The sequence below is a fragment of the Streptomyces sp. NPDC002537 genome (genome assembly GCF_053594975.1).
The window spans coordinates 54,676-112,346 of record NZ_JBSFWT010000005.1 but is presented as its reverse complement, the minus strand read 5'-3'; the positions used below and the strand labels follow the sequence as shown (position 1 = coordinate 112,346).

The following is a 57,671-nucleotide window of genomic DNA, read 5'->3' as shown; positions in this document are numbered from 1 at the left end:
GATCAGCTTGATGGTGGTCTCCCACGACCCCTCGGTGTCGTGGATGACGATGAAGTTCACCTTCTGCGAAGGGGACTTGGGCCGCTCCGCGACATCGTGGTTGCCGTAGTCGGTACCCTGCAACTGCTGGTACGGCGCCGGGATCGACTCGCACGCCACCGAGGCCGGGCACTCCACGCCGCTCTCCGGAGGCGCCGTCAGCCCCAGCCGCCGCACCTGCTCCGTACGGGCCGTCAGATGCGGGCTCCCCGCCAGGGTGACGAGCTGACCGGCGTCGGTGGTGCGTCGCTCACCGGAGCGCAGCACGTCGAAGACATCGCGGGCGAAGGTGGCGGCCGTCGCCGAGTCCTCGGCGCCCGGATAGCTCGCCACCGCGCCGTACCAGTCCGCCGGGTCCGCGCTCGGCGGCAGGCCCAGCCGCTGTTGGGCGGCGGCCAACAGCGCCGCGCCGCCCTGGACGTTGGCCGCGGGATCCCGGCGCAACGCCTCGGGTTCCAGGCCGGAGAGCGCCGCGGCCCGGTCGAGGGTGCGCAGCCGCGCCGGGACCTCGCCGGGCACCGGGACGGCCGGGCGGACGGAGCGGGCACCGACGAGCGGCCGGGCGCCGTCACCACGCGGATCGTCCGGGCCGTCACCACGCTGCGGCGCCCCGGCCAGGGCGGTGACGGCATCGGTCAGGTGCATCGGGCCGTAGCCGCCGGTGACACTGGGCGCCCCGCCGTGGGTGTCCCAGCGGGACTGGAGGTAGGAGACGCCCAGCAGCACGCTCACCGGAACGTGGTACTTCGCGGCGGCTCCGGTGAACGCCTGCTGCAGGGCATCGGAGCGCGGCTGTTCACCGGCGCTCGCCGTGGGGACGCCGGAGAGCGCGGGCAGCAGCAGGGCGGCCGACGCGACGGCGCCGGCGGCCCGGAGTCCACGACGGCTTCTTCGTAGGGCTCTCGGCGGAGAGCTCCGGGGTTCGGGGGCGGATCCTCGCAATGCGGCCTCCTCGGGACGGCGTCCACCGAGCTGGGATGGTAGGTGCGCGATCGGGCGTGCGGGACCGGACGTACCAGAGGTAGCCGCTGGATGACGATCCGTCAATCATGCTGATGCGCCCGTACGGGGGGCCCGGTTGCCTGGAGGCTTCGTTCGTGTGTGCCCGCGAACGAGCGACACGCCGCGCGGAGAGGGCGCGGCGTGTCGGGGTGGAGCGAGGCGGGCGTCTGTCAGCGGGTGCCGACCGCCGCCCGTACGGCGCGCCTGGCGAGCGCGCAGTCGTCGTGCAGCCGACGCAGCAGCAGCCGCTGCTCCTCACCGGAGTCGGCGGCGCCGGGCGTGGCCGATGCGGGCTCCTGCATGGCGCGCTGGACCGCTGTCTCATACGTACGGATCTCGCGGGTCAGTACGAGCATGAGATTCACCAGAAAGGCGTCACGCGAGACCGGGCCCGCCTGCTGGGCGTAGGTGCTGATCTGACGGCGCGCCCCCGGGGCATCACCGAGGACGGCCCAGAGGGTGGCCAGGTCGTACCCCGGGAGATACCAGCCGGCCTGGTCCCAGTCGACGAGGACCGGACCGGCGGGGGAGAGGAGGATGTTGGAGAGCAGGGCGTCGCCGTGGCAGAACTGCCCCTGGACATGGGCGAGGCCGTGCAGCAGCTTCTGCAGGTCGCCCAGGTCGCGATCGGTCAGCAGACCCAGCTCGTGGTAGCGGGTGATCCGCTTGCCGTAGTCGAGCGGCATGTCGAACAGGCCGGCCGGTGGCCGCCAGAGATTGACCCGGCAGACCGCGCCCAGCGCCGCGCGGACATCCGCGCGGGGCGGGGAATCCGCCGGGTGCCGCTGGGCGGCGGCCGGCCGGCCGGGCATCCGCTCGATCAGCAGGGTGCAGTTCTCCGGGTCCGCGGCGATCAGTCGTGGCACCCGCACCGGGGGGCGGTGCCGGACGAACGCCCGGTATGTAGCTATTTCATGGTGGAACCGCTCGGCCCAGGCCGGGGAATGGTCCAGTAAACACTTGGCCACTGCCGTACTGCGGCCGGTGGATCCGACCAGCAGGACCGAGCGCCCGCTGCGGCGCAGCACCTGGACGGGGTTGAACTCCGGGCAGATGCGGTGCACCGCGGCGATGGCCGTACGCAGCTGCGAGCCCTGGGGGCCGGACAAGTCGATTCTCCCGCTGAGCGGTTGGCCGCCGAGCCCCGGGGACCGCCGGGCCCGCCCGCCCGCGAAGGCACCTCCCGCGGCGTGGGAGGGGTCGAGGTACGGCCCGCCGCCGGCGTGCTGCGGACGGAGCTGCCGGGGCGGTGCGGACACGGAGGACGAGGCTGCATACATGGGCGGAACAGATCCCTTCGTGTGCCGACGACTGACGGCGCTCCCCCGGTCTCCCGGACAGGAACACCCTGGGGAATGCTCCGCCGATCCGATCGGCTGTCGGGTGGCCGGGGTGGCGCGTTCCTACATCACACCCGCCCGCGGGTGGCACACCATGTGGCGGACCCTGGCGAACCCTGGCGAATACTCGCTTGGCCCATGACGGCCCGCTACCTTCAAGTCAGCCGAGAACCTGGGGGCTTGACGTGACGAGGGAACCCAACACCCGCCTAGCGGATCTGTTCGGCCTGGCCGGATGGTCCAAGGGCGAACTCGCGAGACTGGTCAACCGGCAGGCGGCCATCATGGGCCACCCGCAGTTGGCCACGGACACCTCGCGAGTGCGGCGTTGGATCGACATGGGGGAATCCCCGCGCGATCCCGTGCCCCGTGTGCTGGCAGCCCTCTTCACCGAGCGACTCGGCCGTGTCGTGACCATCGAGGACCTCGGGTTCGGCCGACGAGGGCGTGCGGGTAAGGGGCAGGCCGCGGACGGGCTCCCCTGGCCGCCCGAGCGGACCGCCGCGGTCCTCACCGAATTCACGGGAATGGACCTCATGCTCAACCGACGCGGCTTGGTGGGCGCGGGCGCAGCGCTCGCCGCAGGCTCAGCACTCAGTAGCGCCATGCACGACTGGCTCCACTCCGATCCGGTCCTCGCCTCCGATGCTCCCCGCTTCACCGATCCCCTGCACCTGGACTCCACGCACGCCGAAGCCGCCGGGCTCGACCGCTACGAGGCGGCGCCGGTGGGCTCCACGGAGATCGACGCGCTGGAGCACTCGGTCGAGGTCTTCCGCGCCTGGGACGCCGCCCGCGGCGGCGGCCTCCAGCGGAAGGCGGTCGTGGGCCAGCTCAACGAGGTGGGCGGGATGCTCTCCTACCACCACCCCGAGCACCTCCAGCGCAGGCTGTGGGGCGTCGCCGCGAACCTCGCGGTGCTCGCGGGCTGGATGTCCCACGACGTGGGCCTGGAGCCCACCGCCCAGAAGTACTTCGTCATCGCCGCCCACGCGGCGCGCGAGGGCGGCGACCGGCCGCGGGCGGGCGAGGCGCTCTCCCGGGCCGCCCGTCAGATGGTCCACCTCGGACGCCCGGACGACGCGCTGGACCTGATGAAGCTCGCCAAGTCCGGCTCCGGCAGCGAGACCCTGCCCCGCACCCGCGCCATGCTCTGCACCATCGAGGCATGGGCCCAGGCGTCCATGGGGCGTGGCCAGGCCATGCGCCGGACCCTGGGCGAGGCGGAGGAGCTGTTCGTGTCGGACAAGGGGGACGTGCCACCGCCGAGCTGGATGCAGATGTTCGACGAGGCGGACCTCCACGGGATGCAGGCGCTGGCCTTCCGCACGCTCGCGGAGCACGATCCGAGCGCCGCGGGTGTCGCCCAGCAGCACGCCAGGGAGGCGCTGGCGCTCCGGTCGGCCGGCTATCAGCGCTCGATGATCTTCGACTACATCTCCATGGCGTCGGCCTGCTTCATCGGCAACGATCCGGAGCAGGCGGACACCTATGCCCGGCTGGCGCTGGTGTCGATCAGCGAGACCTCCTCGCACCGCACCTGGGACCGGCTGCGCGAGATGTACCGGCTCACCGGGCAGTACGCGGGCTACGCCCGGATCGAGGATCTCCGCGAGGAGCTCCAGCAGGCGATGCCCAAGGCGCCGAAGAACCCCGGGAAGGGCGGCCGGAAGCCGGACAAGGGCACGGCCGTGTAGGCGGGGCCCCGGATGTTGTGTCCGGCAGTCTCGCGGGATCTCGGAGGCGGACGCCCGCCCCGCGGACCTCGTGCGGGCGGACCTCGTAGCGCAGGCGGATCCTGTGCGGGGCGCGGCTTCAGCCGTGGACGCGGGCGATCAGCACGCAGGCGTCGTCCTCGCGTTCCTTCCCGCCGAACTCCTCCAGCACCGTCCGTACACACTCCTGGGCGCTTCTCGCCGCGGCGAACCGTGGTGCGAGGGCCAGCAGCCTGTCGGCGACCGTGTCGGCCGGCTCGGTGCTGCGGGGCGACAGGCCGTCGGTGTGCAGCACCAGCACATCACCGGGCTCCAGTTGCTCCTCGGCCTGGGCATAGGCGGCGTCGGGCACCGCTCCGAGCAGCATGCCCTCGGGCGGCCGCAGGGCACTGCCGCTCCCGCCGCGGAAGAGCAGCGGGGCGGGGTGACCGGCCTGCGACCAGCTCAAGGTCAGGGTCGTGGGGTCGTAACGGCAGCAGACCGCGCTGCCCAGGGCGGGCTGCGCGGAGGCATCGAGGAGGTGATTGAGCCAGCCCATCAGAGGGCCCGGCTCCGCGCCCGTCACGGCCATGCCGCGCAGGGCGCCCAGCAGCATGGCCATGCTGGAGGTGGCGGCCACGCCGTGCCCCGTGAGACCGCCGACGCTCAACAGGGTCCGGCCGTCGGGCAGTCGGAGGGCGTCGAACCAGTCGCCGCCGACCAGGGCGCTGCTGGCGGAGGGGAGATAGTGCGCGGCGAGATCGAGGGTGCCGGGGGTCGCGTCGGCCTCCGGAACCGTGCCGCTCTGGGGGAACCGCAGGGAGCCGCGCCACGGCGGCAGCACGGCTTCCTGGAGCTCGACGGCGAGGCGGTGCTCGGTCCGCGCGGCGTGCTGGTGGTGCCGTAGCGAGTCACGGGTCTCGTGCACCGCCTGCTCGCTGCGGCGGAGCTCGCTGACATCTCGTAACACGGCCCACATGGAGGCCGTGGCGCCGTCCTCGTCGAGCGTCGGCTCGCCCATCATGTGCACGGTGCGCACCGAGCCGTCGCCGCGCACGATGCGGAACTCCCCGTCGATCGGCCTGCCGTCGACCAGGCAGTTGGTGACCATCGCGGTCAGCAGCTCGGTGTCCTCCTCCAGGACCCAGGAGGGGAGCTCGTCGAGAGTCGGGGCGCCGTCCTCGGGGCGGCGGCCGAAGAGCTGGAACAGCTCGTCGGACCAGGCGACGTCGTCGGTGAGGAGGTTCCACTCGGCGCTGCCGGCCCGGACCGCCTCCTGCCCGCACGCGCCGGTCGCCGCTCTCGGCGGAGGGAGCTCCCCGAGGCCCCGCGGATCGGCCGGGCCGCCGTCCGGCAGGCCCTCCCGGAGCTGGCCGAGGTGGTCGCCGAGGTCGTCGAGCTGGTGGACGGCGAGCTCGCAGAGGGCACGCTGCCAGCGTCGCCGGGGATCCTCCGGCAGCTCCTCGCCCGTGGCCTCCCTGCGGACGGCCTCGATGTCGCCGCGGAGCTGGCGCGTCCGGGAGATCAGAGCGTCGACGGTGTCCTGCTCGGGCGGTTGAGCGGCGGAACGATCCGTGTGGAGAGGGGACGGCATGACGTACTCCGATACGGGCGCGGCGCGGCCGGCTCCATTGGGTCCGGGGAAAGGGCCGGTAACGACTGTTGCACAGGGAGCGAGGGCTCGTAAGTGGTTTGGCAACACCCGATCTGGTGGTGTCGTAGGCATATGCCGAAGGCATGGCGGACTGTTGTCAGGGGCATGATGTGCGTTATGTCGCGCCTGTAACGGAAGGGTGTCGGCGATATGTGCGGCCATGTCGTGGGCATGACGGAAGGCTGCCGGGTGTGACGATGGAGATATCGGGCGTCAAGGGCGGTACGTGGGGGTCCGTACGGGATCGCCGGAGGTGCGGAGGCGGATATTTCGGGCGCGAGTCGGCGGAATGCTCCACTCCGGGTAGGCTGCGGGCGCTCGGAAGAGCTCGAGCTCCCCCTGTTCACCAGGCATAGCACCAGTGGACACCGGCAAGAATGCCGGACGACGGAAATCCCGTTGCCAGTCGACTCCCCGCACCGGATGCTGACCCCATGTTCGATCCAGACATAGCGCCCAGCGGCACCCTGCTCGGCCTCCTCCAGCGAGGCCGCGGCGACGGGACCCTGCATGCCCTCGCGGCGCCGCGGGCGGAGGCGCTCGCGGCACTGCACCACTGTGTGCTGCACGACCCCAGGCGGGACTGGCAGGTCGAGAACCGCTCGCTCTACTACGCGCGCCTGCACATGGACCTCGACGGCGGGTTCGACGAGATCGAACAGCATCTGTTCCACCCCGACGACCTGCTGGACACCGCCGAGGAGCGCACCGGACTCGCCCTCGCCGTCCTCGGCCACCTCGCCTCGTACGGCCGCACCGACGCGCTCCTGCTGCTGCGCCGCTACGCCGTCTCCGGGGCGAACTGGGCCTGGGCGCTCGACGAGCTGGCCCTGCGCGACGACGACGCCGGGCTGCTCGCCCTCGGCGAGAGCGTCCTCGCCCGCTTCCCGGCCACTCCCGCGGGCGAGGCCGCGCTCGCCGCGGCCGTGCGCGACGCCTTCGAGCCCCGCCCGTGGCGGCTGTGGGCCGACGAGCAGCAGTCGCCCACGACCGCCGCCCGCGTGCTGGCCGCACAGGAACAGGGCTCCTTCGACCGCTGGCAGCGCCAGCTGCGCCCCACCGGCCCCCGGCCGGGCTGGAGCGTGCGCGAGGTCCTGGACTGGGCCCAGGAGGGCCTCGCCCTCCACCCCACCCAGTTCCGCCACGTCCCCGCCACCCGCTGCCTCACCGCCGTGGCCGGACCGGAGGACCGGCTGGAGATCATCCAGGCGGCCGGGTCCGGCCCCGAGGCCGCGCGCGCCACCGCGCTGCGCTACCTCGCCGAGCACCACGACCCCCAGGCCCTCGACCTCATCGAGGCGGCCGCGGCCGACCCCGACGGGCTGGTGGCGGAGGCCGCCGTCACCGCCTTCGAGCGCATGCGCAGCACGGCCGCGCTGGAACGGGCCCGCGTCTGGATCCACCGCGCCGACGCCCTCGGCGCCGCCGCCGCGGGCATGCTGGCCTGCCGCGGCGCGGCGTACGACTCCGCGCTCGTGCTGAGCGCCCTGCGCCGCACGGTGCGGACCGAGGGGCCCGACGCGGCGGTGCTGTGGGAGCTCGTCCAGGGGGCCGGGAGGCTGTCGATCGGCTGCGCCGCGCCCGTGCTGCGCCACGTCTACCGTGAGACCTCCTCCTCGCAGCTCCGCGGGCGCACCGCGCGCGCCCTGGCGGCCACGGACCCGTCCTTCGCCGCGGGCTTCGCCGTCGAGTGCCTGTGGGACTGCGAGGAGACCACCCGCGAGCTCGCCGCCCATCACGCCACCACGGCCGACGCCCGGGTGGTCGAGCAGCTCCGCAGACTGGCCGCCGATCCCGCCGAGGAGGCGGAGGTCCAGACAGCCGTCCGCAGCCGCTTTGGACCGGAGGCGTCCGCGGCGGGATGATCCTCGGCATGACTTCCATGATCATGCCGCGTGTGGCGGCCGGAGGCCGGGCCCTGCTGCTGTCGGCCACCCTCATATCCGTCGTCGCCGTCCCCCTGGCGGCCGGGCCCGCCGCCGAGGCCCGGCCGCGTACGGCCGCCGCCGCGAGCACCGACCCGGCGGCGCCCGTCAGGATCACCGAGGGCCAGGTCGCCGAGGCCGCGCCCGGCCGCCCGATCCTCTATCCGAGCGTGACCAGCTGTCTGACCGTGACGGTCCGGCTGCGGGACGGGGGCAAGGTCGGCGCGCACGCCAGCCTGTTCCAGGTGCCCGGCGAATACCGCTCCGACCGCATCCTCGCCGCCCTGAAGCAGCGGGTGGGCAAGCGCCCCGTGAGCCGCGTCGAGGTCAAGGGCGCGGTCGGCGCCTGGTACCCCGGCTACTTCACCAAGGCCATCGAGAGCTACGCCGACGGGGAGACCGTCCCCTCTCCGACGGCGCCCGACGCCGAGGGGATCGCCCGGGCCGTGGCCGCGGGGCTCGGCACCCCTCGGGGGAAAGTCACTGTCGAGGACCTTCCCGACGGCGACATGACCGTCAACTGACCCTGGCCCGGAGCCTTCCGCGGCCGCCCGCCGTGCTCCCGTCCGCGCTCGCGCGACCCACCTGGCACAAATCGGCTTCAGCTGCGGCGGCCGACGTGCGAAGCTGGGGCGACGGCCGCCATGACCAGGAGGTTTTTGATGACGGACAGCACAGCACCCCAGAGCACGCCGGAAGAAGACGAAGTGAAGCGGAAGTTCCGCGAGGCCCTGGCACGCAAGCGGGGGCAGGGGGGCGAGGGTTCCGCCGCCGGGCAGGGCCGCGACGGCTCCAAGATCCACGGCACCCATGGGAAGGCCGGGGGCCAGCGCTCGTTCCGTCGCAAGAGCGGCTGACCGCCCGCGCGTTCAGCGGCGCCGGATGGCCCGCCGCACCATGTGGATCACCAGCCAGATCATCCCGATGACAAACAGGACGACCAGGATCAGCACCACGAGCAGGAAGATCCCGAGCTTCTGGAAGAAGCCCTTCTTCTTTTTCTTCGGCTTCGCCGCCGTGGTCCGGTGCACCACGGCGGCCCGGTGAGCGAGCGGCACCACACGGTGCGTGGAGGCGAGCGCCGACACGGCGCTCGTGCCTGTGGCACCGATGGACACCGTCCGGGGGACCGCGACGCCCGTCCGGCCCGGACCCACGGCCGACGCGGGCGGCACCAACAGCGCGGCCCCCAGGGCCACGGCCGCGACGACGGCCGCCCGGCGGGTCCGGCGGCCCCGGCGCCGCCCCGTGGACGGAACTCCCGCTCCCCGGCGGTTCGGTGGCCCGTCCTGTCCCAACTCGGCGATCATCCTGCCCCCATCGTGTGCTGGGTGTCTCCCGGCCGCCCGTGCGGCACCGACGTCCCCGCCCCTCGGACCGCGCCGTCGGCGAGCCCATTATCCGCGCACCGCCCCCGCCTTGAGCAGGGCGCACTCCGCACCGTCAGGGCGCAACGACCGTCCGTCGCACGCGCCCCGCCGAACCGGCACGCCCCGTGAGCCGGGACGCCTCCCAGGACGTCAACACCCCGCCCGTCCCCGTCACCCCGGAGCACAGTCCCGTATCGCGTCATGGCCCCGGCACCCACCGCCGGCCTGGAAAGCTGGACCCGCGAGGCCCCGGCCCCGTCGACGCCTCCGTTCCCGAACGCACCACGCGAGGACCAGTGAACCTCGACCCGCACCTCAGCCCCGGCGCCCACGACCGCTCCCCGGCCGCCCTCTTCTCGCGCTACTACACCCGGCGCGCGCAGGAACTCTGGCCCCGGACCGACGACGCCCTCGACTCCCTGGCCCGCTACGCGCTGCTGCCCCACGGCAAACTGCTGCGTCCCAGACTGTTCCTGCTGTGCGTCGCGGCGCTGGGCGGCGACCTCGCCCAGGCGTCGGCCATCGCGGCCACCCTGGAGAGCCACCACACCGCCAGCCTGGTGCACGACGACCTCATCGACGGCGACTCCCTGCGCCGGGGCCGCCCCTCGGTCCACGCCCGCTTCGGCACCGACCACGCCCTGCTCGTCGGCGACGCCCTGGTGTGCCGCTCCTTCGCGGACGTCGCCGCGTGCCGCGCACAGGGCCTCGAACCCCAACTGCTGCTCGACATCATCGCCCTGGCGGGCGACACGGGCGTCGAGATCTGCCGGGGCCAGTTGCTGGAGGACCGCCTGCGCACCGACCTGGCCTGCGGAATCGACGCCTACCTCGCCGTGGTCACCCTCAAGACGGCCGCCCTGCTGCGCGCCACCTGCCGCATGGCGGCCCTCTTCGCCGGTGCGGGCCCCGACGTCACCGCCGCGCTCACCGCCTACGGCGAGACCCTCGGCATCGCCTTCCAGATGCGCGACGACCTCCTGCCCTACCGCGACCGGGGGACGCGGGCGAAGGAGGGCAAACCGATGAGCAGCGACCTGCGCAACCACCGCCCCACCCTGCCGCTCCTGCTCGCCATGGAGCGGGCCACTCCCCGTCAGGCCCGGCGGCTGCACCGCCTGTTCGCCCGAGCCGGGCACGGCCCGGGAGCGCGCCGCAGGCTGACGGCACTGCTGCACGACCTGAAGGCCGTGGAGGCTGCCACGGGCATGCTCGACTCCTATGTGGAGACCGCCCGTACCCATCTGAACCGCCTGCCGCCCACGTCGCACCGCGAGCAGTTGCACCGGCTCACCTATGCGATGAGCACCTAGCCCTCGGAGGGCACCGGCGGCAACGGGGCGGCCGCGGCGCCGAATTCGCGGACCGCGTCGGTGACGATCGTCTCCAGACGGGCGTGGTGCGCACCGCGCCAGTACACCCGTTCGCACTCCGTGCACTGGGCGAAGACGTCGTACGAGGAGCGCGTGCCGTGCTCCAGCCGCTCGTGGACCGACTGCTTGTCGGCCTCCCGGAGGGGGCCGTTGCACGCGGTGCAGCGGGTCCACGGGGCGAGGGCCGGGGCGAAACGGCCGAGGACGTCCCGCAGTTGATCGTCCGGACGGTCGCTGTAGACATACGCGCCGGCCCAGATCTCCCGGCGGCGCAGCAGCCCGCGGTCGCGCGAGAGCAGCACCCGCCGCTCGGCCGCCGACAGTGCGGCCAGTGCCGGGTCGCCGATGTCCTCGCTCTCGTAGGCCGCGTCCACGCCCAGCAGCCGCAGCCGGCGCGCCAGCGTGCCGAGGTGCACGTCGAGCAGGAACCGCAGCGGGGCGCCCGGCACTTCCTGCGGCCGTACGACCGCGCGCACCTCGACGTCCTCGTCCGCGCCGGGGACGTACGAGACCGGCACCTCGCTGCCGTCGACGAGCAGGGCGCCGACCTCGGTGAGCGGGACGCCGAACGACTCGATGACGTGACCGAGCGAGGACGCTCCGTCGGTGGCCACGGGCGTGCGCTCCGCACGGCGGTCGGCGGCCGCGAAGAGCCGCAGTTCGGGGGCGAGCGTCAGGCGTATCCGGCAGCGGTTCACACCCCCCAGCATAGGGAACGGCTCAGCCGCGTACGGCGGCGCCCGGCACCACCCGGCCGCCGATGTCGATCGTGCCGTCGGGGCCGGGGCGGGTGAGGATCTGCGAGGCCCTGCCCTGGCGGATGTCGAGGGCACGGCCCAGCCGATGGGTGAGGACCAGCGCGGCCGCACCCGTCGCCTCGTCCTCGGCGATGCCGTCACCGCGGCGCGGGAAGCCCCGGGCGCGCACCCGGCCCGCGCCCTCGTCCTGCCAGGCCCAGGCGTACAGCCAGCCCTCGCCCTCCGGCGGTGCGGGCAGCGCGTCGACCTCGGCCACCGACCCGTACCGCTCGGTGCGGCGGCCCGCGGCCCACGCGGCGCGCCCGCGCACCCAGGTGAACTCGCCCTCCCTGCGCACGAGGACCTCGCCCGCGGGCGGCCGGAGCACGTCCGCCTCCAGCAGCCGGGCGACGCCGACGAGCGGGTGGCCGGCGAACGGGAGCCGGACGCTGGGCGTCCAGATGTCGACGACGCCGCGCTCGGCGTCGTCGACGAACACGGTCTCGCTGTACCCGAGTCGGGCCGCGAGCTCCCTCCGGTTCACGTCACCGCGTACGGCGGAGCCGTCGCGGACGACGGCGAGGGGGTTGCCGCCCTCGCCGTCGGGGCCGACGAAGACATCGAGTACCTGGACAGTGGTCATCCCGGTATTCAACATCAGGCTGTCGCGTCAGGGCCGCCGCAGGCCCGGGGCCGGGGTGGAACCCTGACGCAGGAACAGCAGCAGCCGGGCGACTCTGCCCGGCGGCCGGGGCGCGGCGGGTTCCGTGGCGGCCGGCCCGGGGAGCGCGGGGCCGGCGGGGCCACCGGGGTCGGCGGGCCCTTCCGGGGTGGTGGTGAGCGGTGGTTCGGGGGGACGGGCGCGGTAGACCTGGGCGCGCACATAGGCGCCCGCGGCACGCGCGGGGTCGACAGGCATGACGCCTCTCTCTGCTTTCGTACCTGCTGGTGTGTGGGGGAGTGCGAACGGCATGCCGGGCTCCCGTACGGGGCGGCGGCACGCCTCGCTCTCAGCAGCGCAGTACGGTGTGACCCGCGCGGGCGGCGCACGCCGGAGCGGTGTCGGCGCGGGAGACGGTCGGCGAAGTGCGGGGGCTTCCGGCCGGGTCGTCCGGCCGGGCCGGGGGGAGGGCGCGCCTCCGTGGATGGTGCCCCTCCCGTACGGCGCTCCCGGCGAGGGGGAGCGCGGCGGTGACGCACTCGTCGGACGGGGTGAACTCCAGCGAGGACGAGCCCTCTTCACGGTCGTCGTCGCCGTACGCCGCGGCCGTGACGCCGCCGCCCGAGAGGATCAGCAGCAGCGAGATCAGCACGGCGACCGCGCCGCGGAACGCGGACTGCGGCAGAGCGGGACCCCATCCAGGCATGCGCTCAGCGTAAGATTGCCATTACTTTGCGCGCATTCCCGCGTTCGGGTGATTTTTCCGGAACTAGTGTGAACTTGGGGTTCGTGCCCGGAGGTTGTCACGGGCGGGCCGGGGACGCGGCCCGCCGCGGACGGTGGTGCGGTCAGTCCTGTGCCAGCAGCCGGGATTCCAGCTCCGGCGACAGCCCCGGCGCCGGGCGGTCCGGACGTAGGGGGGCCGCGCCGTTCAGCGAGCGCAGCCACGTCCAGGTGTCGGCAACCGTTTCCTCCGCGGGGCGGCACCGCAGGCCCGCGGCGGCCGCCTTGGCCCCGGACCTCCGGTGCAGGGTGTCGTACAGCTCGCCGCGCGGCACCCAGACCGGGAGGTCCGTCCAGGGCCGGACGCCCGCGGCGAGGATCTTCTCCGGGTCGGTCCAGCGCAGTTCGGCGTCGGAGCCGGTGGCCCGTACGCAGGCGTCCAGCAGGGCGCCCATCGTCGTGTGTCCGGGCGGGCTGATCAGGTCGTACGGGCCCGAGAGCCCCCCGGCGACGGCGTCCAGGGTCCAGTTCGCGAGGTCGCGGACGTCGATGAACTGCAGCTCCAGGCCGCGCGGGCCGGGTGCCAGGACCGGGCCGCCGCGGGCGACGCGGTTCAGCCACCACGGCAGCCGGCCGATGTTCTCCCGGGGGCCGAGGATCAGCCCGGAGCGCACCAGGAGCGCGGCGTCGTCGCCGAAGGCCGCGGTCGCCGCGAGCTCGCCGCCGCGCTTGTCCTGCGGGTAGTCGACCGGCCCGGCGTCGGGCGAGCCGTCCACGAGGGGGTGGCTCTCGTCGCGCCCGGGGGGCGACGGATAGGCGTACACGGAGCCGGTGGAGACGTAGGCGTACCGCCCCACCCGTCCGGCCAGGGTCCGCGCCGCGTCGCGCACGGCCGTCGGTGCCGCCGACCAGGTGTCGACGACGGCGTCCCACTCGCCCGTGGCCAGGGCCGCCGTCCCGCCCGGCTCGGTGCGGTCGCCGTGCAGCGCCGTCACGCCCGCGGGCGCCTCGTGCCTGCCGCGGTGGAACACGGTCACCTCCCAGCCCCGCGTCAGCGCCGCCTCCGCCACGGCGTGGCCCACGAATTCCGTTCCGCCCAATATCAACAGCTTCATGTCCCGAACCCTGCTGGATGAAGGGCGTCGAGGAAAGAGCTCGGGGCTCCGGGGCGATGCGCCGAGAGCGGACAGCGGATCCACAGCGGGCGCACAGCTTCGGGTCGCATGAGGACGTGCCGTCCTTCGGTGGCACAAGACACCATTCCGCGCCGAAAGTTGACCGTTCTTCCAGAGATTTGAGGACAACCTTACTTAGAGGGGGGAGCGTTGCCTCCGGTTGCCTCGGCCGTCAAGATTCGATCTTGAAAAACGGGTCGGCGGAGATCGACGAGCGGGGGATGTATCCAAGGATCGGCGGATGCAACGGGCAAGTCGGACAGTTGTCATCAGGCCGATCTCCGGACGCCCCGTTCCTCCAGGGGCCCCTGTGGCGCCGGGCGGGGAGCGGGTGCCCCGCAGCGGTATACACCAATGTCGGCACAGGTCATCGCGGAGATCGCCGCCGGGCCCGGTGTCCCCGGTTCCGTGCGGCGCCCCGGGAGCGGTGCGCTCAATTCCGGACAGGGGCCAGGGAATTGTGCCCGCGCTCCTCGGCAGTGCGCCAGCGGGACGTTCGGGCATGGCGCACTATATGGCTGGGCGGTCGAGAGGCGTCGATGCTTCTCGAGGCCGTGGCACTGCCGTGCCCGGCGCCCGCGGACACCGTCGTGCGGCATCGGCTCCGGCCGTACGGCATCGGCGGCGGACATGGCGTCCGCGCCGGGTGCAGGAGAAGCGGGCGGTCGGGTGGGGAGGCGCGACCGCGGCGGAGCCGTTCCTGGGGACTATCCGATGTGCCGTGGTGCCGGTGTCCGGCGCCGCGTTGCACGCGTCAACGCCGGACGGTGGCGCACGTGGTGCGCGGGACCGTTCTGGGGGGAGAAAACATGGGTCGTCCGACCCGTCTTGCCGCAGTGTGGGCTGCGGGTGCCCTGCTGGCCGTGGCCGTTCCGACGACGGCGGCGCAGGCCGCCGACGCGACACCGAGGATCGACCTCCGGGTCCTGGTCGTCGACGACGGGGGTCCGGCCACCGAGGCGATACGCGCCGAACTCGACGACGCCGGTACGCCGTACACCAGCGTCTCGCTCTCCGACGTGAACCGGCCGAAGATCGACGACGCGTTCCTCGGTGACACCGTCGACGGCAGAGCCAGAGCCAAGTACCAGGGCGTGGTGCTGCCCAACGACAGCCCCTTCGGCGCCGATTCGCCGGAGATGGCGGCCCTGGCGTCCTACGAGAAACGCTTCGGCATACGCCAGGTCGACGCCTACACCTACGCCCGCCCGGCCGTGGGGCTCAACACCCCGCAGGACTCCGGCTACAGCGGCAGCCTCGACGGAAAGACCGCGCAGGTGACCGCGGACGGCACCGCCGGGCCGTTCGGCTATCTGAGGAAAAACGTTCCATTCGAGGACAACGACCCCACCGTGAACGAGAGTTGGGGCTACCTCTCGACCCCGCTCGCCAAGCAGGCGGACGGCTCGAAGTTCACCAGCTACGTCGACGCGCCCATCCCCGGCGGCACCGGGCGCGGCTCGCTGATCGGGCAGTACGACCACGACGGCCGCAGCGAACTGGTCGTCACCTTCGTCTACAACCAGTACCAGCAGCAGTTCCGGCTGGTCTCCCGCGGCATGGTGGAGTGGCTGACGCAGGGCGTCCACCTGGGCGCCTCCCGCAACTACTTCGGCATACACGTCGACGACGTCTTTGCCTCGGACGACCGCTGGGACACCAAGCTCAAGTGCACCCCCGGCGACGTCGACTGCCCCGGCAACCCCACCCCCGAACACCCGCCGCTGCGGATGACGGCGGCCGACGCGCAGTACGCCAAGCAGTGGTCGCAGAGCCACAACCTGCCCATCGACTTCGCCTACAACGGAGTCGGCAGCGAGGAGTACCGGGCGGAGCACGGCGGCGCGCCCGACCCGCTCCTCAACCAGTTGGTCGCCGACCAGAAGTCCTTCCGCTGGATCAACCACACCTACACCCACGCCTTCCTCGGCTGTGAGCAGAACACCACCGTCGTGCCCTGGAAGTGCGCCACCGACCTCTTCGGCAACGTGCGCTGGGTCAGCGCCGCGACCATCAACGGGCAGATCGACGACAACCTGAGATGGGGCGCCCGGCAGGGCCTCGCCCTCGACCGGGACGAGCTCATCACCGGTGAGCACTCCGGCCTCAGGATGACGCCGCAGCAGACCGTCGACAACCCCAACCTCGCGCCCGTGCTGGCCGTGAACGGCGTCAAGTGGATCGGCAGCGACACCTCGCGCGAGCGGCAGCAGCGCCCGGTCGGCTCCGCGCTCACCGTCCCCCGCTACCCGATGAACATCTTCTACAACACCGGCACCGCCGCCGAGGAAGCCGACGAGTACAACTGGCTCTACACCAAGAAGGCCGACGGCGGCAGCGGCATCTGCGAGAACTCCACGACGACCACCTGCCTGAAGAGCCCGCTGGACGTGAAGACGGGCTTCGGCTCCTACATCGTGCCCCTGGAGACCCGGATCGCCCTCGGGCACGTGCTCGCCAACGACCCGCGGCCGCACTTCATGCACCAGTCCAACCTCTCCGAGGAGCGGATCGGCTACGCGGTCCTGGAGAAGGTCCTCTCCGACTACGCGGGCCTCTACGCCGACAGCACCCCGATCGTCAACCTCCGCCAGCGGGACATCGGTACGGAGCTGAGCAAGCGGGCGGCATGGAAGCAGGCGGTCGCCTCCGGCGTCACGGCCTACCGCATCGGCAACGCCGTCACCGTCAGTGCGCCCGCCGCCGTGGAGACCACCGCGACGTTCTCCGAGGGCACCGTGCAGCTCAAGGGCGCCACCACCACTCCCTTCGGCGCCTCCTACGCCGGACAGCGCTCCGGCTGGGCCACGCCCGCCGCGGGACAGACGCAACTCTCCTTCACCCTGCCCACCGGCACGTTCACCGCGGCCACGGCGCACTCCGGCCGCACCGCGCCCGTACCGGCCCCGGCGACCGGTCTCACCGTCCCGCAGGGCGTCGCCCACCCCGTGCCGTACGGGCCGGGACAGGCCGCCCGCCGCTGAACCGCCGCCACCACCGCGCACCCACCACCGCACGCCGCGTCACCTCTGGAGAACCGACTTCCATGCACGGACCGCTTGCCGAAAAGGCATCCGACACCCCCTCGGTGACCCTGCTCACCGAGGGGACCTACCCGCACAGCCACGGCGGTGTGAGCGTGTGGTGCGACCAGTTGGTCCAAGGCATGCCCGACGTGGACTTCCGGATCATCGCGGTCACGGGCACCGGCCGGGAGTCCCTCGCCTGGGAACTCCCGGCCCACGTCCGGGGCGTGGCCTCGCACCCGCTGTGGGGCCCGCCCCCGGCCGGCCGCGCCCCGCGCGGCCGGGCCCTGCGTGCCTTCCTCACCTGCTACGAGCAGTTCCTGCTGGCCCTTCTCGACCCCGCGCAGGAACACCACTTCCCCCGCACCTTCTACCGGCTCGCCGAACACGCCGCGGCGGGCATCCTCTCCCCGGCGCTGCGCGGCGAGGCCGCCGCCCGCGTCCTCGTCCGCGTGTGGAACCGGCCCGGCCTCGCCACCGCCGCCGCGCGCCCCACCCTCCACGACGCGCTGACCGCCACCGACCTGCTGGAACACGCGCTCCGCCCGCTCGCCGCCGAACCACCCGCCGAGGGCGTCACCCACGCCGTCAGCGGCGGCCTCGCCGCGCTGCCGGGACTCATCGCCCACCACCGCCACGACATCCCCTTCCTCCTCACCGAGCACGGCATCTATCTCCGCGAGCGCTATCTCGGCTACCGGGCGGGGCCCTACCGCTGGCCGGTCAAGGCGCTGATGCTCGGACTGTTCCGGCTGCTCGCCGTCGAGAGCTACCGGTGCGCCGCGCTCGTCACCCCGGGCAACCGCTACAACCGGCGCTGGGAGGAGCACGGCGGCACCCCGCCCGAGCGCATCCGCACCGTGTACAACGGCGTCGACCCGGCCGCGTTCCCGCCCGCCGGGCCGGAGCCGGGGACCCCGACGCTCAGCTGGGCCGGGCGCGTCGACCCGATCAAGGGCCTGGAGACCCTGATCCGGGCCTTCGCCCTGGTGCGCGAGGAGATACCCGACGCCCGGCTGCGGCTCTTCGGCGGCACCCCGCGCGGCGGCGAGGCGTACCGCACCTCCTGCGAGGAACTCGCGGCCGAACTCGGCGTCGGCGACGCGGTCGTGTTCGAGGGCCGCGTCGACGACATCCGCGACGCCTACGCGGCGGGCAACATCGTGATGCTCTCCAGCATCAGCGAAGGCTTCCCCTTCACCCTCATCGAGGCCATGTCCTGCGGCCGCGCCACGGTCTCCACCGATGTGGGCGGCGTGTGCGAGGCGGTCGGCGACACCGGGCTCGTCGTCCCGCCCCGCGACCCCGGGAGCATGGCGAAGGCCGCCCTGAAGCTGCTGCGCGACGAAGGACTGCGCGCCCGCATGGGCGAGGCCGCCCGGCTCCGCGTCATCGAACAGTTCACCCTCCGCCAGACGATCAGCGCCTTCCGCGACATCTACCGCGACCTCGCCGGACTCGGACAGCACCCCGCCGGACGGCCCTGGCGCCGCGAGCCGGAACCCGCGTCCGGATCCGCGTCCGGATCCGCTCCCGTCCTGGCCATGGCTGCGGGTGACGCCGGATGAGCGGCTTACTGCGCCTCGTGCCCGACGAACCCGAGCCCACCCACGACCTCGCGGCCGGAACCGGCCCCGTGCGCTCCCGGCCCCGGCCGCGGTGGGCCGCCGACCCGATCGACGAACTCGCCGAGGAACTCGCCGACGTGTGCGCCGTCGCCGTGCACCCCGACGAGATCGCCGCCGTCCTGGAGGCCGACGGACTCACCGGGGAACAGATCACCGAACGCTACGGCCGGGCCGACGCCTTCGAACTCGCCGCGGAGCTCTTCGCCCGCGTGCCCCGCAGCCACCCCGAGCCCGGACCCCGCCCCGACCCCTGGCAGGTCCACCCCGCCCAATTCCTGCTCAGAGCCCTGGTGTTCACCCTGCCGGGCTTCGGCTACGCGCTCGCCGCGCCGCTGATGACCGGCGCCCGCGACGGCTACGGCCTGCCCGTCGGCACCACCGGCCTCGTCGCCTCGGCACTCGTGGCCTGGGCCTGGAACCAGGGCTTCGCCCACCGCGCCTACCTCCGCCTCGCCACCGGCCGCGCCGCCGCCGGACGCTGCCTCCGACGGGGAGCGCCCCTCGGCGCCCTGCTCGCCACCGCGGCCACCCTCGCGGCCCCCCGGACGACGGGAGTCACCTCCTTCGCCGCGGGCCAGGCCGTGTATCTCGCGGCGGCCACCGTCCTCCTCGTCCTCGGACGGGAGAAACTCCTGCTGCTCACCCTGCTGCCCACCGCCGCCGGGGGAACCCTGACCCTCGCCGTGCCGCTGCCACCCGCCGTACGGATCGCCCTGCTGCTCGCCACCGTCACCGCCGTCACCGGCGCGGCGGCGTACGAGATCCTCCGCACCCGGAAGCCCGGCACCCCGGATGCCCCACCGCCCCCGCTGTCCCCGCTCGCCTCACTGCCGTACGGGCTGTTCGGCCTCGGCTGCGGCGTGCTGACCACGATCGCCGCGCTCGGCGACGTCCTGCGCCACAGCCCCGGGGCCCGCACGGCGGGAGCCGCCGTCATCGCGCTCACCCTCAGCATGGGAGCCGCCGAATGGCTGCTCTACCGCTGCCGGAGCATGGCCCTCGCCGCGCTCGTCCGCGCCACGACCACAAGGGGACTGCTGCTCGCCGGGGGCCGCGTGCTCGCCCTCTGCGCGGCCGCCTACCTCGCGTCCCTCGCCGCCCTCGCCCTGGCCGCGGACGCCCTCTGGCCCGACGGCCCGCCGGTCACCGCCGTACGCCTGGCCGGGCTGCTCGCCCTCGGCACCGTGCTGTGGGCCGGACTGCTGCTCCAGGCGTTCGGTGTCGCCTGGGCGCCGGCCGCCCTGTGCCTGGCCGCGGCCGGCGGCGAGGCGGCCGCGCTCGCCCTGCGGACCGGGGCCCCCGCCACGGTCCAACTCGCCATCTGTACAGGTGCGGCGGCCACCCTGCTGGCCGTCGCCACCCACCGGCTCGGACGGCTCACCACGCACCGCTGACCCGCTCGTCCGTCCTGTCCCACCCGCTCCAGTCACTGCGCACGGCCTGTCACAAGGGAGACCCTTCATGCCCGCACCCGCACTCGTCGCCGTCACCGGCGCGGAAGGCTTCATCGGCTCGCACCTCGTCGAGGCGCTCGTCGCCTCCGGCCACCGGGTCCGCGCCATGGTGCAGTACAACTCCTTCTCCTCCTACGGATGGCTGGAGACCCTGCCCGAGGACGTCATGGACCACGTCGACGTGGTCCTCGGCGACGTCCGCGACCCCGGCTCCGTCACCGGGCTCGTCACCGGCACCGAGGCCGTCTACCACCTGGCCGCGCTCATCGCGATCCCGTACTCCTACCGCGCCCCGCACAGCTATGTGGAGACCAACGTCACCGGCGCCCTCAACGTCCTCGAAGCCGTACGCCACTTGGGCATCCCGCGCCTCGTCCACACCTCCACCAGCGAGACCTACGGCACCGCGCGGACCGTGCCCATCAGCGAGGACCACCCCATCAACACCCAGTCCCCGTACGCCGCGTCGAAGGCGGGCGGCGACCGCCTCGCCGACAGCTACCACGCCAGCTTCGGCGTCCCCGTCGTCACCCTGCGGCCCTTCAACACCTTCGGCCCCCGCCAGTCCATGCGGGCCGTCATCCCCACCGTCATCGGCCAGGTCGCCGCGGGGCAGCGCGTCATCACCCTCGGCGACCTGCGTCCCACCCGGGACTTCAGCTACGTCGAGGACACCGTCGCCGCCTTCCTCGCCGTGGGCACCGCCCCCGCCGAGGAGGTCGTCGGACGCACCTTCAACTCCGGCACCGGCGAGGAGATCTCCGTCGGCGACCTGGTCACGCTCATCGGCAAGCTCATGGACACCGACCTGGACGTGCGCTCCGACCAGGAGCGCATCCGGCCCGAGAACTCGGAGGTGATGCGGCTCGTCTGCGACGCGACCCGACTGCGCGCCGCCACCGGCTGGGCCCCCGCCCACACCCTGGAGCAGGGCCTCGCCCGCACCGTCGACTTCTTCCGCGACCCACGGAACCTCGCCCGCTACAAGGCCGGCATCTACAACGTCTGACGCGGCGGCACCTCCGCCCACCGCCAGTCACCCACGCAGAGAGGACGGCACCCATGCACGCAGTCATACTCGCCGGAGGCAAGGGCGTCCGGCTGCGCCCGTACACCACGGCGCTCCCCAAGCCCCTCGTGCCCATCGGCGAGGAGCACGCGATCCTGGAGATCGTGATGCGCCAGCTCGCCGGAGCGGGCTTCACCAGCTGCACCCTGGCCATCGGCCACCTCGGGCACATCATCCGCGCCTACGTCGGCGACGGCTCCCAGTGGGGCATGAAGGTCGACTACACGACCGAGGAGAGCCCGCTCGGCACCATGGGCCCCCTCCTCACCATGCTCGACCGGCTGCCCGAGCACTTCCTCGCCATGAACGGCGACATCCTCACCGACCTCGACTTCGGTGACGTCCACCGCACCCATGTGAGGTCCGGGGCGCCGCTCACCATCGCCACCTACGCCCGTCAGGTGAACATCGACTTCGGGGTGCTCACCACCGACGCCGGGCGCGTCGTCGGCTTCGCCGAGAAGCCGAGCATGGACTACCGGGTCTCCATGGGCGTCTACGGCGTCTCCCGCGCCGCCCTCGCCCGCTACACCCCCGGACTCCCGCTCGGATTCGACGAGTTGGTCCTGGACATGCTGGAGGCGGAGACGCCGCCGCACGCCTACGACTTCGACGGCTACTGGCTCGACATCGGCCGTCCCGACGACTACGACCGGGCCAACCGCGAGTTCTCGGGCCACCGCGATCTGCTGATCAAGGGAGCGTGACCGGCCCGCATGCGCATTCTCGTCCTGGGCGCCACCGGCTTCCTGGGCCGGCACGTCGCCGAGAGCCTGCGCGCCCTCCCGGGCGCGCAGGTCCTCGACGCCGGCCGCCACCCCGGCGCCGGACTGCCCGTCGATCTGGCCGACGCGGACCCCGTCCGCCTGGCCGGCACACTGCGGACCGCCGCACCCGACGCCGTCGTCAACTGCGCGGGCGCGGTGGGCGGCAGCGCCCTCGCCCTCACCGCGACCAACGCCCGCGGCCCCGCCGTCCTGTGCGAGGCGCTTCGCGCGGCCGTGCCCCGGGCCCGGCTCGTCCACCTCGGCTCCGCCGCCGAGTACGGCGCCACCGACGGCCGCTCACCGCTCACCGAATCCGGTACCACCCGTCCCGCCGGCCTCTACGGAGCCACCAAGCTCGCGGGCACCCTCGCGGTGACCGGCTCCGGCCTCGACGCCGTCGTGCTGCGGGTGTTCAACCCCGTGGGCCCCGGCGCCCCGCCCGGTTCCCTGCCCGGCCGCCTCGCCGCCGAGCTGCGCCGCGCCGGCGCCGACGGCCACGTCCGGGTCGGCGACCTCTCCACGTACCGCGACTTCGTCGACGCCCGCGACGTGGCGGCGGCCGTCGCCCAGGCCGTCACCGCGCCCGGACCCGTGCCGCCCGTCGTCAACATCGGCAGCGGTACGGCCCGGACCGCCCGGCACCTCGCCGAGGAACTGATCAGGGCCGCGGGCTTCCGCGGCAGGCTCGACGAGGACGGCGACGGCTCGCACCGCTCCGCCGCCGTGCCCTGGCAGCAGGCCGACATCACGCTCGCCACCCGCACCCTGCACTGGCTGCCCCGCCGTACCCTCACCGAGTCCCTCACCGACCTGTGGCACGGAACCGAACCGACGCCGGAGTCCGCCCGATGAACCGCACGCCCCCGGAACGACGGCGCCTGCTCGTCCCGTTCTACGTCCACCCGGCCACCGACCCGGACGCCTGGACCGCGCTGGAGGCGGCCGCGCCCGGACTCCGCGCGGTGGTCCTCAACATCGCGGACGGGCCCGGCGGCAGGCCCGACCCCGCCTTCGGGGCGGCCGCCGGGCGGCTGCGCGCCGCGGGTGTGCCGCTGCTCGGCTACGTCGACACCGGCTACGGCCACCGCCCGCCCCGCGAGGTCGTCGGCGACATCCGCAGGCACCGCAGGTGGTACGGGGTCGACGGCGTCTTCCTCGACCAGGCCGCCGACCGGCCCGAACTGCTGCCCCGGTACCGTCGCCTGGTGCTGATCGCCAAGGCCCTGGGCGCACGGACGGCCGTGCTCAACCCGGGCACCCACCCCGACCCCGGCTACGCCCGTCTCGCCGACGTGCTCGTCACCTTCGAGGGCGACTGGGAGGCGTACCGGCGCGCCGAAGTCCCGGCCTGGACCGCCGACCACCCACCGGAGCGCTTCTGCCACCTCGTGCACGGGGTGCCCCCCGAGCACGCGCGCCAGGTGGCGCGCACCGCCGAACGGCGGGGTGCCGCCGTGCACTGCGCCGTACCGGGCGGGGGCCCCAACCCCTGGCGGACCGTGCCCGGCGCGGTGGCCGCGACCGCGGGGGAGGGCCGATGACGCGCCGCCGGTGGGCCGCGCCGGCCGCCCTGTCGCTGCTCGTCCTCGCGGGCTGCTCGTCGTCCGGCTCGGACGGGCCGGACGGACCGGACGAGGGCGCCGGCCCGACGGCCGGTGCCACGTCCCCGTCGTCCGGCTCGTCATCGGGCTCGTCGTCGGGCTCGTCGTCGGGTCCGTCATCCGGTGCCGACTCCACGAAGTCGGGCCGCTGGCAGCCCCGGCCCGGCACCCGCTGGCAGTGGCAGCTCGACGGGAAGGTCGACACCGGCGTGGACGTGCCGGTCTACGACATCGACGGGTTCGAGAACTCCGCCGCCGTCGTCGACCGGCTGCACGCCCGCGGCCGGAAGGTGATCTGCTACATCAACGCCGGTGCCTGGGAGGACTTCCGGCCCGACAAGGCCGCGTTCCCCAAGACGCTGCTCGGCGCGGACAACAAGGGCTGGCACGGCGAGAAATGGCTGGACATCCGCCGCCTCGACGCCCTCCGGCCGCTCATGGCCGCCCGCATCGACATGTGCAAGCAGAAGGGCTTCGACGCCGTCGAGCCCGACCTGACCGAGGGCTACCGCAACCGCACCGGCTTCCCGCTGAAGGCCGCCGACCAGCTCGCCTTCAACCGGATGCTCGCCAAGCTCGCCCACGACCGCGGCCTGGCCGTCGGCCTGAAGAACGACCTCGAACAGATCCCCCAGCTCGTGTCCGAGTTCGACTTCGCGGTCAACGAGCAGTGCGCCCAGTACGAGGAGTGCGACAGCCTGACCCCGTTCGTGAAGAACGGCAAGGCGGTCTTCCATGTCGAGTACGAGCTGAAAACGGGGGACTTCTGCGACACCACCAAGCGCCTCGGCCTCAGCTCCATGCAGAAGCGGCTCGCCCTCGACGCCTGGCGCGCACCCTGCTGATCAGTCCACGGCGTCCAGGTAGACCCACTGCCCGTCCACGCGGACGAACCGGCTGTTCTCGTGCTGGTCGCCCGCGTGGCCCCGGACCGTGTAGTGGGCCCGGAACTCGACCGTGCCCTCGGAGTGGAACGGCGTGCCGTCCGTCGTACCGAGGATCTCCAGCCGGGTCCACCGCTGCTCCGGGTCGAAGTCGAGGCTCTCCGGCCTGGTCGCCGGGTGCCACGACCGCAGCAGATAGGCGGCGTCGCGGACGGCGAACGCGCTGAAGCGGGAGCGCATCAGCTTCTCCGCCGTCGCGGCCGTCCGCGCGCCCCGGTGGATGGCGCCGCAGCAGTCGTCGTAGGACGCGCCGAGCCCACAGGGGCAGGGCTGTGTGTGAAGAGTGGACATCCCACGATTGTCCATGGTCGGCGGGTGTGCCCCGGTCAGGTGCCCGCCCGGCGTCCCGCCCGCGCCGCCGGGCGACACGGCCGGCACTGGCGCAGTGCAGCAGCCACCGGTCCGGGTTGAAGCACAACTCGTACGGCTGTGACGGGACTTCGGGCACCTCTCTGACTCACGCCGGACGGCAGGGCACGGGAGGAACCCGTTTCGGTGAAGTTCATGACCCGCATCCTGCGCACCCGTGCGGCCCCACTCCAGTGCGTTCCGATCAAGGACTTCGTGCGCGGGGCGCAATGATCCAGGTGGGGCGGGCGGCGGTGCCGGACCGGCGTGACCCGGGTCACGCCCGGACGGGGTGGGGGTGTTCGGCCGAACGCGTCCGCACTGCTGGCGAGGGGGCCGGGGCGGGCGGATGATCGGACCCCACAGTGCTCGGAGGAGGAGTCGTCGCATGACCGGCAATCAGAAAAGTGTTCGGTTCTCGTGGGCCGCGGCCCTGGCCGCCCTGGCGCTGGCCCTCGCCCCGGCCACCGCCACCGCGACCGGCCCCCGCCAGGCGGCCGCGTACGACCAGCAGCGCTGCGGCAACACCTCCGGCAGGGTGCTGCTGACCTTCGACGACTGGAACTACGACGACCCGAACCACATCGTGGAGGCCGGGAAGTACCTCCAGGGCCGGGGCATCCGCGCCGCGTTCTTCCTCATCAACGAGTACGCGTCCCGGTCCCCTTCCGTGGTCGAGACCCTGCGCAAGCAGGGCCACTACGTCGGCAACCACACCTGGTCCCACCCGCACCTGACGCAACTCTCCGAGCAGGACGCGCGCACCGAGATCCGCAACGGCGTGCCCAGTACCCTGCTGCGCCCGCCCTACGGCGACTTCGGCCCCCGCGAGACCCGCCTCGCCGCCGACCTCGGCTACCGCATCTGCACCTGGACCATCGACACCCTCGACTGGGACGGCCCCGGCGGGAGTTCCCGCAGCGTGCCCCAGATCCGCGCGGCCGTCCGCGACGCGCCTGCGGCGGACAAGCGCGGCGGGGTAATCCTGGGCCACCTGTTCACCCGCTTCCCGGAGGCGGTGCCGGGAATCATCGGCGACCTCCGGGACGAGGGCTATGCGTTCTGCCGGAATACGGGGGCTACTTCGCGGAATGTTCCGGTGCCGCTGAAGTGCTGAGCGGGATCGAATCCGCGATCCGGGTTGCCCGTTCATGCTGGGGAGCTGGTCGCCGACACGGTCGCCCGCGACCGTCGTCGTACCCTGCCTGAACTGCATTACTTCAGCCGACAGCTGGGAGTCCCCGCGTGAGCGATCAGCCTGACCAGCAGACCAAGAAGCCGTTCCTGTACGTCGTCGTGTGCGCGGCCGGAATCGCCGGCGACGTCGGCAAGCTGATCACGGCTGCCCAGGAGGCGAACTGGGAGGTCGGCGTCGTCGCCACTCCACAGGGCCTCGGCTTCATGGACGCGACCGCTGTCGAGGCCCGGACCGGCTACCCCATCCGTTCGGCTTGGCGCTCACCCGGAGACCCTCGCCCGCTGCCGCCTGCCGACGCCATCGTGGTCGCCCCGGCCACGTTCAACACGATCAATAAGTGGGCGGCCGGGATCTCCGACACCCTGGCCCTGGGCATCCTGTGCGAGGCATACGGCTTCGGCATCCCCACGGCGGTCCTGCCGTATCTGAATTCGGCCCAGGCCGCCCATCCCGCGTACCGGCTGAGTCTGGACCGGCTGCGCGAGATGGGCGTCCTGATCGGTTCGTACGAGCCTCACCGGCCGAAGACCGGAGGCGGAGCCGACTGCTTCCGCTGGGAGGAGGCCTTGGAGCTGATCGCCCCCAGGCTGTCCGCCGGGGCGTGATCCGCGCCGGCGGCGAACTCTGGGACGAGGGCTATGCGTTCTGCCGGAATGCGGGGGCTATTTCGCGGAATGCTCCGGTGCCGCTGAGGTGTTGAGCGATCCTGCTCCCGCTCGGAGCGGCCGCTCGGCAGGCATAACTAATCGCGTGCCACCTTCCAGCTGTCCCCACCCACGCGGTTACCCGGCTTCCACCTGAACACGTAGCCGCGGTCGTCGTCGTAATTGTAGGCAGGTGCGTAGAGCCATCCGGACTTCTGGTTGTTCTGAAGTCCGATGCTGTCGCCGTCACGAATAACTGAATTGTCGCCCACCTTGAGGGTGTCGCCCGTGACCTTCAAGCCGTTCAGGCCATCCGTTGTGAACTTGGACTGCCCGTTCCACGAGACGTCGATGTCCTTGGTCGCCTTGAGGAGCCCGCCGACGGTGAGCGCGCTCTCTGCTGTGAGTGTCTCGTGCACTGTGAGCCCTCGAAGCTCGGTGGAGCCCTTGCTCACCGTGAGCGATCCATCCGTGATGACCGCGCTCTTCGCGCTGAGCTTCCCGTCCACGGTGAGCGAACCGACCTCGGCGGAGCCGGTGACGGTGGCGCCGCCGTCCACCGTGACCGACCCGAGTTCGGCGGAGCCGGTGACCGTCGCATCGCCGTTCACCGTCAACCCGGTGAGCTGCGGGTTCTTCACCGTGACCGTCGTCGTCAGGACGTGGGTGGCTCCGTCGGGGGTCGTGTACGACAGGTGGAACGTCGTGTCCCGGAGCACCTTCCCCTTCCACTCGAAGCTGGTGATGTTCTCCTCCGCCTGCCCGGAATCCGGCGTGGCGCCCGAGCCGTGCACGACGCTGTACGCGAGGGTCTTCGGGCCGCGCCAGGTGAGCCGGACGGCATCGCCCGACGCGGCGTCGTACTGCTCGGCGTGGAAGTCGGTGACGGCCTGGACCGGGATTTCCGGGGCCGGGAACTTGGTGATCGGGAGGGTGGTGAATCCCGGGCTGGTCGGCCACTGGCCGGTGTCCGTCGTCGCGGTCTCGCGGATTTCTATCCGGGCCGTGCCGGGGTTCTTGCTGATGTGCAGGTTCTTCAGCGTGATGGTGATGCCGGAGACGTCCACGGCCGCGTCGGCCTTGGTCGGCTTGGCCACGAAGTTGGCGTAGTCGCCTTCCGGCAGTGCGATGTCGGCGCCCTGCTGGAGCGGCTCCACCGTCCAGCCCGGGGCGCTTCCGTCGCCCTTGTCCGAGTCGACCAGGCTCTGCGCGAGACCGCCTTCCGGCAGGGAGAACACGATCTCCCGGCAATAGACGGTCTTTCCGCCGCCGTTGGAGACCACGATGTGCAGGGTTGTGGTGGTGCCGTCGTCGGTCGACGCGTACAGCGGGAACGGCTCGCTGATGACGGCGTAGTCCAGCAGGCATTGGCCGATGGCCGGCTCGTTCACGGAAGGCGATCCTTTCGGGGTCGGGTGCGGGGGCCGCGGGGTCACTTGGTGTTGAAGCCGCCGGACAGGCGGAGGAAGCCGGTGCGGACGACCGGGCCGTCCTCGTCCAGCCGGGCCGTCTGGTCGATCTGCACGATCGGCTCATGCGCCCACGTGGGCGCGGGGTCGGTTCCGGCGGGCGCGTCGGGCACGACCAGTTCCGCCCAGTCCCACGTGCCCTGCGGGGAGGTGGGGTGCGGCAGGGCGAGGGCGTTGACGAAGGCCGTCGGATCGTCCCCCTGGCCGGGGCCGGGGCCGACGTCCTTGGCCGGGACCTTCCTGGTCGTGGTCAGTACGGGGCTGAGCCGCAGTGCCACCTGCATCGCGGCCATCGCCGTCCGCGTGAAGCGGGTCGGCAGCCGGAGGTCGGTGACCGGGAGCAGGTCCGTGGTGGCGTGGACGGCGGCCTGGGGGTCCAGCAGCAGTGTGATGTGCGTCTGCTGGGTGGAATCCGCGTGCAGGGCCGGCCAGTTGGCGTCGCCGATCTTCGTCACATAGCTGGATGCGTCCGGCGCGGTCACCGCGTAGAACTTCGTGTAGCCGGCCTCTTCGGAGAAGTAGCCGATCAGCCCGTCGCCCTTGTGTCCGGCGTTGCCGAGCCGGATGGCCCACTTGTAGTCGAGGTGGGCCATCTCCGGGGGAGCGGGCCGTACGGCCGCGCGCTGCTTCCAGTCGGTCAGGGCCTTCCAGTCCAGCGCGTACTCCCAGCCCGGGTCGGTGACCGGCGGGCCGTCCAGTTCGAACTCCAGCCGGGCGCGGACCAGGGCGAGGGGGCGCCCGAGGAGCGCGCCCAGCACCTCGTCGCCGTACGGGCTGCCCGGGTCGATGCCCGCGAGGGCCTGGTCGACGGTGGACAGCAGGTCGGCGAAGGCGTCCGGGCCCTTGGCGGCCAGCTCCCGCGCGAACGCGTACAACTGGGGCCGTGTGTCGCGGAGGTCGTCGATCGTGCGGATCTGCGAGTCCGGGAGCGGACCCCAGCCGATCACGGTCGTCACGTCGTCGCCCGACCCGGAGCCGGATCCGGAGCCGGACCCCGACCCGGATCCGCCCGCCCGGAGTTCGAGCCGCAGTTCGCCGAGCGGCGCCCCGGTCGGGGCGTAGCAGAGCAGGGAGCGGTCGACGTAGTTGGGGATGACCCACGCGCACACGGGCGTGGTGTTCGCGGTGAGGTCGACGAGGTGGCTGTCGTCGTGCTCGTCGACGAAGTCGAACCGCAGCCGTGCGGGCTGCAGCAGCCGCGGCGGCAGTTGGACGAAGCGCTCCGCCGGGCCGTGGTCATCGGCGTACCTGCCGTTGGTGTGCAGGCTGTCCGCGACCTTCGGGATCAGATAGTCCGCGTCGCCGGGGAGCAGGACGTCCAGGGTCTGGCCGAACTCGTCGACGACGCTCAGCCTGCTCAGGGCGAACTGCCCGGCCCGGATCTGGGTGAACCCGGAATCCTGCCAGCCCTGGAACGGCTCCGGCAGCGGTCCCGCGTCGGGCAGGTGGCTGAAGGCGTCGCCGATGAGGTCGCCGATCGCCCCGGGCGGGCGGAGGTTCGGCGCCGGGTCCCGGAGGGCGAACTTGTCGGTGAGCCCGTCCAGGCTCTGGGACAGCAGGTCCAGGTCCTTGATCTGGTCCGCGGCCGCGCCGAACGCCCCGGCCGCCTCGGGGTGGTCGGCGGCGTGCCGTTCGAGCGCGCCGCCCAGGGTGTGCTGCGGCAGCGGTACGAGGAACCGGCGCCCGGTCGCCTCGACCTGGGAGGTGGCGGACCCGTTCACCCATGTGTAGTGGGTGCCGTCGAACTTCCAGTTCGCGTGGGGGACGTTCCAGTGCTCGATCCGCCACTGGAACAGCAGCGGCTTCCACGGCTGCCGCCACGGCCCCGGGCCCGCGTCCGGGTGGTCGAGGACGTACAGGAGCTCGCCCAGCAGCGCCGGGACGATCGGCGGCAGCCCGCCCGCCTTCAAGGAGGCGAAGGCGTCCGGGAACCGACCGCCCGGCGTGACGCCGCCGAGGATCTCCGAAGGCCGTCGGCAGACGAGTGCCCCGTCGCCCTTCAGCGGGGTGTGCGCGGCGTGGCTCTTCGCCCCGGCCAGCACCACCGTCGGATCGGTCACCTGGTAGAACGGCGGCAGCGTCTCCCGGCGGACCTCGTAGGTGTCGGGCAGCGGGTGCGCCTTCCGGTACGCGGCGATGGAGCGGTCCAGCTCCGGCCCGTCCGCGCCGTACGGGATCTTCGCCCGAAGGCCGTCGAGATCGCCCAGCCGCTTCTTCACCTCGGCGGCGAGACCCGCCGGGTTCGACGGGTCGATCTCGGCACGGAGCCGCTCACGGGTGTACTGCGGCGGGATGAGGGGCAGGCCGTGCATCCACCACAGCGTGTACAACCGCTTCTGGAGCGCGGTGAGTTCACGTGCGGCCTTGTCGTACGCGTCCTGGTCGTTGTTGAGCCGTGCCAGCCACTCCTCGTGCTCGGGGGCCGTGCCGGACCAGGTGACCGATGCGGGATCGCCCGAGGTGTTGCCCTTGTCGGAGGTGTCGGCGAGCCGCCACACATAGCCGCCGGGGAGCTGCTGGAACCAGCCCTTGTGCAGGGCCTGGGCGGTGGCGACGGGGCCGTCGGGCCCGTCGAAGGTGTCCAGCAGACCGCTCGCCAGCACATGCAGATGCACGGGGTCGGCATCGCCGATGCCGTTGCCGGAGCCGGCGGGCAGGGCCGCGAGGGCCTTGGCGATCAGCGCGGCGTGCGCCTCGTCCGCGCTGCTGCCGACCGCGACCTTGTCCTTGACCTGATCCTTCTCCGGACGGTCCGAGTCCGGGACGGCACCGGTGTTCCACCGCACCTGGACGGCCCGGCCGCAGTAGGCCGTACTGTCCGGCCGCCAGCCCTCCAGCGGGCCGTCGACCGTCCACCCGAGCCCGGCCAGCACGGTGTCCACCGCCGCGCCCGGGGCGTCCAGCCGACGGCGCAGCTCCTCCTGCTCCGGGTCCGAATACCAGCCCACGACCTGGTAGTCGAGGGACGTGCCGTCGGGGACGCCGGTCAGCGGGTCGTGCAGTGAGAAGACGTTCTCGTGGTACGGCTGGTAGACGTGGAAGGTCATCAGGCCGGGGCCGATCGCCGTGAGGAACAGGTCCTTGCGGGACTCGTCGGCCGGCTCGTTCCACGCGGCTCCGTCGCCGCCGATGCCCAGCGCCCTGCCGATCTTCGTCGTCACGATCGTCGAGCGGTACGGGGTCACCGTCGGGTCCTGGACACCCGGCTTGACGGGGTGCATGAAGCGCGACGTGCCGTCCTCGGGATCCAGGAAGTCGCTCTCCACCACCCAGCCGGTGGTCAGATCCGGGTTGCCCCGCACGTGCCGGACGACGAGCCAGCGGTTGGGCACGAGCGGGAACTCCGTACGCCCGCCGACCTCACGGGCACCGCCCTGGCGCAGCGCGTCGGGCAGCTCCCAGCGCACGTACACACCGTCGTACTGCTTGTATTTGTCGTCGCTCTCGCCGGTTTCGGTGGCCTTCCACTTCTCCTCATTGGCGAAGGGGTCCGGCTCGGGGGTGCGGTTGTGGCGCAGCAGGTTGAAGTTGGGCTGCCAGCGCCGGAAGCCCTGGCCGTCCCGCTGGCGCACGCTCTGGTTGACCACCAGGGCGTCCACGGTCACCGGGACGATGAGCGTCTCGTCGCGGTCAGCCATTGGGGTGGTCTCCTGTCGTGATGAGGGTGTGCTGTACGGGTTCGGTGGTGAAGGTGCGGCGCTGCGCGGCGTTGATCATCTGGATGGCGAACTCGCTGGGCGTCAGCGGCCGGTCCAGGCCCAGCGCGCCCTTCAGCCCGTCGGCGAGGCGCGTGACGCTCAGGACGGTGTCGGGGTTGCCCGCCCCGGGGGCCCGCAGGAAGGAACGGAGGCCCGGCGTGCCCGGGAACGACTTGTCGGGGATCTCCTTCCCGATGTCCGGGCCCGTGAGCTCCCGCAGCCGGATGATGCCGTCGTCCAGTGGGTCGTCGCTGCGGCCGTCGTCCGGCTCGTCGATGCCGAAGTGGACGCCCTGCTGCGGCTCGGCGATCTCGACCCGGCCCGGCACACCCTCGACGAGGACGAGCAGGACGTCTTCGGCGAGCGCTTCGCGCCGCAGGACCCGCAGTGCCTTCTCGCCGTCGGTGGCCTTGGCCCGCGGGTACGGACGGACCTCCAGCGCGGGCCAGCCGCTGACGAGTCGGGAGCGCAGCAGCACACCGGTGACCGGCGCGGCGGGCGCGGGCAGCGGGGCCTGGCCGTGGGGGCCGAACATCAACTCGTCCGAGGTGAGGTCGAAGGAGTGGGCCAGCCCGACGCTGAGCGCGCCTTCGAGCAGGGTGGTGGTCCAGCCGGTGTCCACGTGGAAGAAGCGCACGCTCTCCGACGGCAGCATCCGGGTGTCGGGGACGAGATGCGCGAACGGCACGCCCGCCAGGTTCCGGAGCCCGATCAGCCGGTCCCGGACGAGGGCGAGGTCCTCGTCGTCCGCGGGGACGAGCGGTTCGTCGTCCTGGACCAGCCGGGCGCGCAGCTCCGCATCCGTGCGCAGGTGCTGGACATTGAGCCCTGCGGTGGGCGGCAGTTCGGTCGCGGCCGGTACCGGGGTGACACCCGGCGGCCGTACGGCCACTGCCTCCGCGACCGGCCGGGGGCGGGCCGGCGCGGCCAGGAGTTCGCCGAGGTGGCCCGCGAGCCCGTTCGTCACGAGGTGCTCGATCCGGGCCCGCGCCGCACCGTTCCGCAGGGAGCGCAGGGCCTTCTCGTCCGTCGCCCGCTGCACCTTGCCGCGCAGCCGGAGCAGCGCCGCGCAGAACTGGCGGTCGGCCAGGGCCACACCCCGGCCCGCGGTGAAGGCGGTCGCGAGGCTGACGTCGAAGACGCCGTACCGCTCCAGGTGGATCAGCGCCTCCGCCGCGCAGCGGCGGCGTTCGCGCGGGGTCTGCTCCTCGGCCGGTTCGGGGATGAACGGGCCCCGGTACCAGCCGAAGGTGGCGCGCCCGGACTCCGTCCGGCACGAGATCGGCAGATAGCCCCTGCGGAGCCGGTCGGCGACGTCCTGCTGCTCCCGCCCCGTCAACGGCTGGTCGCCCAGCGGCACGCGCAGCAGCAGCGCCGATCCCTTGTCGCCCTCCGTGTCGACGAAGTGCTCGGTGAGGGCGGCGAAGCCGGGCGCGTGGTCGGGGATCGTCTCGAACGACCACGACCACAGCGATATCAGCCGCAGCTTCTCGTCGGGGCCGTCGTACGTCTCTTTCTTCCCGTCGGGCAGATACGACTGCCAGCCCTCCAGGGAGACGAGGTGCGCGACATACCGGCCGCCGGCCGCGCGGGGCAGCCGGTTGCCGACGACGACCGCGTAGTCGCCGACCTGGATCAGGTCGTCGGCGAGCGTCAGGCCCTGGTGCTGTTCGTCGATCCGGCGGACGTGGGTCAGCAACGGCAGTTCGCTCGTGGCGGGGGCGACGGAGTGGAAGACGGCCCCGGGCACGAGGACGGTGCGGCAGACCTGCTTGTCGTCCTCGTCGGTGATCGGATCGGCGGCCTGGTCGAAGGCGGGCAGGACGACGCCCTGCTCCGTGCCGTGGAGGTCGGCCACCGTCTTCGCCTCGGTCTGCCCGAGGCAGTGCGGATCGGTGTCGGGCAACTCGCCCTCGCCGAAGACGAGTACGGCCAGCCACGGCAGCCGTGCGCCGTTCGCGTCCTTCGCCTCCTCACGCTCCCACGGCAGCGTGGGCCGGTTGAGGGTGAGGTGCGGTAGCACGTCGTCGTAGAGACCGGTGGCGCCCGGCGTCGGGTACGCGCCGTGGATCCACTCCGGCTCCACGGCGAAGCGCGGCGCGCGGACCTCCACCTGCTGGGTGACCGGGGTGTCCAGGTAGCCGTCCCCGTCGACCCGGTCCTCGCCCCGGGTGAGGGACTGGTGCGCGGTGAGCGTGTACCGCCCCGCGGTGATCCGCGGCACCAGCGAGTCGACGAACTGCACGTTCAGCGACGGGTCGGGGTCCGGGGCGTATTCGGGGTGGCTCATGCCGCACCGCCTTCGGTGATTCGTGTGTCGCGGGGAGCTGCCGGGGCTGCGGGGGCCGGCGGCGGTACGGTGACGGCGAGCGCCACCGGGTCGTCGGTCAGCGGTACGGTGACGGGCAGCAGGACCGGCGGCATGGACGCGACGTCCACGACCCGGACCTCCCGGGCCTTCGACCGGACGACGTACAGACGGTCACCGGCGGACGAGACCGCGAGCGCGATCGGCTGCGGGCCGACCCACACCGGCTCGTCCACTTCCTGCGGCACCGTGCCGGAGGTGTCGAACACCGACACCGTGCCGGTCGTCGCGTTCGCCACGTACAGGCGCCTGCCGTCCGGGGAGGCGACCAGGGCACTCGGGCCGGTGCCCGTGCGCAGGGTGGCGGCCACGGTCCGGGCGGAGACGTCGATGACGGTGACCGTGGACCTGCCCGCGTTGAGGGCGTACAGCCAGCGGCCGTCGGGGTCCACGGCCAGGCGGGTGGGGGAGGGGCCGGCGGGGAGGTCGTCCAGTTCGGTGGGCCACTTGCCGCCGGTGACGTCGACCCGGGTGACGACGTCCTTGTCGGTCTTGGCGAGGTAGACGATCTGCTGCTTCTCGTCCCATCGGGCGGCAGGCACGGCGTCGCCGGGCTGCGCCTGTACGGGGTAGTCGAGGGCCTTCTTCGGCGGGTCGGCGCTCAGGCCGAGTATCTGCATCTGGTTCGGCTGCGCGCAGGAGGCGAAGGCCCACCTGCTGTCGGGCGACACCGCGAGACCCTGGGGCCCCAGATCCATCCAGATCCTCTGGGGGACGACGGAGTGCGCCGCTCCCGGCGGGTTGGCGGAGATGTCGAGAACGTCGATGCCCTGCGCGGCGTCGATGGCGACCAGTCGGTGCCCGTCGGGGCCGACGGCGAGGCGGGTCGGGCTCTGCGTGGCCAGTGCCGACGGCTCGTACGCGGTCAGGCTCTGCGCGTCGACCGGCGTCACCGTGTTCCCCGCGCCCAGCACGTACAGCCGCTCGCTGGCCGTCAGCGGGCCCGGGTCCGTGTCCGTGGGCCGCGCCGTGACGTCGCCCGCCACCAGCGCGTCGTCGGCCGTCAGCCGCTCGTTGGTGCCGGGGCTCACGCCCAGGTAGTCCATCGCCGCGAAGAGGCGGTCGCGGGACTGGTCGGCCAAGGCCCCGGTCATGCCGCCCGTGATGGCGCCCACGTCCGCGCGGACGTCCGCGCGGACGTCCCGCGCCGGCGCGGCCCCGGCCTCGGCTTCGGCGAGCAGCTCCACGGCGATGGGCCGCGCGGTTCCGGCCTGTACGGTCTCGGCCCGTACAGTCTCGGCCCGTACGGTCTCTGTCCGCGCGGTGACGGCCGTTGCGGTGGCCGGCTGCCGCAGCGGCAGTGTCCCGTCCGGCCTGCGGTCGTCGTGCGCGATCGTCCCGGCCTTGATCGGACCCGGCGTGCCGCCCTGCGTGGGCAGCGGCAGCCGCAGATCGACGCCCATGAGCTGGTCGTTCACCCGTTGCGCGCTGCCGGGGTTCAGCTTCTTGTCGAACTTGCTCCACAGCGCGGCGGGCAGGCTCGCCAGGTTCCGCGCCGAGCCGCCCGCATACCAGGCACTCAGGTCCTGTGCCGCCCCGCCCTTCTTGGCGAGCGTCACCGTGAGGACCGAGTCCAGGTCCTTGCCGTCGTCGTGCAGGGGACGGATCTCGACCTTCTGCCCGTCGACCTTGTGGTTCTTGTCGTCGCCGAGGAACAGCGTGGTGACCGGGACAGCGGTGCGGACGGCGAAGGAGAAGGCGCCGGGGCCGACGACCCACAGCTCGTTCCCCTGCTCGTCCTTGGCCCGCACCGGCGTCAGCCCGTCCATGGGAGCGAGCCGGACGGCGTTCTCCTTCGCGGGCAGTTGCTTGACCACGTCCGACCACGTGGCCGCCGGGACATCGCGGGCATCGCGGTCCCCGAAGCCGATGGTGAACGAGACGAACCACAGGTGGACGGTGACCTCACCGGCCGTCGGCGGTCCCCACAGCCGCAGTGACGCGCCGACCTCGACCCGGATCGTCTCGCGGACCAGCCACAGGTCGAGCACGAAGCTCACCCCGATGCTGATGTCCACATCGGCCTCGAAATGGAACGGTGCCCACTCGATCAGCATGTTGGCGTGCGCGGTCAGCCAGGCGTGCAGATCGCCGGAGCGGAAGTTCACGTCCAGCGCGCCACCGGCCATGATCGCGCCGGGGGTGAGCGCGAAGTACGAGCCGCCGCTGATGGTCAGCTCCGAGGTGACCGGCCAGTTGAAGCCCAGCCTCGGCACCCGCGGATAGTGCGCGGGAACGTCGAACTCGGGGTGATAGCCGCCCAGCGTCAGGACGAAGTCACCGGCGTGCGCGTCGTCGAACCACGTGTACAGCGCGAACCCGCCGGTCAGCACGCACGCCTCGTCGAGGAGGAACGAGCCGGGCGCGAGCTGAGCGGTCAGCTTCAGGATCTGCTCGCTGGCCCGGTACTTGGCGGACAGCCCCAGCCGCACCCGCGCGTACGGCGTCCCTTCCTTGGGGAACTGTGCCGTCGCCGTGCCCAGCACCGCGACGGCGAAGTCGTCGCCGACCTCCAGCACCAGCAGCGCCTGGCCGTCGAGGAACTCGAAGATGTTGAAGGCCAGCCCCGCCGCGAACCACAACTGCCCGGCCCTCGGCCGCACCCACGCGTCGTCGGTTCCCATCAGCGTGCTCAGGACGGCCAGCGGGTCGGCGTCCGGGCCGGTGGAGGACATGTCCTTGAGGAACGGGAAGTCCAGCACCTGGTCGCCCTCGGGCAGCCGCAGGTCGGTGTTGAGTCCGAAACCGGCCATGATGCCGGTGATCTCGACGGGCGGCGGCCCGCCGAACTGGCCGCTCACCTTGCCGAACAGGAACAGCGACGGCTGGTCGGGGTGTGCCGTGGTCTGCGCGTACGCGCCCAGTGCCGTCAGCCCGAACTCCTCGGCGGAGACCGCCAGTACGCCTTCGACCAGCGTCCTGTACGTGTCGTCGGGGGGCCGGTTCACCAGCGCGCCCTTGATCGTCAGCGGCGGCCGCGCATAACCGACGCTCAGCCCGTCCAGCCGGAACCGCGGGGGCACCGGGTCGGACAGCTTGATGCCCATGCCCAGCCCGTCGACGCCGACGGTGAGTCCGGCCATGCCCAAGGAGGCGTCGAACAGCACCCACACGGTGCCGTCGGCGAAGCCCGCGCCGACCCGGCGCAGACTCAGCGGACCGACGGAACGCTGGACGCCGATCCAGGCGACGAGGGGGAGGCCGCTGCCGCCGGTTCCCTCGGTGACGGGGGCGGCGGGGGTGACGGGCTCGCCGTCCTGCATGATCACCTGAGTGCGGGGAGCGGGTGCCGGGGCCTTGCCGCCGGCGTCGTGGGAGCCGTCGGTCCTGCTCTCGCGGCCCGCGCCCCGGACGGCGAGGGAGGTCGGCTCGGACCGGCCCGGCAGCTTCAGGTCCACCGTGAAGGCCAGGCCCTTGGCCAGCCCGTCGGCGGGCAGCAGGGGCAGGGCGGGGTCGGCGGCGGTCAGCGCCTTGTCGAGTTCGGAGATCCGGTCGGCGGGCAGGTCCTCCGAGGCGATCAGCACGCCCAGACCGCACACGCCGACGTCCTCGGCGTCGGATATCTGCCCCTGCAACAGCGGCACTTGCGACAGCCTGGCGTCCAGCGCCACACCGACGCGCACGGCCCACGCGCGGGTGCCGCCGCGCGGCTGGTCCGACACGACGACCAGCGAGCCGCCGCTCTTCTCCTTGGCGACGAACACGATGGACCGGCGGTCGGCCGCGTACCCGACCGTCAGCCCGGTGACCGTCCCCAGCTTGGCCAGTACCTCGGCGGCGGACGCGTCCGTCACGCCCAGCAGCCCGGCGACATCCGCGAGGGACACGCCCTTGGAGTCCTCGCAGCTCGCCGTGAAGTTCGCATGCTGGGCGTCGTGGACGGCGAAGGTCAACGTGCGGACGTCGCCGCCCTGTTCGGGTATGTCCAGACGCAGACGGCCCTCGTAGTCCCCGTCGTACCCCTGGCCGTCGGACCGCTTGTTCAGCGTCACCTCGACGTCGAGGTCGGCGGTGATGTCGCCCAGCGGGAAGCGGGCGTCGACCTCGACCCGGAATCCGCCGCCCTGGCCGTACGCCAGCATGAGGCGCTCCAGGGCGATGTCCTTCAGGACGGGCGGCGGGGCGGCACCGAACAGCTCGAAGAGCGCCTCGGCGACGTGCCACTCCTGCCCGGCCGCGGGCTCCACGGTGAACTCGAAGTTCTTCTGGCCCGCTTCGAAGTCGAGCGCGCAGGTGATGAGGACCGATTCCCCGCCCTGGGCGGGGAGTTCCGCCTGGGCGGAGAGCGTGCGGACGGCGGCGCCGTCCAGCATGCGGATCTCGTAGACCAGCAGGAGATCCTGCAGTCCGATGCCGCCGAGGACCGACAGCACCGGCTGCTTCTTCAGCGACAAACCGATCCGGACGCCGATGATTTCGGCGTCGTCGGCCGTGGAATCGTCTTCCGCGAAGAACCACAGGGAGACGTTCGGTGTCTCCGTGGCGATGATTCCGGTGACGCACAGCTTGTTCCGGTCCGGGACCAGCGTGGAGAGGCTCGCCCCCATGGTGAACCAGTCCGCGAGGGCGTTGACGTTCACCGCGTTCTTGAGGTCCCCCAGCTCGTCCGGGAGTCCATCGGGGAGCGGCAGCTCCTTTTCGTTGCGAAGGCTTTCGAGCCATTCCTTCAGTTTGCCGACGGTCATTGCCACAACGCATTCCCTCCCGACCGATTTGGCCGCGCTGGGCACGGGCCGCCGTAAGTAGTGGACGTAAGCAGTGGAATCGAAATTCGGGCGAACGTTAGCAGTGGCGGAATCCGCGCCGGTGTCGATCAGGCCATGCGGTGGACGGCCGCGCCGGAGGTATTCGTCCGTTTCCTATGGTTGGGTTCGCTTTCCAGCTGTTTTGTCGACAGGTGCGGCGCTCCGTCGGTAATGGTCTTCGGAAATCGGCCATGAGCTGCGGTAAGTCTGGACCGGGGCGGTCCGGAAGGCGGCCTTCGCAGGGTCACCGCTATGCGACCGAGCGTCATGCGATGACGTCCAAAAATGGCCTCTCGCTCTCGCGGTGAGGCTGGGGTGCGCTGCGGCTCCATGCTATTTTCGCCCGCGTCATTGACAATCGGGGTCATTGGCAATCGAGGGAAAGGGTCGGCATGCCGAAAGTGGAGCCACGTAAGTCGGGCGCGGAACCCAATCTCCGGCATGGCGGCCGCGCCTCCGATATATGCCCCAGATGTCGCCATGTGAGGAACAAGAAGGACGGTACGAAATTCCTCCACAGCTTCCCGGAGGTCACTGACAGCAAGAAGCTGCGCGAAGTCCTCGTCACGGTGGATCGCAACCTCAGGCAGGACAAGGATCTGGTGAACGATCCGGCCGCCGTCTTCATGATGGGTGTACTGGAGGCGAAGATCGGAGGCGAGGAGTACTTTCTCGTCGCTTCCAGCGGGCGGACGGCGCAGTCCTGGATCCAGGGCAAGCATCTGGATGGCATCAGCTACCAGAGGGGCAAGTGGAAGGTGACGGAACCGGACATCCCCACAAGTCGCGACAAGTGGTGGACCGTCCAGGGGAAAACGGTGAGTCTGGGCGCGGACATCGCGGGCGTGACCAGGCCCTGCTCCGCGGTCAAACTCCTGCTCGGGCTGGGGGAGAAGGAGCTCGCCTGGAATGAAGTCGGATACCTGCGCATGAGCGAGATGGTGTACGTCGGCCCCAAGGCGGAGGATGCCAGGCACATGCGGACCTGGCATGGAGCAGGTGCCACCAACTCCTGGACGGCGCACTCCTGCGACGCCTGCGAAGCCCGCATCCCCTACCTCATCTGCGACGTCCCCACCAACCGTTTCAACGACTGACGGGCCTACACCCCGACCTCCGCCCCCACCAGCTCCTCCGCCACCTGCCGCGCCTGCCGCACCACATTCCGCAAGTGGTTGGCGAACGGGATGCGTATGTGCGTGCCGACGCCCACCACCCGGATCCGCTCCGGGGCCGCCCCGGCCGCGCGGCGCACCCGTAGGTCATCGGCCAGGTCGTCGACGACCGTGGCGTGCGCGGGCGGAGTGCCCAGGTGGAGCGCGGAGCCTTCGCGGTTCCAGTGCAGGACGGGCGGGTGGAAGCCGGTGGCGTTGACGACGTAGTCGAAGCGCTCCGCCCGTCCGTCCGTCCCTTCGATCCGCCACGCACCCTCGGCGAACGAGACGGCGCATGGGTAGGAGTCCGCCATCCGCAGCGCCCCGGACGCGTAACAGGCCAGCAGGCGGCGGGCGTTGACGACCGTCATCGCCGTGGCGTACCGGCCCGTGAACCAGGAGAAGCGCGCCATCAGCGCCCGGCGGCGCGCGGGCGGCAGTGCGGGCGCGAAGGCGATCACGGCTTCGATCAGGGGCACCATCACGCCCGCCCACGCGCAGGCGTCCTCCTCCACCAGTGCCGTCTCCTCGCGCAGCCGCTGCACGGGATCGGCCGCCCGGGAGGTCTGGAGGCGCAACGGCCGCCGGTCGAGCAGCCGGATCGACTCCACCACGCAGCGCGTCAGCCGCTGCTCCAGCAGTGGGTCGGCCGGGTCGAGCCGGGCGATCCGGTCCAGCGGCGGAAGTTCGCGCACGGCCATCGCCAGTGACACCCGCGCGGGCGGCAGCGTCCCCGACGGCGAGGTCATGGTCGTCCGGTGGCCGTCACGGCACAGCAGCAGCGCGGCATCGACCGCCGACAGGTGGCTGCCGAGCACCAACACCCGGGAGTTCGGCGGCAGATGGCTCATCCGGTCGGCCGGATAGGGGCTGTCCAGATAGCGGGGATGGCTCTCGAAGGCGGCGAAGCCGTCCGGTGTGCGGGGGCGGTGCACGCCGGTGCAGACGACGACCTCGTCGGCCCGCAGCTCGCGTCCGCCGGCCAGCCGCACCCGCGGCGCGCCGTCCGCGTCCCCCACGTGGACCGATTCGGCCGTGCCGCGCACCTGGCGCACCGCGACACCGTGGGCCGCCGCCCGCTCCCGGGCCCATATGAAGCGGTCGTGACAGTACTCGGCCATCCGGGCCCGGGGCACGCAGTCCTTCTCCCCGCCCGTCCAGCCGCGCCGCCGGAGGTAGTCGGCGAAGTCGCCCGGCCGGTCCGCGAGCAGGGAATTGACCTCGACGGCCGTGTTGCACAGCAGCAGCGGATCGGTGTCCCCGAAGGCCAGCCCCCAGCCCGCCGGGTGGGGGTCCACCAGATGGACGGACCGGACCGGGCTCTCCGTACGCCGCCCGGAGCCGAGGAGGGCACGCACCAGGTGCAGGACGACACTGGTACCGGCGACCCCGGCCCCGATGACGACCACGTCCCGCCCGGCCCCCCACCCGGCCTCCCGCTCCCCGGCCGACTCCGCTGTACGCCCCACGGGCACCTCCCTTTCCGTAGAGCACCCTGCCCAATCGGCAGTTCACCGGAACCCGCCGCTGCCGACAGCGGCGGAAAGAGCGCACCGCGCGCCCGCCACGCCCGCCGCCGGGCGAGACGCGCCGTCCGGGATGCGGCCCGCCGGACGAGCGATTAGGTTCCGTTCCGGGACGGGGACCACCCCCGTCCCGGAACGGAACCGGTGGGGCCGTGATCCCCGAAGGGACGGGACGCCGCGTGGACCAAGGACCGGACCCGTCCTCCCCGGCCGACCCCGCCCGCTGGGCGATGCTCGCCGTCCTCTGCGCCAGCCTTCTGCTGGTGGCCATGGACGCCACCATCCTCAACGTGGCCCTGCCGTCGCTCATCAAGGAGATGCGGCCGGACGCCCTGGAACAGCTGTGGATCATCGACATCTACGGGCTGGTGCTGGGCGGACTGCTCGTCACCGCCGGAGCGGTCAGCGACCGGCTGGGCAGGAAGCTGCTGTTCGTCACGGGCTTCGCCGTGTTCGGCGCGGCCTCGGTGCTCGCCGCCACCGCCGGGATCACCGAAAGCGTCCTCCAACTGATCGCCGGCCGGGTCCTGCTCGCCATCGGCGGGGCCATGGTGATGCCGTCCACCCTCTCCCTGATCCGCACCATCTTCACCGACCCCCACGAGCGCACCCTGGCCATCGGGATCTGGGCGGCCGTCGCGGGCGCCGGCGCGGCGATCGGCCCGCTGGTCGGCGGGGCGCTGGTGAACGCGTTCTCCTGGTCGGCGGCCTTCTGGGTAAACGTGCCCGTCGTCGTGGTCACCGTCGTCGCGGCCGTTCTGCTGCTGCCCGAGTACCGCAGCCCCTCGCACCACGACCTCGACCTCCGGTCCGCCGTGCTGTCCGTGGCCGGGGTCATCGCCACCGCCTGGGGCATCAAGCACCTGGCCGGTGGCTTCCGCCCCGCCGACCTGGCCGCGCTGCTGGTCGGCCTGGCGGCGCTGACCTGGTTCGTCCGCCGCCAACTGGTGGCCGCCGACCCGCTGCTGGACGTCCGGCTCTTCGCCGACCGGGCCTTCCTGGCCGCGGCCCTCGCCACCCTGATCGCCATGATGGCCATCGGCGCCGCCCTCTACCTGATCTCGCTCTGGCTCCAGTACGTCCACGGCTACGACGCCTTGGCGGCCGGGCTGCGGACGCTCCCCGTGGCCCTCGCCCTGCTCGCCTCGTCGCTCCTGACGCCCTGGCTGCTGCGCCGGGTCAGGGTGCGGACCGTGCTGACGGCCGGCCTGGCCGCGCTGCTGTGCGGCTTCGTCGTCCTGGCCGCGGCCCCGCAGCCCCTGGGCTACGGCGTGGTGGCCCTCGCCCTCGTCACCTTCGGCATCGGCGACGGCATGGCGATCACCGCCTCCGCCGCCGTGATGGTGTCGGCCGTCCGCCCCGAGCGCGCGGGCCAGGCGGGCGCGGTCTCGGAGAGCGCGTACGAGCTGGGCATCGGCTTCGGCGTGGCCCTGCTCGGCAGCATCCACACCACGCTCTTCCGCTCCCGGATGACCGGCCTGCCCGCCGTGCTGACGGGCGCCGACCTGGACAGCGCACGGCAGTCGGTGGGCGGCGCCGACCAGGCCGCCCACGCCCTCGGCTACGACAGCGCCGCCGGCCGGGCGCTGCGGGCCGCTGCCCGGTCGGCGTACAACGACGCGCTGGCCGGCACCGCCCTGGTGTCCGTGGGCATCGTCGCGGCGGCGACCCTGCTCGCGGCGGCGCTGGTCCCCAAGGACTTCCGGGCCGGCTCCGCCCACTGACCCCGTACGGCCGTCAGCCCGCGTGCATCAGCGGCGTACGGGCGGCGGTCCTGCGCTCACCGGTGCGGAAGAGCAGCACCATCAGCCGGGCGCGCGGCGACGCGTGCGGCCCGGCACTGCACATCGTCACCCAGCCGAGGCCCTTCAACGGGTGCAGCAGTGGCCGCTCGTCGCCGTCGGGGTGGGTGTACGCCCGGTCGCCCTCCTTGTACAGCGGACCCACCACCGGGTCGGCGAGGATGTCCGCCTCCAACTCGGCGAGTGTCTCGTCGTGCGGCAGCGCGGCCACGGCCGCCCGCATCTGAGGCAGGATCAGCGGCACCCAGTGCTCGCGCCAGCCCGAGAGCACCGTGCGGGCCTCCGGGTGCAGCGTCATCCACCGCATGGTGTTCTCCGGCACCTCGCGGCGCGGGAACATGTCGGCGAACGCCTCGTTGTGGGCGAGCACCCGCCACGCCTGATCGTTGATGTAGGCCATGTGGGACTGGCCCTCGACGACGTCCTGCCACGCCCGGGGGACCTCCGCGCCCGCGTGCTGGTGCAGCGGGTACGGCGGATTGCGGTGGACCGCGTACAGCCACAGCGACGTCCACTCGTGCTCCGAGAACCTCAGCAGCCGCGCGACGTCCCGCAGCAGGTCCTCCGGCGGATGGGGGTACGCGCCCGTCTCCAGCCTGCTGTACGTCCCGTGGGCGCGGTGCAGCAACTGGTCGACCTGGCTCTGGGTCAGTCCCGGTGCGCGCCTCCCCTGACGCGACGGGCGGGCGAGGCCGTGATCCTCCGGCGCGATAAGGCTCCGGCGTGCGCGGAGCAGTGCCTGAAGGGCTGCCTTGTCCAAAGGTGCTTCTCCCGAATCCCGATTATCATGAACGGCGCCGCAAGGGGAAGCCGACTTCATCGCCAAGTTTTCTTGCGAAAATCTCTCGGCAGAAATGATGACATCCCTGCTGCATGATCTACCCGCGGGTCAGCAGCCACGGGGGTGCCGCTGACCTGGCCACTTTCAGGGGGATACGTGCGCTTAGGAGACGGCCCGCACGGGCAGCAGTGGGCGGGGAACATCCGCCCGCAGTTGCCGAGGGCCGCGTTATGAGCGCAAAGAGGGGCGGCAGGGACCCTGTTCCCAGCCGCCCCTGGCCTGCACGGAGAAGGCGGCCGGACCGGCCTCGGGGACGGTGGGGGCCGGTCGGCGCGGCTCTCCGTGACCGGAATCCCGGGAGAAATCCGGGAGAAAACTTGACGACCGCTTGGCCTGCCTGAGCGCGCAGCGCGGCCTGCTCGCGCAGCAGCCCCTCGAGCACGGGCACCGGTGACGTCCGGTGCATGGCGCTGGCCGCGAGCTTTCGACGAGGGCGAACCCCGCATGCGCGGGGACCACTTCACGGTGCCCGTGGACTCGGCGTACGCCTCGGGACCACCCCCGCCTGTGCGGGGACCACACTTCCTGACCAGCGCACTTATTCCGACCGCACTCCGTTTTCATTCACTTCCCGAGAGTTGAACAAAGCAGACGTTCAGGTCTAAGCGGCATATGGGTCACTCACCCCCCCGGGCTCGGTTTCGTGGCAGCTTATCGATCTAGTCGACTGGCAGGCCAGGCTTCAGGGAGTGATCGAGGTGCCTCAGGCCCCCGGTCGGATCTGGTGGTACTCGCGGGCGCCGCAGTGAACCATGCGGCGGTGGGTGGGCGTGGTGGAGTGTCCGTCGCCATCCGCGCGTCGCCGTTCCGCAGAGAAGTTCAGGGCCTGCTGGGAGAATCCTGGGAGAAGATCTTCGTTCGTACACCCGCTGACACCCGCCGATGTTCGCTGATCCCGACGCGCGCCAAGCTCTCGACCTGCGTATGCCGCGCGCATCCGAGCCAGGCGCCTCGACGGGACCTCATCTCGACAGCCCGCAGTTGCCGAGGGCCGCGTTATCGGCGTCGTCGGCGCGCCGCGCACCGGGCTGGTCCGAACGGGCTGTGCTCGCGCCCGCCCCGGGCTGTCCGCTCCGTTCCGCCGGTGCCTGCTGATAGATCGGCGGGTACCGGCGCGACGCGAAGGAGCCTGCCATGCGCGAGACCTCGGGGGTCCCCTCCGCCGCCGCGAGCGCCGTGCGGATCGGCACCGCCTGCGCGGGTGCCGTCCCCGCGGCCGTGGTGCGCCTGAGTGGGACGGAGCTCGCCCCCGGGTGGGCCGTGGCCGTCTACGGTCTGGGGGTGCTGTGTTCGGCCCTGCTGCTGATGTGGGCCGCCGAGACCGCGCGCGCCGACATGGCCGGGGCCCTCGCGCTCGCCCTGCTGGCCTTCATCGCGGTGCTGCCCGAGTACGCGGTCGACCTCTACTTCGCCTGGGCGGCCGGTTCGGACCCCTCGTACGCCGCCTACGCCGCGGCCAACATGACCGGCGCCAACCGGCTCCTCGTGGGCGTCGGCTGGCCGCTCGTCGCCCTCGCCGCGACGCTCGCGCTGCGCCGCCGCGGCCGGCCGGACACCGGGATCGTGCTGGAGCCGCACCGCCGCATCGACGTCGCGTTCCTCGCGGTGGCCGCCGTGCTCGCCTTCGTGATGCCGCTCACCCGGGAGATCGGCTGGTACGTCCCGGCGGTGCTCGTCCCTTGGTACGGCTACTACCTCTACCGGATCGGCAAGTGCAGCTCGTCCGAGATGGAGGAGCTCGTCGGGGTCCCGGCCCGGCTCGCCGTGCTGCCCGCGGGAGCCCGCCGCACCGCCACCGCGACCTTGTTCGCCGCCGCCGCGGCCGTCGTCTTCGCCTGCGCGGAGCCCTTCGCCAACGGTCTGGTGGAGGCGGGGGCCTCGCTGGGGATCGACCGTTTCGTCCTGGTGCAGTGGCTCGCCCCGCTGGCGTCGGAGGCCCCGGAGCTCATCGTCGCCGTGGTCTTCGCCTGGCGGCTGCGGGCGAGCGACGGCCTGGGCGCGCTGCTGTCCAGCAAGGTCAACCAGTGGACGCTGCTGGTCGGCTGTCTGCCGCTGGCGTACGCGATCGGCGGCGGGGGAGCGGCGCTGCCGCTGGTGACCCGGCAGGTCGACGAGGTCGCGCTGACCGCCGCCCAGACCGTGCTGGCCGTCGTGGTCCTGCTCGGGCTGCGGTTCACCCGCCTCCAGGCCGCCGGGCTGTTCGTCCTCTTCGCGGTGCAGTTCGCCCTGCCCGGGGAATCCGCCCGACTCGTCCTGACCTATGTGTATCTGGGCCTCGCCGCCCTGCTGCTGGCGACCCGCGTGCGGCACCTCCCCGCCACGGCCCGCGCCCTGGGCGGGCGGATCGAGGGCGACCCGCACCACTGAGCCGAGGTCCGCGCCCGCCGCCGGTCACGGCTCGGTGATCAGGTCGGTGAGCGCCCTGATGCCGTCCGCGGCCAGCACCCGGCGCTGCCGGTCCGCGGGGCAGCCCCGCCGCAGCAGCCGGTGCACCAGCGAGCTCACCTGCGCGTCGTCCCCGGCCTCCTCCAGCGCCTGGCCGATGTGCCCGAGCAGCGCGCACACCACGTCGTCGGCACCGCGGCGCCTGCCCTCGGGGTCGACGAGCACACCCGCCAGACCGTGCCGCGCCGCGTGCCAGTTCGCGGCGTTGAGCAGCTCCGGCGGGCACCGGGGGACGCGACGGCCGCTCTTCTCGTCACGGATGGCCGTCGCCACCAGACCGCGGACGACCCCGGCGAGCATCACGGCGTCCTCGGCGCGCAACTGGACGTCCAGGCAGCGCACCTCGATGGTCGGATAGCGGTCGGACAGCCTGGCCTGCCAGTACAGCTGCCCCCGGTCGCTGATCGCCCCGGCCGTGAACAGCGCCTCGATGCGCTCCTCGTAGTCGGCCAGATCGGCGAAGTGCGGGGGCGGGCCGCTGACGGGCCATCGGCTGTAGACCACGGTGCGCCAGCTCGCGAAGCCGGTGTCCTGGCCGTTCCACATCGGAGAGTTGGCCGCCATGGCCACCAGCACCGGGAGCCAGGGGCGGACCCGGTTGAGCACGGCGACGCCCATCTCCCGGTCGGGGATGGCGATGTGCACATGCATCCCGTTGACCAGCTGTTCGTCGACGAGTTGGGCCGCACGGGTGCGCATCGCCAGATAGCGCGGCTTCCGTGTGACGGGGACGGGCACCAGGCCCGTGCGCGGTGCCGTGCCGCACGCGGCTATCCGGCAGCCGGCCCGCTTGGCGGCGGAGCTCACGGCGTGGCGCAGCCGCAGCAGGTGCCGGCTCGCCTCCGCCAGGTCCGCGCAGACCGGAGTGGCCACTTCCACCTGGGCCTGCAGCAACTCCGCCTGAATCTCCCGCTCGTGTACGACCGGTTCCAGGTCCACCGCCGCACAGATCTGCTCTGCCTTGGGAACGGGCAGTGCGGTGGCCGGGTCGAGCAGAAGATACTCCTCCTCGATCCCTAGGGTGAGCATGCCGTAGGGCTACCCCCACGCTGTGACGGCGAACCGCGCGGACCCCGCCGTCGCGTATTTCTGACGCAAAGACGTTACGGCCCTGCACGGACACCCGTGCCGGGGTCGCCGTATGACTGGATTTCATTCTCCGGATTTCTTTCAACTCCCTTGGGGGGAGGGGAGTTCCATGGTCGGTGTGGGGTGAAAACACACCCCGGTTCCGGCAATGGCGGTGAAGTGAAGAAGTTCACAGAAAGCCGTCCTGACTCCGGATTCTGGCCTTCCGTGATGCAGGATCTTGGACCGAACACAAGATCCCGTCACCGAGGCGGGCGACCCGGGCGGACGCCGAGTCCTGCCGCCGCACCGGGTGCGGACAGACCGGAAACGGATCGGCAGGAGCGGGAGACCCAGGCACGGCGAACCACGATGGCGGTGGTTCTTGGGGTGAAGCCACGGAAGTGGCCGGGCAACTTCGACAGCCCGAACCCGACAGGTCATCTTTCGCAGGCGGACGACGAAGGGTTTCGACATGTCTGCCTTCCCCGGCATACCCGCGCTCGTGTCCCGGGCCGGTGCCGCGACCGTCCTCACCGCCGCGACCGTCACCGCCTCGATGCTGCTGCCCGGCGTCGCGGCCGACGCCCAGGCGGCCACCCCGGGCCAGGCCGCCCTCAAGGTCGCGGCCGCCAAGAAGGGCTCGCCCTACCAGTACGGCGCCGCGGGCCCCAACCGCTTCGACTGCTCGGGCCTCACGCTCTACTCGTTCAAGAAGGTCGGCAAGAACCTGCCGCGCACCGCCGCGGACCAGTACAACAAGACCCGCCACCTCTCCGCGGGCTCCCGCCAGGCCGGCGACCTCGTCTTCTTCCACTCGGGCAGCAACGTCTACCACGTGGGCATCTACGCGGGCGACAACAAGATCTGGCACGCCCCCAAGCCCGGCGCGTCCGTGCGGCTGGAGAAGATCTGGAGCAACAGCGTCTGGTACGGCCGCGTCTGACGGACGGCCGCGTCCGGAGCGAAGGAACGGCCCCTGGCGGCGCCGCGAGGCGCGCGCAGGGGCCGTACGGCCGTGGACCGGGGCCGGGTCAGGGCAACTGCGCCCCGAGTGCCTGAAGGGCCGCGGGGACCGGCTGGAAGAAGGTCTCGCCGCCGCCGGAGCAGTCACCGCTGCCGCCCGAGGTGAGCCCCAGCGCCGTGTCGCCGTCGAACAGGGCGCCGCCGCTGTCGCCCGGCTCGGCGCACACGGAGGTGTCGATCAGGCCCTCGACCGTGCCCTCCGCGTAGTTGACGGTCGCGTTGAGGCCGGTGACCTGGCCGCCGTGCACACCGGTGGTGCTGCCGCTGCGCTGTACCTGTTCGCCGACGGTGGCCTCGCCGGCCCGGCTGATGTTCTGCAGGCTGCCGTTGTAGAGGTCCACCGCGCTCGGGTGGTCGATGCCGGCCGTGTAGCGCACCAGGGCGTAGTCGTGCCCGGGGAAGACCGAGGTCTCGGTCTGGCCGATCTCGCTGCCGCCCTGCGTGTCCGACCAGGTGGCCGAGGCGTTGCCGCAGTGGCCCGCCGTCAGGAAGTACGGCTGGCCGCCCTTGCTGACGTTGAAGCCGAGCGAACAGCGCACCCCGCTGCCCCAGATGGCGTCGCCGCCCGCGATGAGCGGCCGGAACTGCCCGGCCGTTCTGCGGAGCGTGACCTTGTCGCCGAGGCTCGCCACGACCTTGTCGAGCTGGGCCAGCCGCGCGCCGCGGACGGTGCTGTCGGCGGTGACGACGACCTTGTTGGTCCGGGAGTCGACCGACCAGGCGGTGCCCGGGATCGTCGCCCTGGCCTTCAGGGTCGCCCTGGCCGACGCGACGTCGGCCACCGAGTGCCTGGCCGGTGCCGCGGGCGCCGCGTGGGCGGCGGGCAGGGCGAGCGCGGTGGTCGCGAGGACCACGGCGGCGGTGCCTGCCATGGCCGTACGGCGTGCGGATATGCGTGGGCGTTTCACTCCTGCACCTCCAGTGGGGGGTGCCCGCCGACATCGTTGTCCGGGCACGGAGGGAACGGTGATGTGCCGGCACGGACGGGACAGCCGATGGTTAGTCGCGTCCATGTCAATTCCTGCGAGTATCGGCGCCGGGCGCTGAGCGGACAAGAACCCGTACGGCGTCCGGATAATTCTTTGCCCGCCCTTGACGGGGTCCGGGCGCGGCCCGCATGCGCGACGGCCCCGACCGCGAAGGCGGTCGGGGCCGTCGGAACCGGCCGCTCACCGGAGGGCCGGCACGCGCGCGAGGCTTACTGGGCGCCGGTCGTGTGGGTCGGCCGGATCGGGCTGCGGGGCTCCGTGCCCGGCATGCCCGGGTTCTCGCCCTCCACGTGCTCGATGGGCGCGCCCAGTCCGGCGAGGATGGCCTGCTCGCTCGGCGTGTTCTGCTCGGCGGGCTGTCCGGCCTCGGCGGGCTTCGGGGCCTCGGTGGTCATGCGGAACTCCTGTCATGCGGGTGGAACTCGGTCTGCACCGAGTATGTGACACCACGATCAACAGAGGATCAACAAACGGACACCGGGCGCCCTCCTGACTCCTCCGGTCCGGCGGGGCACTGAGATACTGTCCCCCTTGGCGCCGGGCGGAGCGGACACGGCGCGGTCGGGGGAACGTCGGGGGAAACATGGACGGCAGCGCGGCAATATCCGGTACAGGGCTCTCCTTCCAACTGCTCGGACCCGTGCGCGCGCAGTTCGGCGGGCAGCAGATCGAGCTCGGCGCCCGCCAGCAGCGCGCCATGCTCACCGTCCTCCTCCTGCGCGGCGGCCGCACGGTCTCCAGCGACGAACTGATCGACGCCCTCTGGGGTGAGCTCGCCCCGCCCCAGGCGCTCGGCACCATCCGCACCTACGCCTCCCGCCTGCGCAACCTCCTCGAACCCGGCCGCGTGGCCAGGACCCCGGCCACCGTCCTCGTCTCCTCGTCCGGCGGCTACGCCCTGCGCGTCCCGCCCGAACAGGTCGACGCCGTCGTCTTCCAGCACCGGCTCGCCGAGGCCGCCGACGCCCGCGAGGCCGGGGACACCGAGACCGCGCACGCCCGCTACGCCGCCGCGCTCGACCTCTGGCACGGCACCGCGCTGGCCGGACTCCCCGGCCCGTACGCCGAACGCCAGCGGCACCGGCTCGCCGAGGCCCGCCTCGTCGCCCAGGAGGGCCTCTTCGACTGTGCCCTCACCCTCGGACGGCACGCCGAGATCATCCCGGAGCTGAGCTCGCTCGCCGCCGAACACCCCCTGCGCGAGCGGCTGCGGGCCCTGCTGATCCTCGCCCTCTACCGCTGCGGACGGCAGGTCGACGCCCTCGCCGCCTACGCGGACACCCGGCGGCTGCTCGTCGCCGAACTCGGCGTCGAACCCGGGCCCGAACTCACCGGACTCCACGCCCGGGTGCTCGCCGCCGACCCCGGCCTCGCCTTCGCCACCCCCGCCCCGGAACTCGCCGCGCCCGAATCCGCCGCCCCCGGCCGCCCCATGGCCGTCCCCTTCCAGCTGCCCGCCGGAATCCCCGACTTCACCGGCCGCGAAGAGCTGGTGCAGTCCGTGCGCGACGCCCTCACCGAGACCTCCGGGCCCGCCGTGATGATCGCCATGCTCACCGGCATCGGCGGCGTCGGCAAGACCACCCTCGCCGTGCACGCCGCCCATGCCGCCCGCCCCGACTTCCCCGACGGCCAGCTCTACGTCGACCTCCAGGGCGCGGGCCCGCACCCCGCCGACAGCGGCAGCGTCCTGTCCCACTTCCTCCAGGCCCTGGACGTCCCGGAAACGGACATCCCCGACGACCTCGGGCAACGCGCCGCCCTCTACCGGTCCGTGCTCGCCGACCGCCGCGTCCTGCTCCTCCTCGACAACGCCCGCGATGCCGCCCAGATCCGCCCCCTCCTGCCCGGTACGGCGGGCTGTGCCGTGCTCGTCACCACCAGGTCCCGCGCCATCACCCTCGGCGGCGCCCGCCACTTCCACGTCGGCGTCGCCAGTGCCTCCGAGGCCCTCTCGCTGCTCGCCGCCATCGTCGGCGCCGAGCGCGTCGCCGCCGAACCCCGCGCCGCCGCCGCGCTCGTCGCCGCCTGCGGCCACCTCCCGCTGGCCGTACGCATCGTGGCCTCCCGGCTCGCCGCCCGGCCCGGCTGGACCATCGCCTCCCTCGTCACCCGGCTCGACGACGAACGCCGCAGGCTGGACGAACTCCAGGCCGGTGACCTCACCGTGGAGGCCACCTTCCGGCTCGGCTACACCCACCTCGCCCCCGACCAGGCCCGCGCCTTCCGCCTGCTGGCCCTTGCCGCCGCCCCCGACCTGTCCCTGTGCGCCGTCGCCGCCCTCCTCGACTGCGACGAGTTCACCGCCGAGGACCTCGCCGAAGGCCTCGCCGACGCGGGCATGCTGGAGTCGTACGCCACCGGCCGCTACCGCTACCACGACCTCCTCCGGCTCTACGCGCGTCGGCAGGCGGAACAGACCGAGACCCTCGACGAGCGCGCCGCCGCCGTCCAACGGCTGCTCGACCACCACCTGGCCACCGTCGGCAACGCCTCCCGCACCCTCGAACCCGACCACGCCCTCCAGCGCCACCTCCACCCGGTCACCCTGCCGGGCGTGCCCTTCGCCGACGCCGACGACGCCCGCCAATGGCTGCGGCACGAACACATACCCCTCGCGTCCCTCCTCGCCCAGACCGTCCCCGGCGCGCCGGACGCCCTGCGCCCCGCGGGCGACCTGCTGCTCACCTGGTCCGGTCTCATCGAAGGCCCCGCCCACCGCGAGGAACTGCGCAGGCTCTCCGAACTCACCGCCGACACCGCCCAGGCCCGCCACGAACCCCGCGTCGAGGCCCGCGCCCGCTACACCCTCGGCAACCTCCACTACCTGACCGACGTGTACGACGCCGCCGAGCGCGAACTGTCCCGGGCACTGCGGCTCGCGGAGGACGCCGACGACACCCTGTGCCGTCACCTCGCCGCCAACGCGCTCGGCATCCTCCACCTCGCCACCGACCGCCCCACCGAGGCCCTCCCCCTGCTGGAGCTCGCCCGCTCCCTGTGCGACGGGCTCGACGACAAGGGCAGCGAGGCCCGTGTGCTCGCCAACACCGCCCGCGTACACCTGGCGCTCGCCCAGCCCGGACAGGCCGAACGCGCGGCCGCCGATGCGGTCCGGCTCGCCGAGGCGACCGGCAACGGACCGACCATCGCCATGACGCTCTACCAGCACGGCTACGTGCTGCGCAGGACCGGCAGCCCCGGCGACGCCGCCGACCGGCTGCGCGGCGCGCTCGGCCACTTCATCGCCCAGCACCAGCGCGGCTGGGAGGGACTGGCCTGGGCCCGCCTCGCGGAGTGCCGCCTCGACGAACGGCGCGACGAGGACGCGGTCTCCTGCGCCGAGGAGTCCCTGCGGATCGCCCGCGAACTGGGCAAGAGCTACTGCCAGGGCCTCGCCCACGCCGTACTCGGACAGGCACTGCCCCGGCTCGGCCGCCCCGACCGCGGCTACGACCACCTCCAGGAGGCGCTCACCCTCTTCGAGCGCCTGGGCGTACCGGAGACGGCCCCGACCCGCGCCCTCCTCGACGCGGCGACGGCGGCGCGCACGCGCTGAGCAGCCGCCGGGTCCGGCTGTGCTCCGGCGCACTCCGCGCACTTCGGCGCGGGAACGCGCGCCCGGTGCGAGCTACGAGATCCCGCCTGCTCCACCTGTACGGGTGACGGCCATGGCACGGGGCAGTTCCCGGCGGCCACGGCTGCCAGGCTGACCGTCATGAGTCGCCGTACCTTCGTCGTCTCGGCCGCCGGAGCGGCTCTCGCAACATCGATCGCCGCGGCCGGCCGGGCCACCGGACCGGAGCGCCCGGCCGACCCCGCGCCCCCCTCGCTCGGCGTGCCGTTCCACGGCATGGGCAGCGGCTACTGGCAGGACGGCAGGGCCACCCCCGCCCTCCACCACGACCTCGACACCCTCCGCGCGTACGGCGTCGGACTCGTCCGCCTCGACGTGTCCTGGCACCACAGCCAGCCCGAGCCCGGTGCCCCGGACCCGGGGCACCCCTACAACCAGCGCCTCGCGGCAGTGCTCGACGCGGCGGCCGAACGCCGCATCCACGTCCTCGTCACCCTCCACGGGTCACCCCCGTGGACCCGCCCAGGCGCCGGCCCGCACGACCCGTGCGCGCGCTTCCCCGACGACCCCGACACCATCCGCCTCTGGGCACAGTGGCTGGCCGCCGTCCACGGCGACCGGGTCCGCGCCTGGGAGGTCTGGTGCGAACCGAACCAGCCCGCCACCACCGGCATCACCGACCCCGCCGAGCGCACCGCCCGCTACGCCGCGCTCCTCCGCGTCTGCGCCGAGGGCCTCCGTTCCGCCCCCGAGCCCGCACCCGTCGTGCTCGGCGGCCCGTGCCACACCGACCACCGCTTCCTCCGGGAGATCTACGCCGCGGGCGGCCGCGACCACTTCGACGTACTCGCCCTCCGGCCGCGGCTGGACGCACGGGCGCGCGACCCCTGGTCGCAGGACTCGCCGGGCATCGACCGGATGACCAACTTCCCGGCCGTCGCCGAGGCGATGCGGGCCTACCGCGACGGGGGCAAACCGGTGTGGTGGACGGAGTTCGGCTTCGCGCCCCAGTCCGCGGAGGAGACACCGCGCGGGCTGCACGAACCCACGGAGGCGACGCGGCTGCTCGTCCACTCCTTCGAGCTCGCCCGCGTCCACTACCCCGAGATCCGGCTCGCCGTCGTCTCCACCGTGCCCTGGCCGCTGCGGCCACAGCTTCCCGCACTGCGGGACTACCTCGCCCGCCACGGCGGCGGCCGCTCCCTCATGTGATCCACTCCTTGGTGAACCATTGACTCCACGATGGCCCGAACTTGGCCTTGACCCCCGCTTTCCCATGAAACAACCAAGCCGGAGGACCTCCCCGTAGATCCATTACGGGCCCGTCTACGCTGACGCTCGTGTCACCGACGAACCCCCTCCCCGAACTCACCACCGCCCGGGCCTTCGGCACCTGGCAGGCCGACCCCTTCGGGCTCGCCCTCCTGCTGCTCCTCGGCGGCCTCTACGTATGGGGTGTGTTCCGGGTGGTGCGCAAGGGGGAACGCTGGCCCGTCGTCCGTACGCTCGCGTTCTTCACCGTCGGCCTCGGGGCGATCGCCGTCGCCACCCTGTCGTCCCTCGCCGTCTACGACCGGGTCCTCTTCTGGCCCGCCGCGGTGCAGAACATTCTCCTCGACCTCATCGCACCGCTCGGGCTCGCCCTCGGCGACCCCCTCGCCCTCGCCCGCCGCGCCCTGCCCGCCCGCGGCGCCGAACGGCTGACGCGCGCGATGCGCGGGCCGGTGCTCCGGGTGCTCACCTTCCCGTTCGTCAGCACCGTGCTCGTGCTCGTCACCGAGCTGTGCATCTACTTCACCCCGTACTTCGAGACGGCGCTGCGCGACGGTGCGGTCCACCGGCTGATGTACCTCCACCTGCTGGCCGCGGGCAGCCTCTTCGTCCTGCCCATGCTCACCCGCGAGGAACTGCTGCCCGCCTGGTGCAGCCACCCGGTGCGGGCCCTGCTCGTCTTCGTCGACGGGCTGGTCGACGCCGTGCCCGGCATCGTCGTGATGACCAGCGGCACCCTGATCGCCGGTGGCTGGTACGGGACGCAGCAGCGCGGCTGGGGCCCGGGCCCGGACCGTGACCAGGCGCTCGGCGGCGGACTGATGCTGTCGATCGCCGAACTCGTCGGGATGCCCTTCCTCATCGCGGTGTTCGTCGAGTGGCGCCGCGCCGAGGGCGCCAGGACGGCGGAACTGGACCGCAGGCTCGACGAGGAACTCCCCACCGTCCCGGCCCCCGCGTCCTCGGCGTCTTCCGCGTCCTCCGCGTCCTCCGCGTCGGAACACCCGGCCCCGGAACTCACCCGCCCGTGGTGGGAGACCGACCAGGGCGTGGTCGGCGAACGCTTCCGTCAGAGCCGCGGCCCCCGCCCGTAATTCGCTTTTCCCTCGTCGCGCGTGCGGTCAGACTGGCCGCATGCACGATCAGAACCGCCGGATCCGCGCGGTGCACACGGCCGGGACGATCACGGTCTACCAGGCATACGCCCCTCACCTCGCCCTCCCCGCCGCCCGCGACGGCCGCTTCCCGCCGGCCTGGAAGCGGGACCGCATGACGTGGATCAAGCCCTCTTTTCTGTGGATGATGTACCGCTGCGGCTATGCCACCAAGGCCGACCAGGAGCGCGTCCTCGCGATCGAGATCGACCGCGCCGGTTTCGACTGGGCGCTGGCCAACGCCTGTCTGTCCCACTACGACCCGGACGTACACGCCGACCGTGAGTCCTGGCGGCGCGCCCTGAAGTCCGCTCCGGCGAGGGTCCAATGGGACCCCGAGCGCGACCTCCGCCTCCGCGCCCTCCCGCACCGCTCCCTCCAACTCGGCCTCACCGGCGAGGCGTCCCGCCGCTACGCGGACGAATGGACCGTCTCCATCACCGACGTCACCCCCCTGGCCAGGGAGATCCACCACTTGGTCACGACGGACGACCTCGACGCGGCCACCCGCCTCCTCCCGGAGGAGCACCCGTACGAGCCGGCGGGCGATCCGCTCGCCCGCCTGCGCTGAGGGAGCGAGACTTCTCCGCATGGAGAAGCGATTTCCGTGCCCGTGTTGCGGGCACCTGACGCTCGGCGACATCGGGGGCTGGGAGATCTGTCCGGTCTGCTTCTGGGAGGACGACCCGCAACAGCTCCGCCGGCCGACCATGGCCGGCGGCGCCAACCGTGTCTCCCTCGTACAGGCCCGACGCGACTACGAGCAGTTCGGCGCCTGCGACGCCGACGCCCGTGCCCATGTCCGCCCACCGCGCCCGGACGAGCTCGCCGACCCGTCCCGGCGCGGCGGGCACTGAGCCGTGCCACCGGACGGCGCGGGGCGACGCGCCGGTGGTGGCTACCTGTACCAGTAGCGCACTCCGTGGTGGCGGGAGCACGTCCCGCTGAAGTGCGCGCTGTAGGAGTAGGAGCCGTCCTTGCACTGCGCGGTGGCCCCGCGCGGGTGCCGGCCGGCCGCCTTGCACACGCCGGTGGTGTGGTGTGCGCACTTCGCCGCGGACGCCTGGGCGGCGCCGCCGACGGCGACCGGTACCAGCACCGCCGCCGTCATCGTCAGTGCGGCCATGCCCGCCCGCATTCTCATCGGCATCAGGAATCCCCCTCGATCCGTGGTGAGGGGTGCGAGCCTGCCAAGCGGACGCCGTCGACAGGGCGAGTACGGAGCGGTCGTCACCAACCCGCGACGAACGCGACGCGCCGGTGACGGACCGGCGCGCGCCGGAAGTCCCGGCAGGATCACGTGTCCTGGCCGGCGCGGTCTCAGCGCGGCCACCAGGCGAGTACGCCGAGAAGGGCGATCAGGCCGCAGATCGTGAAGTTGACGAGCTTGTGGTGGAGGAAGACGGCCACGAACTCGCGGATGGTCGCGCTGGGCCAGAAGTACGCGGCCGTGGGGGAGCCCACGACCTGGCCGTTGACGTCGGCCTTCCGGGCCGTCAGGGCGGCCCGGAAGGCGTGGAAGTTGTTGGTGACGATGACGCAGGAGTAGCCGGGCCGGTCCGCCGTCATGATGGCCTTGCTGCGGGCGAGGTTTTCCTCGGTGGTGCGGGACCTGTCCTCGCGCCGGATGTGCTCGGCGGGGAAACCGCGTTCGGTGAGGTAGTCGGCCATGGCGTGCGACTCCGGAAGCTCCTCGTCCGGACCCTGGCCGCCGGAGGTGATGAGGACGGGCGGGTTCCCGCGCGCGGCCTGCGCCTCGTACACCTTGCGCCCGCGCTCCAGCCGGCTGGCCAGCAGCGGCGGCACCCGCCGCCCGCCGATCAGCCCGGAGCCGAGGACCACCACGAAGTCGACGTCGCGGCGCGGCCGCATCCGGCCGTACAGGAAGGCGTAGGCGACGAAGCAGAAGAAGAGGAACGACACATAGCCCGCGATCAGCAAGACGGTGCCGGTGATGATCGCCAGGCCACGGGAGTGCGCGCTCGCGGCCGCCAGCGTCAGGCCCATGAGGCCGAAGAGGGCGAGGCCGGTGAGGAAGGAGAGCAGGTTCCCCGGGCTGCGGCCCTCCTTGCGGATCATCTTCACGCCGTTGGCGAGCAGGAACACCGGCAGGACGAAGGCGCCGAGCAAGGGGACGAGGAGGAGGACGACCAGGACCACTTCCA

Annotated in this window: 45 protein-coding genes and 1 riboswitch (2 of these 46 only partly in view); of the genes, 24 read left to right on the top strand and 21 right to left on the bottom strand. The window is 72.5% G+C overall.

Annotated features, from left to right (window positions below; genetic code table 11):
- On the bottom strand, positions 1-981 hold the beginning of the coding sequence (locus ACWD4A_RS04050) for an N-acetylmuramoyl-L-alanine amidase (protein WP_451189205.1). Its footprint begins 1,032 nt before the window's first position; only the first 981 of its 2,013 coding nucleotides appear in the window; its start codon is at positions 979-981; its stop codon lies beyond the left edge, outside the window.
- 230 nt (positions 982-1,211) lie between these two features.
- Positions 1,212-2,321, bottom strand: a complete 1,110-nt coding sequence (locus tag ACWD4A_RS04045) for an aminoglycoside phosphotransferase family protein (protein ID WP_451189202.1) — start codon at positions 2,319-2,321, stop codon at positions 1,212-1,214.
- A 245-nt stretch (positions 2,322-2,566) separates the two neighbouring features.
- On the opposite strand from ACWD4A_RS04045, the gene ACWD4A_RS04040 reads away from it, so the two are divergent.
- Positions 2,567-4,078 carry a DNA-binding protein NsdB gene (locus ACWD4A_RS04040; protein ID WP_451189199.1) on the top strand — a complete coding sequence of 504 codons (1,512 nt, stop codon included), beginning with the start codon at positions 2,567-2,569 and terminating at the stop codon, positions 4,076-4,078.
- A gap of 118 nt (positions 4,079-4,196) precedes the next feature.
- On the opposite strand, the gene ACWD4A_RS04035 is transcribed toward ACWD4A_RS04040, so the two are convergent.
- Positions 4,197-5,669: a PP2C family protein-serine/threonine phosphatase gene (locus tag ACWD4A_RS04035; protein WP_451189197.1), complete on the bottom strand. Its 1,473-nt coding sequence runs from the start codon at positions 5,667-5,669 to the stop codon at positions 4,197-4,199.
- A gap of 494 nt (positions 5,670-6,163) precedes the next feature.
- Here ACWD4A_RS04035 and ACWD4A_RS04030 point away from each other — a divergent pair, with 494 nt between their 5' ends.
- The 3 genes from ACWD4A_RS04030 (at position 6,164) to ACWD4A_RS04020 (ending at position 8,511) form a co-directional block, all read left to right on the top strand.
- Complete coding sequence (locus tag ACWD4A_RS04030) at positions 6,164-7,594, top strand: HEAT repeat domain-containing protein (RefSeq protein WP_451189195.1); 1,431 nt, start codon at positions 6,164-6,166, stop codon at positions 7,592-7,594.
- Positions 7,595-7,602: 8 nt separating this feature from the next.
- A complete protein-coding gene (locus ACWD4A_RS04025; RefSeq protein ID WP_451189192.1) occupies positions 7,603-8,178 on the top strand; it encodes a hypothetical protein in 576 nt (191 codons plus the stop codon).
- A gap of 138 nt (positions 8,179-8,316) precedes the next feature.
- Positions 8,317-8,511: a DUF5302 domain-containing protein gene (locus ACWD4A_RS04020; RefSeq protein ID WP_451189190.1), complete on the top strand. Its 195-nt coding sequence runs from the start codon at positions 8,317-8,319 to the stop codon at positions 8,509-8,511.
- Positions 8,512-8,523: 12 nt separating this feature from the next.
- On the opposite strand, the gene ACWD4A_RS04015 is transcribed toward ACWD4A_RS04020, so the two are convergent.
- Positions 8,524-8,964: a hypothetical protein gene (locus tag ACWD4A_RS04015; RefSeq protein ID WP_451189187.1), complete on the bottom strand. Its 441-nt coding sequence runs from the start codon at positions 8,962-8,964 to the stop codon at positions 8,524-8,526.
- Positions 8,965-9,320: 356 nt separating this feature from the next.
- On the opposite strand from ACWD4A_RS04015, the gene ACWD4A_RS04010 reads away from it, so the two are divergent.
- On the top strand, positions 9,321-10,337 hold the full coding sequence (locus ACWD4A_RS04010; protein ID WP_451189185.1) for a polyprenyl synthetase family protein: 1,017 nt from the start codon (positions 9,321-9,323) through the stop codon (positions 10,335-10,337).
- Here ACWD4A_RS04010 and ACWD4A_RS04005 read toward each other — a convergent pair.
- The 5 genes from ACWD4A_RS04005 to ACWD4A_RS03985 form a co-directional block, all read right to left on the bottom strand.
- Positions 10,334-11,095 (bottom strand): Mut7-C RNAse domain-containing protein, encoded by a 762-nt coding sequence (locus ACWD4A_RS04005; RefSeq protein ID WP_451189182.1) that lies wholly within the window; start codon positions 11,093-11,095, stop codon positions 10,334-10,336. The two genes, ACWD4A_RS04010 and ACWD4A_RS04005, sit on opposite strands and share 4 nt — an antisense overlap.
- A gap of 22 nt (positions 11,096-11,117) precedes the next feature.
- Positions 11,118-11,777 carry a PhzF family phenazine biosynthesis protein gene (locus ACWD4A_RS04000; RefSeq protein WP_451189179.1) on the bottom strand — a complete coding sequence of 220 codons (660 nt, stop codon included), beginning with the start codon at positions 11,775-11,777 and terminating at the stop codon, positions 11,118-11,120.
- A 27-nt stretch (positions 11,778-11,804) separates the two neighbouring features.
- A complete protein-coding gene (locus ACWD4A_RS03995; protein WP_451189176.1) occupies positions 11,805-12,053 on the bottom strand; it encodes a hypothetical protein in 249 nt (82 codons plus the stop codon).
- A 91-nt stretch (positions 12,054-12,144) separates the two neighbouring features.
- Positions 12,145-12,501 carry a hypothetical protein gene (locus tag ACWD4A_RS03990; protein ID WP_451189174.1) on the bottom strand — a complete coding sequence of 119 codons (357 nt, stop codon included), beginning with the start codon at positions 12,499-12,501 and terminating at the stop codon, positions 12,145-12,147.
- A 142-nt stretch (positions 12,502-12,643) separates the two neighbouring features.
- Entirely contained in the window at positions 12,644-13,633 is a 990-nt protein-coding gene (locus ACWD4A_RS03985) for an NAD-dependent epimerase/dehydratase family protein (RefSeq protein WP_451189171.1), read from the bottom strand.
- An 869-nt stretch (positions 13,634-14,502) separates the two neighbouring features.
- Between ACWD4A_RS03985 and ACWD4A_RS03980 the strand changes: the two genes are divergently transcribed.
- From ACWD4A_RS03980 to ACWD4A_RS03945, 8 genes are all read left to right on the top strand, one after another.
- Positions 14,503-16,677: a hypothetical protein gene (locus ACWD4A_RS03980; protein ID WP_451189168.1), complete on the top strand. Its 2,175-nt coding sequence runs from the start codon at positions 14,503-14,505 to the stop codon at positions 16,675-16,677.
- Positions 16,678-16,739: 62 nt separating this feature from the next.
- Positions 16,740-18,287 (top strand): DUF3492 domain-containing protein, encoded by a 1,548-nt coding sequence (locus ACWD4A_RS03975; protein ID WP_451189165.1) that lies wholly within the window; start codon positions 16,740-16,742, stop codon positions 18,285-18,287.
- Positions 18,284-19,741: a hypothetical protein gene (locus tag ACWD4A_RS03970; RefSeq protein WP_451189162.1), complete on the top strand. Its 1,458-nt coding sequence runs from the start codon at positions 18,284-18,286 to the stop codon at positions 19,739-19,741. The genes ACWD4A_RS03975 and ACWD4A_RS03970 overlap by 4 nt, the downstream gene beginning before the upstream one ends.
- A 67-nt stretch (positions 19,742-19,808) precedes the next feature.
- Entirely contained in the window at positions 19,809-20,810 is a 1,002-nt protein-coding gene (locus ACWD4A_RS03965) for a GDP-mannose 4,6-dehydratase (RefSeq protein WP_451189158.1), read from the top strand.
- 53 nt (positions 20,811-20,863) lie between these two features.
- On the top strand, positions 20,864-21,577 hold the full coding sequence (locus ACWD4A_RS03960) for a nucleotidyltransferase family protein (protein ID WP_451189156.1): 714 nt from the start codon (positions 20,864-20,866) through the stop codon (positions 21,575-21,577).
- A 9-nt stretch (positions 21,578-21,586) separates the two neighbouring features.
- Positions 21,587-22,489 carry an NAD-dependent epimerase/dehydratase family protein gene (locus tag ACWD4A_RS03955; RefSeq protein WP_451189153.1) on the top strand — a complete coding sequence of 301 codons (903 nt, stop codon included), beginning with the start codon at positions 21,587-21,589 and terminating at the stop codon, positions 22,487-22,489.
- Positions 22,486-23,178, top strand: a complete 693-nt coding sequence (locus ACWD4A_RS03950; protein ID WP_451189150.1) for a spherulation-specific family 4 protein — start codon at positions 22,486-22,488, stop codon at positions 23,176-23,178. Before ACWD4A_RS03955 ends, ACWD4A_RS03950 begins: the two co-directional genes overlap by 4 nt.
- Positions 23,175-24,083, top strand: coding sequence for an endo alpha-1,4 polygalactosaminidase (locus tag ACWD4A_RS03945; protein WP_451189148.1), 909 nt, complete (start codon positions 23,175-23,177; stop codon positions 24,081-24,083). Before ACWD4A_RS03950 ends, ACWD4A_RS03945 begins: the two co-directional genes overlap by 4 nt.
- Here ACWD4A_RS03945 and ACWD4A_RS03940 read toward each other — a convergent pair whose 3' ends face one another.
- Positions 24,084-24,473, bottom strand: a complete 390-nt coding sequence (locus ACWD4A_RS03940) for a YchJ family protein (RefSeq protein WP_451189144.1) — start codon at positions 24,471-24,473, stop codon at positions 24,084-24,086.
- 445 nt (positions 24,474-24,918) lie between these two features.
- On the opposite strand from ACWD4A_RS03940, the gene ACWD4A_RS03935 reads away from it, so the two are divergent.
- Positions 24,919-25,647, top strand: a complete 729-nt coding sequence (locus tag ACWD4A_RS03935; protein ID WP_451189141.1) for a polysaccharide deacetylase family protein — start codon at positions 24,919-24,921, stop codon at positions 25,645-25,647.
- Between the two features lie 128 nt (positions 25,648-25,775).
- The gene (locus ACWD4A_RS03930; protein ID WP_451189138.1) at positions 25,776-26,333 is read left to right on the top strand and encodes a flavoprotein; all 558 of its coding nucleotides are present in this window, start codon (positions 25,776-25,778) and stop codon (positions 26,331-26,333) included.
- Positions 26,334-26,470: 137 nt separating this feature from the next.
- Here ACWD4A_RS03930 and ACWD4A_RS03925 read toward each other — a convergent pair whose 3' ends face one another.
- The 4 genes from ACWD4A_RS03925 to ACWD4A_RS03910 are packed head-to-tail and all read right to left on the bottom strand — an operon-like array spanning position 26,471 to position 38,592.
- Positions 26,471-27,763 carry a hypothetical protein gene (locus ACWD4A_RS03925; protein WP_451189135.1) on the bottom strand — a complete coding sequence of 431 codons (1,293 nt, stop codon included), beginning with the start codon at positions 27,761-27,763 and terminating at the stop codon, positions 26,471-26,473.
- A gap of 41 nt (positions 27,764-27,804) precedes the next feature.
- The gene (locus ACWD4A_RS03920; RefSeq protein WP_451189132.1) at positions 27,805-31,479 is read right to left on the bottom strand and encodes a hypothetical protein; all 3,675 of its coding nucleotides are present in this window, start codon (positions 31,477-31,479) and stop codon (positions 27,805-27,807) included.
- On the bottom strand, positions 31,472-33,829 hold the full coding sequence (locus ACWD4A_RS03915) for a hypothetical protein (protein WP_451189130.1): 2,358 nt from the start codon (positions 33,827-33,829) through the stop codon (positions 31,472-31,474). Before ACWD4A_RS03915 ends, ACWD4A_RS03920 begins: the two co-directional genes overlap by 8 nt.
- Positions 33,826-38,592, bottom strand: coding sequence for a DUF6603 domain-containing protein (locus ACWD4A_RS03910; RefSeq protein ID WP_451189127.1), 4,767 nt, complete (start codon positions 38,590-38,592; stop codon positions 33,826-33,828). Before ACWD4A_RS03910 ends, ACWD4A_RS03915 begins: the two co-directional genes overlap by 4 nt.
- A 542-nt stretch (positions 38,593-39,134) precedes the next feature.
- Here ACWD4A_RS03910 and ACWD4A_RS03905 point away from each other — a divergent pair.
- Positions 39,135-39,749, top strand: a complete 615-nt coding sequence (locus ACWD4A_RS03905; RefSeq protein ID WP_451189124.1) for a hypothetical protein — start codon at positions 39,135-39,137, stop codon at positions 39,747-39,749.
- Positions 39,750-39,754: 5 nt separating this feature from the next.
- On the opposite strand, the gene ACWD4A_RS03900 is transcribed toward ACWD4A_RS03905, so the two are convergent.
- Complete coding sequence (locus tag ACWD4A_RS03900; protein WP_451189121.1) at positions 39,755-41,275, bottom strand: FAD/NAD(P)-binding protein; 1,521 nt, start codon at positions 41,273-41,275, stop codon at positions 39,755-39,757.
- Positions 41,276-41,511: 236 nt separating this feature from the next.
- Between ACWD4A_RS03900 and ACWD4A_RS03895 the strand changes: the two genes are divergently transcribed.
- Complete coding sequence (locus ACWD4A_RS03895) at positions 41,512-43,056, top strand: MFS transporter (protein ID WP_451189117.1); 1,545 nt, start codon at positions 41,512-41,514, stop codon at positions 43,054-43,056.
- A gap of 13 nt (positions 43,057-43,069) precedes the next feature.
- On the opposite strand, the gene ACWD4A_RS03890 is transcribed toward ACWD4A_RS03895, so the two are convergent.
- Positions 43,070-43,894, bottom strand: a complete 825-nt coding sequence (locus tag ACWD4A_RS03890) for an MmyB family transcriptional regulator (RefSeq protein ID WP_451189114.1) — start codon at positions 43,892-43,894, stop codon at positions 43,070-43,072.
- A gap of 1,215 nt (positions 43,895-45,109) precedes the next feature.
- On the opposite strand from ACWD4A_RS03890, the gene ACWD4A_RS03885 reads away from it, so the two are divergent.
- Positions 45,110-46,342: a sodium/calcium exchanger protein gene (locus ACWD4A_RS03885; protein WP_451189112.1), complete on the top strand. Its 1,233-nt coding sequence runs from the start codon at positions 45,110-45,112 to the stop codon at positions 46,340-46,342.
- 24 nt (positions 46,343-46,366) lie between these two features.
- Here ACWD4A_RS03885 and ACWD4A_RS03880 read toward each other — a convergent pair whose 3' ends face one another.
- Positions 46,367-47,449 carry a carboxylate-amine ligase gene (locus ACWD4A_RS03880; protein WP_451189109.1) on the bottom strand — a complete coding sequence of 361 codons (1,083 nt, stop codon included), beginning with the start codon at positions 47,447-47,449 and terminating at the stop codon, positions 46,367-46,369.
- A 351-nt stretch (positions 47,450-47,800) separates the two neighbouring features.
- Positions 47,801-47,959, top strand: a riboswitch (cyclic di-AMP (ydaO/yuaA leader).
- Positions 47,960-47,963: 4 nt separating this feature from the next.
- Between ACWD4A_RS03880 and ACWD4A_RS03875 the strand changes: the two genes are divergently transcribed.
- The gene (locus tag ACWD4A_RS03875) at positions 47,964-48,434 is read left to right on the top strand and encodes a C40 family peptidase (RefSeq protein WP_451189106.1); all 471 of its coding nucleotides are present in this window, start codon (positions 47,964-47,966) and stop codon (positions 48,432-48,434) included.
- An 88-nt stretch (positions 48,435-48,522) separates the two neighbouring features.
- Here ACWD4A_RS03875 and ACWD4A_RS03870 read toward each other — a convergent pair whose 3' ends face one another.
- Both ACWD4A_RS03870 and ACWD4A_RS03865 read right to left on the bottom strand, forming a co-directional pair.
- Positions 48,523-49,386, bottom strand: a complete 864-nt coding sequence (locus ACWD4A_RS03870; protein WP_451189103.1) for a S1 family peptidase — start codon at positions 49,384-49,386, stop codon at positions 48,523-48,525.
- 326 nt (positions 49,387-49,712) lie between these two features.
- The gene (locus tag ACWD4A_RS03865; protein ID WP_451189101.1) at positions 49,713-49,898 is read right to left on the bottom strand and encodes a hypothetical protein; all 186 of its coding nucleotides are present in this window, start codon (positions 49,896-49,898) and stop codon (positions 49,713-49,715) included.
- A gap of 188 nt (positions 49,899-50,086) precedes the next feature.
- Between ACWD4A_RS03865 and ACWD4A_RS03860 the strand changes: the two genes are divergently transcribed.
- From ACWD4A_RS03860 to ACWD4A_RS03840, 5 genes are all read left to right on the top strand, one after another.
- Positions 50,087-53,062: an AfsR/SARP family transcriptional regulator gene (locus tag ACWD4A_RS03860; RefSeq protein ID WP_451189098.1), complete on the top strand. Its 2,976-nt coding sequence runs from the start codon at positions 50,087-50,089 to the stop codon at positions 53,060-53,062.
- A 159-nt stretch (positions 53,063-53,221) separates the two neighbouring features.
- On the top strand, positions 53,222-54,292 hold the full coding sequence (locus ACWD4A_RS03855) for a hypothetical protein (RefSeq protein WP_451189095.1): 1,071 nt from the start codon (positions 53,222-53,224) through the stop codon (positions 54,290-54,292).
- 128 nt (positions 54,293-54,420) lie between these two features.
- On the top strand, positions 54,421-55,446 hold the full coding sequence (locus ACWD4A_RS03850; RefSeq protein ID WP_451189092.1) for a cytochrome c oxidase assembly protein: 1,026 nt from the start codon (positions 54,421-54,423) through the stop codon (positions 55,444-55,446).
- A 40-nt stretch (positions 55,447-55,486) separates the two neighbouring features.
- The gene (locus ACWD4A_RS03845; RefSeq protein WP_451189089.1) at positions 55,487-56,077 is read left to right on the top strand and encodes a DUF4291 domain-containing protein; all 591 of its coding nucleotides are present in this window, start codon (positions 55,487-55,489) and stop codon (positions 56,075-56,077) included.
- Between the two features lie 19 nt (positions 56,078-56,096).
- Positions 56,097-56,363, top strand: coding sequence for a CPCC family cysteine-rich protein (locus ACWD4A_RS03840; protein ID WP_451189086.1), 267 nt, complete (start codon positions 56,097-56,099; stop codon positions 56,361-56,363).
- Between the two features lie 41 nt (positions 56,364-56,404).
- Here the strand turns inward: ACWD4A_RS03840 and ACWD4A_RS03835 are convergent, their stop codons facing one another.
- On the bottom strand, positions 56,405-56,656 hold the full coding sequence (locus tag ACWD4A_RS03835; RefSeq protein ID WP_451189084.1) for a DUF3761 domain-containing protein: 252 nt from the start codon (positions 56,654-56,656) through the stop codon (positions 56,405-56,407).
- Between the two features lie 170 nt (positions 56,657-56,826).
- A protein-coding gene (locus ACWD4A_RS03830; RefSeq protein WP_451189081.1) for a YdcF family protein crosses the window boundary here: on the bottom strand, positions 56,827-57,671 show its 3' portion. Its footprint extends 169 nt past the window's final position; the window shows 845 of its 1,014 coding nt (coding positions 170-1,014); its start codon lies off the right edge, out of view — the gene reads right to left on this strand; its stop codon occupies positions 56,827-56,829.

Coding starts and splice junctions, on each gene's coding strand:
- ACWD4A_RS04045 (WP_451189202.1), bottom strand. CDS start 2,321: ATGTATGCAGCCTCGTCCTCCGTGTCCGCACCGCCCCGGCAGCTCCGT.
- ACWD4A_RS04035 (WP_451189197.1), bottom strand. CDS start 5,669: ATGCCGTCCCCTCTCCACACGGATCGTTCCGCCGCTCAACCGCCCGAG.
- ACWD4A_RS04030 (WP_451189195.1), top strand. CDS start 6,164: ATGTTCGATCCAGACATAGCGCCCAGCGGCACCCTGCTCGGCCTCCTC.
- ACWD4A_RS04025 (WP_451189192.1), top strand. CDS start 7,603: ATGACTTCCATGATCATGCCGCGTGTGGCGGCCGGAGGCCGGGCCCTG.
- ACWD4A_RS04020 (WP_451189190.1), top strand. CDS start 8,317: ATGACGGACAGCACAGCACCCCAGAGCACGCCGGAAGAAGACGAAGTG.
- ACWD4A_RS04015 (WP_451189187.1), bottom strand. CDS start 8,964: ATGATCGCCGAGTTGGGACAGGACGGGCCACCGAACCGCCGGGGAGCG.
- ACWD4A_RS04000 (WP_451189179.1), bottom strand. CDS start 11,777: ATGACCACTGTCCAGGTACTCGATGTCTTCGTCGGCCCCGACGGCGAG.
- ACWD4A_RS03995 (WP_451189176.1), bottom strand. CDS start 12,053: ATGCCTGTCGACCCCGCGCGTGCCGCGGGCGCCTATGTGCGCGCCCAG.
- ACWD4A_RS03990 (WP_451189174.1), bottom strand. CDS start 12,501: ATGCCTGGATGGGGTCCCGCTCTGCCGCAGTCCGCGTTCCGCGGCGCG.
- ACWD4A_RS03985 (WP_451189171.1), bottom strand. CDS start 13,633: ATGAAGCTGTTGATATTGGGCGGAACGGAATTCGTGGGCCACGCCGTG.
- ACWD4A_RS03980 (WP_451189168.1), top strand. CDS start 14,503: ATGGGTCGTCCGACCCGTCTTGCCGCAGTGTGGGCTGCGGGTGCCCTG.
- ACWD4A_RS03975 (WP_451189165.1), top strand. CDS start 16,740: ATGCACGGACCGCTTGCCGAAAAGGCATCCGACACCCCCTCGGTGACC.
- ACWD4A_RS03970 (WP_451189162.1), top strand. CDS start 18,284: ATGAGCGGCTTACTGCGCCTCGTGCCCGACGAACCCGAGCCCACCCAC.
- ACWD4A_RS03965 (WP_451189158.1), top strand. CDS start 19,809: ATGCCCGCACCCGCACTCGTCGCCGTCACCGGCGCGGAAGGCTTCATC.
- ACWD4A_RS03960 (WP_451189156.1), top strand. CDS start 20,864: ATGCACGCAGTCATACTCGCCGGAGGCAAGGGCGTCCGGCTGCGCCCG.
- ACWD4A_RS03955 (WP_451189153.1), top strand. CDS start 21,587: ATGCGCATTCTCGTCCTGGGCGCCACCGGCTTCCTGGGCCGGCACGTC.
- ACWD4A_RS03950 (WP_451189150.1), top strand. CDS start 22,486: ATGAACCGCACGCCCCCGGAACGACGGCGCCTGCTCGTCCCGTTCTAC.
- ACWD4A_RS03945 (WP_451189148.1), top strand. CDS start 23,175: ATGACGCGCCGCCGGTGGGCCGCGCCGGCCGCCCTGTCGCTGCTCGTC.
- ACWD4A_RS03940 (WP_451189144.1), bottom strand. CDS start 24,473: ATGTCCACTCTTCACACACAGCCCTGCCCCTGTGGGCTCGGCGCGTCC.
- ACWD4A_RS03935 (WP_451189141.1), top strand. CDS start 24,919: ATGACCGGCAATCAGAAAAGTGTTCGGTTCTCGTGGGCCGCGGCCCTG.
- ACWD4A_RS03920 (WP_451189132.1), bottom strand. CDS start 31,479: ATGGCTGACCGCGACGAGACGCTCATCGTCCCGGTGACCGTGGACGCC.
- ACWD4A_RS03915 (WP_451189130.1), bottom strand. CDS start 33,829: ATGAGCCACCCCGAATACGCCCCGGACCCCGACCCGTCGCTGAACGTG.
- ACWD4A_RS03910 (WP_451189127.1), bottom strand. CDS start 38,592: ATGACCGTCGGCAAACTGAAGGAATGGCTCGAAAGCCTTCGCAACGAA.
- ACWD4A_RS03885 (WP_451189112.1), top strand. CDS start 45,110: ATGCGCGAGACCTCGGGGGTCCCCTCCGCCGCCGCGAGCGCCGTGCGG.
- ACWD4A_RS03880 (WP_451189109.1), bottom strand. CDS start 47,449: ATGCTCACCCTAGGGATCGAGGAGGAGTATCTTCTGCTCGACCCGGCC.
- ACWD4A_RS03875 (WP_451189106.1), top strand. CDS start 47,964: ATGTCTGCCTTCCCCGGCATACCCGCGCTCGTGTCCCGGGCCGGTGCC.
- ACWD4A_RS03870 (WP_451189103.1), bottom strand. CDS start 49,386: ATGGCAGGCACCGCCGCCGTGGTCCTCGCGACCACCGCGCTCGCCCTG.
- ACWD4A_RS03865 (WP_451189101.1), bottom strand. CDS start 49,898: ATGACCACCGAGGCCCCGAAGCCCGCCGAGGCCGGACAGCCCGCCGAG.
- ACWD4A_RS03860 (WP_451189098.1), top strand. CDS start 50,087: ATGGACGGCAGCGCGGCAATATCCGGTACAGGGCTCTCCTTCCAACTG.
- ACWD4A_RS03855 (WP_451189095.1), top strand. CDS start 53,222: ATGAGTCGCCGTACCTTCGTCGTCTCGGCCGCCGGAGCGGCTCTCGCA.
- ACWD4A_RS03845 (WP_451189089.1), top strand. CDS start 55,487: ATGCACGATCAGAACCGCCGGATCCGCGCGGTGCACACGGCCGGGACG.
- ACWD4A_RS03840 (WP_451189086.1), top strand. CDS start 56,097: ATGGAGAAGCGATTTCCGTGCCCGTGTTGCGGGCACCTGACGCTCGGC.
- ACWD4A_RS03835 (WP_451189084.1), bottom strand. CDS start 56,656: ATGCCGATGAGAATGCGGGCGGGCATGGCCGCACTGACGATGACGGCG.